At 42.8% G+C, this 57671-nt stretch carries 41 protein-coding genes, 2 tRNA genes and 3 rRNA genes (1 of these 46 running past the window's edge); 15 read left to right on the top strand and 31 right to left on the bottom strand.

What is annotated here, in order from left to right; all coding sequences use genetic code 11:
• Nucleotides 1–467 carry the 3' portion of a LysR family transcriptional regulator gene (locus AC4CU2_RS00230; protein WP_490768141.1) on the top strand. Its footprint begins 439 nt before the window's first position, so 467 of the gene's 906 nt are visible here — the last part of the coding sequence; the start codon falls outside the window, past its left edge; the stop codon is at nt 465–467.
• On the opposite strand, the gene AC4CU2_RS00225 is transcribed toward AC4CU2_RS00230, so the two are convergent.
• The 5 genes from AC4CU2_RS00225 to ilvD (AC4CU2_RS00205) form a co-directional block, all read right to left on the bottom strand.
• Nucleotides 464–1201, bottom strand: a complete 738-nt coding sequence (locus AC4CU2_RS00225) for a sulfite exporter TauE/SafE family protein (protein ID WP_438330902.1) — start codon at nt 1199–1201, stop codon at nt 464–466. The genes AC4CU2_RS00230 and AC4CU2_RS00225 overlap by 4 nt on opposite strands.
• A 161-nt stretch (nt 1202–1362) precedes the next feature.
• Nucleotides 1363–3468 carry a TonB-dependent siderophore receptor gene (locus AC4CU2_RS00220; protein ID WP_438331089.1) on the bottom strand — a complete coding sequence of 702 codons (2106 nt, stop codon included), beginning with the start codon at nt 3466–3468 and terminating at the stop codon, nt 1363–1365.
• Nucleotides 3469–3673: 205 nt separating this feature from the next.
• A complete protein-coding gene (locus tag AC4CU2_RS00215; protein WP_058870577.1) occupies nt 3674–4972 on the bottom strand; it encodes a hypothetical protein in 1299 nt (432 codons plus the stop codon).
• 71 nt (nt 4973–5043) lie between these two features.
• Nucleotides 5044–6729, bottom strand: a complete 1686-nt coding sequence (ilvD, locus tag AC4CU2_RS00210; protein WP_438330901.1) for a dihydroxy-acid dehydratase — start codon at nt 6727–6729, stop codon at nt 5044–5046.
• Nucleotides 6730–7095: 366 nt separating this feature from the next.
• The gene (gene ilvD / locus AC4CU2_RS00205; protein WP_490768140.1) at nt 7096–8925 is read right to left on the bottom strand and encodes a dihydroxy-acid dehydratase; all 1830 of its coding nucleotides are present in this window, start codon (nt 8923–8925) and stop codon (nt 7096–7098) included.
• A gap of 471 nt (nt 8926–9396) precedes the next feature.
• On the opposite strand from ilvD (AC4CU2_RS00205), the gene fmt reads away from it, so the two are divergent.
• A complete protein-coding gene (gene fmt / locus AC4CU2_RS00200) occupies nt 9397–10356 on the top strand; it encodes a methionyl-tRNA formyltransferase (RefSeq protein WP_490768139.1) in 960 nt (319 codons plus the stop codon).
• On the top strand, nt 10356–11660 hold the full coding sequence (gene rsmB / locus AC4CU2_RS00195) for a 16S rRNA (cytosine(967)-C(5))-methyltransferase RsmB (RefSeq protein WP_490768138.1): 1305 nt from the start codon (nt 10356–10358) through the stop codon (nt 11658–11660). The genes fmt and rsmB overlap by 1 nt, the downstream gene beginning before the upstream one ends.
• Nucleotides 11661–11746: 86 nt before the next feature.
• Here the strand turns inward: rsmB and AC4CU2_RS00190 are convergent, their stop codons facing one another.
• Both AC4CU2_RS00190 and AC4CU2_RS00185 read right to left on the bottom strand, forming a co-directional pair.
• Entirely contained in the window at nt 11747–12298 is a 552-nt protein-coding gene (locus tag AC4CU2_RS00190) for a hypothetical protein (RefSeq protein ID WP_346311917.1), read from the bottom strand.
• Nucleotides 12298–17484 carry an SdrD B-like domain-containing protein gene (locus AC4CU2_RS00185; RefSeq protein ID WP_490768137.1) on the bottom strand — a complete coding sequence of 1729 codons (5187 nt, stop codon included), beginning with the start codon at nt 17482–17484 and terminating at the stop codon, nt 12298–12300. Before AC4CU2_RS00185 ends, AC4CU2_RS00190 begins: the two co-directional genes overlap by 1 nt.
• Between AC4CU2_RS00185 and AC4CU2_RS00180 the strand changes: the two genes are divergently transcribed.
• On the top strand, nt 17485–18417 hold the full coding sequence (locus AC4CU2_RS00180) for an IS5-like element ISAba12 family transposase (protein WP_063454701.1): 933 nt from the start codon (nt 17485–17487) through the stop codon (nt 18415–18417).
• A 7-nt stretch (nt 18418–18424) separates the two neighbouring features.
• Here AC4CU2_RS00180 and AC4CU2_RS00175 read toward each other — a convergent pair whose 3' ends face one another.
• From AC4CU2_RS00175 to AC4CU2_RS00165, 3 genes are all read right to left on the bottom strand, one after another.
• Nucleotides 18425–18937, bottom strand: a complete 513-nt coding sequence (locus AC4CU2_RS00175; protein WP_490768136.1) for a hypothetical protein — start codon at nt 18935–18937, stop codon at nt 18425–18427.
• 194 nt (nt 18938–19131) lie between these two features.
• Nucleotides 19132–19800 (bottom strand): COG1470 family protein, encoded by a 669-nt coding sequence (locus AC4CU2_RS00170; RefSeq protein ID WP_490768135.1) that lies wholly within the window; start codon nt 19798–19800, stop codon nt 19132–19134.
• Between the two features lie 15 nt (nt 19801–19815).
• Nucleotides 19816–22170, bottom strand: a complete 2355-nt coding sequence (locus tag AC4CU2_RS00165) for an isopeptide-forming domain-containing fimbrial protein (protein WP_490768134.1) — start codon at nt 22168–22170, stop codon at nt 19816–19818.
• Between the two features lie 63 nt (nt 22171–22233).
• Between AC4CU2_RS00165 and AC4CU2_RS00160 the strand changes: the two genes are divergently transcribed.
• The gene (locus tag AC4CU2_RS00160) at nt 22234–22539 is read left to right on the top strand and encodes an IS630 transposase-related protein (protein ID WP_000122230.1); all 306 of its coding nucleotides are present in this window, start codon (nt 22234–22236) and stop codon (nt 22537–22539) included.
• A gap of 47 nt (nt 22540–22586) precedes the next feature.
• Nucleotides 22587–23081 (top strand): IS630 family transposase, encoded by a 495-nt coding sequence (locus tag AC4CU2_RS00155; RefSeq protein ID WP_004781677.1) that lies wholly within the window; start codon nt 22587–22589, stop codon nt 23079–23081.
• A 600-nt stretch (nt 23082–23681) separates the two neighbouring features.
• Here the strand turns inward: AC4CU2_RS00155 and AC4CU2_RS00150 are convergent.
• The gene (locus AC4CU2_RS00150; protein WP_005401426.1) at nt 23682–23825 is read right to left on the bottom strand and encodes a methionine/alanine import family NSS transporter small subunit; all 144 of its coding nucleotides are present in this window, start codon (nt 23823–23825) and stop codon (nt 23682–23684) included.
• A gap of 9 nt (nt 23826–23834) precedes the next feature.
• The gene (locus AC4CU2_RS00145) at nt 23835–25313 is read right to left on the bottom strand and encodes a sodium-dependent transporter (protein ID WP_490768133.1); all 1479 of its coding nucleotides are present in this window, start codon (nt 25311–25313) and stop codon (nt 23835–23837) included.
• A gap of 523 nt (nt 25314–25836) precedes the next feature.
• Between AC4CU2_RS00145 and AC4CU2_RS00140 the strand changes: the two genes are divergently transcribed.
• Nucleotides 25837–25983, top strand: a complete 147-nt coding sequence (locus AC4CU2_RS00140; RefSeq protein WP_160361970.1) for a hypothetical protein — start codon at nt 25837–25839, stop codon at nt 25981–25983.
• A 290-nt stretch (nt 25984–26273) separates the two neighbouring features.
• On the opposite strand, the gene AC4CU2_RS00135 is transcribed toward AC4CU2_RS00140, so the two are convergent.
• From AC4CU2_RS00135 to AC4CU2_RS00100, 8 genes are all read right to left on the bottom strand, one after another.
• Nucleotides 26274–26834 (bottom strand): DUF4256 domain-containing protein, encoded by a 561-nt coding sequence (locus tag AC4CU2_RS00135; protein WP_490769190.1) that lies wholly within the window; start codon nt 26832–26834, stop codon nt 26274–26276.
• Between the two features lie 142 nt (nt 26835–26976).
• Nucleotides 26977–28335 carry an MFS transporter gene (locus tag AC4CU2_RS00130; protein ID WP_184117861.1) on the bottom strand — a complete coding sequence of 453 codons (1359 nt, stop codon included), beginning with the start codon at nt 28333–28335 and terminating at the stop codon, nt 26977–26979.
• 345 nt (nt 28336–28680) lie between these two features.
• Nucleotides 28681–28795 (bottom strand): 5S ribosomal RNA (gene rrf, locus AC4CU2_RS00125).
• 175 nt (nt 28796–28970) lie between these two features.
• Nucleotides 28971–31864, bottom strand: a 23S ribosomal RNA gene (locus AC4CU2_RS00120).
• Between the two features lie 409 nt (nt 31865–32273).
• Nucleotides 32274–32349, bottom strand: a tRNA-Ala gene (locus AC4CU2_RS00115).
• Between the two features lie 68 nt (nt 32350–32417).
• A tRNA-Ile gene (locus tag AC4CU2_RS00110) sits at nt 32418–32494 on the bottom strand.
• Between the two features lie 61 nt (nt 32495–32555).
• Nucleotides 32556–34093: ribosomal RNA gene (locus AC4CU2_RS00105) — 16S ribosomal RNA — on the bottom strand.
• The 16S, 23S and 5S rRNA genes sit together here with 2 tRNA genes alongside, the layout of an rRNA operon.
• 427 nt (nt 34094–34520) lie before the next feature.
• Nucleotides 34521–35090, bottom strand: a complete 570-nt coding sequence (locus AC4CU2_RS00100) for a peptidylprolyl isomerase (protein ID WP_005402030.1) — start codon at nt 35088–35090, stop codon at nt 34521–34523.
• A 96-nt stretch (nt 35091–35186) separates the two neighbouring features.
• Between AC4CU2_RS00100 and AC4CU2_RS00095 the strand changes: the two genes are divergently transcribed.
• A complete protein-coding gene (locus AC4CU2_RS00095; RefSeq protein ID WP_490768132.1) occupies nt 35187–35855 on the top strand; it encodes an acetoacetate decarboxylase family protein in 669 nt (222 codons plus the stop codon).
• 47 nt (nt 35856–35902) lie between these two features.
• Here AC4CU2_RS00095 and AC4CU2_RS00090 read toward each other — a convergent pair whose 3' ends face one another.
• Nucleotides 35903–36976, bottom strand: coding sequence for an alpha/beta hydrolase (locus tag AC4CU2_RS00090; protein WP_490768131.1), 1074 nt, complete (start codon nt 36974–36976; stop codon nt 35903–35905).
• Between the two features lie 199 nt (nt 36977–37175).
• Here AC4CU2_RS00090 and AC4CU2_RS00085 point away from each other — a divergent pair, with 199 nt between their 5' ends.
• Nucleotides 37176–37724: a hypothetical protein gene (locus tag AC4CU2_RS00085; protein ID WP_490768130.1), complete on the top strand. Its 549-nt coding sequence runs from the start codon at nt 37176–37178 to the stop codon at nt 37722–37724.
• A 137-nt stretch (nt 37725–37861) separates the two neighbouring features.
• On the opposite strand, the gene AC4CU2_RS00080 is transcribed toward AC4CU2_RS00085, so the two are convergent.
• Entirely contained in the window at nt 37862–38089 is a 228-nt protein-coding gene (locus tag AC4CU2_RS00080; protein WP_130234841.1) for a hypothetical protein, read from the bottom strand.
• 922 nt (nt 38090–39011) lie between these two features.
• Here AC4CU2_RS00080 and grpE point away from each other — a divergent pair.
• The 5 genes from grpE (at nt 39012) to AC4CU2_RS00055 (ending at nt 44041) form a co-directional block, all read left to right on the top strand.
• Nucleotides 39012–39560 carry a nucleotide exchange factor GrpE gene (gene grpE, locus AC4CU2_RS00075; protein WP_348924725.1) on the top strand — a complete coding sequence of 183 codons (549 nt, stop codon included), beginning with the start codon at nt 39012–39014 and terminating at the stop codon, nt 39558–39560.
• A 119-nt stretch (nt 39561–39679) separates the two neighbouring features.
• Nucleotides 39680–41620: a molecular chaperone DnaK gene (gene dnaK, locus AC4CU2_RS00070; protein WP_078426542.1), complete on the top strand. Its 1941-nt coding sequence runs from the start codon at nt 39680–39682 to the stop codon at nt 41618–41620.
• 113 nt (nt 41621–41733) lie between these two features.
• A complete protein-coding gene (gene blaOXA, locus AC4CU2_RS00065; RefSeq protein WP_490768129.1) occupies nt 41734–42558 on the top strand; it encodes an OXA-211 family carbapenem-hydrolyzing class D beta-lactamase in 825 nt (274 codons plus the stop codon).
• Nucleotides 42559–42640: 82 nt separating this feature from the next.
• Nucleotides 42641–43552, top strand: a complete 912-nt coding sequence (locus AC4CU2_RS00060) for a matrixin family metalloprotease (RefSeq protein WP_490768128.1) — start codon at nt 42641–42643, stop codon at nt 43550–43552.
• A gap of 114 nt (nt 43553–43666) precedes the next feature.
• Nucleotides 43667–44041: a hypothetical protein gene (locus tag AC4CU2_RS00055; RefSeq protein ID WP_005401765.1), complete on the top strand. Its 375-nt coding sequence runs from the start codon at nt 43667–43669 to the stop codon at nt 44039–44041.
• Between the two features lie 60 nt (nt 44042–44101).
• Here AC4CU2_RS00055 and erpA read toward each other — a convergent pair whose 3' ends face one another.
• The 4 genes from erpA to AC4CU2_RS00035 all read right to left on the bottom strand — a co-directional run bounded on the left by erpA (nt 44102) and on the right by AC4CU2_RS00035 (nt 48064).
• The gene (erpA, locus tag AC4CU2_RS00050) at nt 44102–44437 is read right to left on the bottom strand and encodes an iron-sulfur cluster insertion protein ErpA (protein WP_004697409.1); all 336 of its coding nucleotides are present in this window, start codon (nt 44435–44437) and stop codon (nt 44102–44104) included.
• A 118-nt stretch (nt 44438–44555) separates the two neighbouring features.
• Nucleotides 44556–45557, bottom strand: coding sequence for a putative solute-binding protein (locus tag AC4CU2_RS00045; protein ID WP_171263906.1), 1002 nt, complete (start codon nt 45555–45557; stop codon nt 44556–44558).
• A 231-nt stretch (nt 45558–45788) separates the two neighbouring features.
• Nucleotides 45789–46799 carry a putative solute-binding protein gene (locus AC4CU2_RS00040; RefSeq protein ID WP_078390106.1) on the bottom strand — a complete coding sequence of 337 codons (1011 nt, stop codon included), beginning with the start codon at nt 46797–46799 and terminating at the stop codon, nt 45789–45791.
• 254 nt (nt 46800–47053) lie between these two features.
• Complete coding sequence (locus AC4CU2_RS00035) at nt 47054–48064, bottom strand: putative solute-binding protein (protein ID WP_279741216.1); 1011 nt, start codon at nt 48062–48064, stop codon at nt 47054–47056.
• Between the two features lie 229 nt (nt 48065–48293).
• Between AC4CU2_RS00035 and AC4CU2_RS00030 the strand changes: the two genes are divergently transcribed.
• Nucleotides 48294–50234: an ATP-binding cassette domain-containing protein gene (locus AC4CU2_RS00030; RefSeq protein WP_005401769.1), complete on the top strand. Its 1941-nt coding sequence runs from the start codon at nt 48294–48296 to the stop codon at nt 50232–50234.
• A gap of 640 nt (nt 50235–50874) precedes the next feature.
• Here the strand turns inward: AC4CU2_RS00030 and AC4CU2_RS00025 are convergent.
• From AC4CU2_RS00025 to dnaA, 5 genes are all read right to left on the bottom strand, one after another.
• Nucleotides 50875–51243, bottom strand: coding sequence for a hypothetical protein (locus tag AC4CU2_RS00025; protein ID WP_490768127.1), 369 nt, complete (start codon nt 51241–51243; stop codon nt 50875–50877).
• A 167-nt stretch (nt 51244–51410) separates the two neighbouring features.
• Entirely contained in the window at nt 51411–53882 is a 2472-nt protein-coding gene (gyrB, locus tag AC4CU2_RS00020; RefSeq protein WP_004697421.1) for a DNA topoisomerase (ATP-hydrolyzing) subunit B, read from the bottom strand.
• 52 nt (nt 53883–53934) lie between these two features.
• Nucleotides 53935–55017 (bottom strand): DNA replication/repair protein RecF, encoded by a 1083-nt coding sequence (recF, locus tag AC4CU2_RS00015; protein ID WP_094148784.1) that lies wholly within the window; start codon nt 55015–55017, stop codon nt 53935–53937.
• A 15-nt stretch (nt 55018–55032) separates the two neighbouring features.
• A complete protein-coding gene (gene dnaN, locus AC4CU2_RS00010; protein ID WP_490768126.1) occupies nt 55033–56181 on the bottom strand; it encodes a DNA polymerase III subunit beta in 1149 nt (382 codons plus the stop codon).
• A gap of 110 nt (nt 56182–56291) precedes the next feature.
• Nucleotides 56292–57671 (bottom strand): chromosomal replication initiator protein DnaA (dnaA, locus tag AC4CU2_RS00005; RefSeq protein ID WP_004697428.1); only part of this gene is annotated, 1380 nt, incomplete at its 5' end.

Below are 57671 nucleotides of genomic sequence, written 5' to 3'. Positions count from 1 at the left end.
TGATCTCTGGTTTTTTTGATGCAGGGCAGCTTGAAACTCAAGAGTTTGCTGAAGACCCGTTGGTACTGATCTGCCCAAGCCAGCATCCACTTGCCACTGCGGCACAACTAGAACTGGGAGAATTACTGCAACATCCATTTGTGGGCCTTATGCAATATCACTCCTTACAACAGTCAATAGAAGCTCAAGCCAAACGCTTAGGCTGTGACATCCACTATCGTCTACGGGTGCCGAACTTTGCCGCGATCGCCCAAGTCGTTGCCAATGGCGTCGGCATTGCGATTATTCCCAAACGGGCAGCCCTACGTTTAAAAGTACAGTATGATTTTCAGCAGGTTGAACTCTTTGGCAAATGGGCCAACCGCAAGTTGCTATTAGCGGCACGGTGTTTTGATCAGCTCGCAGTAGATTACCAACGCTTTAGTCAATTCCTCTTGAGCCAACATGACCAACTCAGGCCGCATTAAAGCCAGCCCAGTTGATGTAAAACCATATAACTGCCAAATAGCACTAGGCTCACAAAGAACACCTTACGAAAGGCTTGTTCAGGAATGCGGTAGCGAATTTTAGTGCCCAACCACATTCCGAGCAATGCAGGCAGCAGTGCGATCAACGACAGTTGATAGTCAATTGGAGTATCTTCAACAGGATTTAGATGTAAATACGTGGCCAAACACAAAGTTGAAACGGTAAAGGCAAGGCCGAGCGATTGTACCAAATCATCCCGTTTCAAATGCAAGGACTGCAAATACGGCACCACGGGAATCACCACCACTCCTGTCGCCACCGTCAAAGCACCGCCCAAATAGCCCATGATCGGTGATAAATATTTTTCATACGGGGCTAAGTTGGGCATGTTTTTGGCAAACAAACCATATAGACCATAAATGGCCAGCATCCCGCCCAACAGCGCTTCACTTTGAAATTCGCCATGTCCGAGCGTAGGAAAAACACTCCAAACTGAACCAATGATCATGCCCACCAGCAACGGCCAAAAGCGTTGTACCAGTCGCAGTACACGCCCTTCTGCAAACAATTGCCAAAAGTTCGTGACCATGGAAGGGATAATCAGCAAAGTTGCCGCTTGAAATGGGCTAATCACCAAAGATAAAAGTCCCATCGACACGGCGGGCAAACCCAGACCAATGGTACCTTTAATCATGCCTGCGACAGCAAAAACAAAAATAACAAAAGCAAGCATGACGCTTCTCTCTAAACACTTAGCGCCATGCTATAAAATTTAAATCTGGGCTCATATCACTGTTTTTAGAAGTAAGCCTCAACCAAAGATTGAGGCTTACTGGAAAGAATGGTCTGGACTCAACTGTTATTGAATCCAGATGTGATGCAGTGCGATTCTGCTTAGTATTTAAAATTTAGGCTGAAGCGGAAAGTACGTGGATCGCCCCAATTGACCAATTGCGCATTTGGTGTGGTTCCGACTAAATACTCTTTATCAAACAGGTTTTTTACACTGAACTTTGCACCCCAATTTTTCGCTTCATAGCCAGCACTGACGTCATAGAGCGTATAGCTCGATAGCGGTACATAAGAAGTCCCACGTTGTGCTGTACGCTCGCCTTGATAAGTTGCAGCTGCACCAATATTCCAGCCCAATTGCTCATCTGCAAAGAAGTATTGGGTTGATAAAGAGGCGGCATTTTTAGGCACATGGTTAATTCGCTTGCCAATATCGCTGCTAGTTTCACTTTCAGTAATTTTGGCTGTAGGAATATAACTATAGGTTGCGGTCAGGTTCCATTGATCCGTCAACGCAGCGGATAATTCCGTTTCAAAGCCTTTGGTCTTTTGCTCACCAATTTGTACGTGATGAGTATTTGTTGAATCTGGCTCTGTGACATTCTGACGGGTTAAATCATAATAAGCCACATAGCCTTGCAACCGTTGATTCAACCCCTGAAACTTAACCCCAACCTCAAACTGCTCTCCCTCTTCAGGGTCCAATAATGTTCCGCCAGCGCCAGTGTCGCTCACAGGAAAGAATGAGGTTGCATAACTCACATAGGGCGCAAACTTATCATTAATTTGATACATCAAAGATGCATTACCCGTGAAAGCATTGTCCGAGTTTTTCAGCGTCGTATCATTGAAAAGGTCATCGACTTCGACCTGTGTCCAGTCATGACGACCCGATAAGCCCAAGATCCAATGATCATCAATTTTAAAAGTATTACGCAGATATATGCCCATATATTGGGTATCCGTAATTTGATGTGATTTGGTCGTGGTCGCCTTTGCAATAGGCGTATAGATCGGATTATCCGCATCAAATGGAGTCTCCACTTTATCACTTCGACGCTCGTAATCACTGCGTTCATGCATCATGTCCAAACCAACCATCAAATCATATTGGATTTTGCCCCAATCAAAATGACGCGACAAATTATGATCCAGCGCAAAATTCACATCATCTTTAATCTGTCTTTCCACCGTCCGTCTGAAGGTTGGTAAAGAAGCGCCACTAGCTGCCAATACAGGATTGTTATCTGCATCGGTTTTAGTGACTGCAAAATTTTGCTTAAAGGTCCAGCCATTATCAAAATAATGCGCATAGTTCGACCCTAAGCGCAGAACATCGACCGTATTGCTTAGATTCGGCACGCCAAAAAATAAGCTCTGTGAATAGTTTTTATAAGCGCCATTACTATAGGGAATCCCCTGCTGGCGAATAAAATCCCGATGCTGATAGCTGGCAATCACAGACAGTTCGTCTTTTTCACCTAAGTCAAAATTATAAGACGGTGCAATATAATAATTTTTATAATAAACATAATCGGTTGGATCATCTTGGTCAGAGGCATGACCCACCACACGAAACGCCCCTTTTTCGCTATCATTTGGCGCATAGTTGATATCAAATGTGCTATCCACAAAGGCATTGCTGCCATAGCTCACACTGCCCCGAGAAAAAGTTTCAGCTTCAGGACGTTTGGTGGTTAAGTTAACTAGGCCACCCGGCAAGGCAAAGCCAAAACCCGTTGATGTCGGCCCTTTCACCACTTCAATCGACTGTAAACCACTGATGTCTTCTGAACGTAGGGCATTATCAGAAGTTTGAATACGCAAGCCATCGACATAAGTCTGTGCGCTGGAAACCTGCCCACGAATAATAAAGTCATCCCAACCACGGCGACCATACTGTCCTGCGGTGACCCCCGCTACACCCTGCAAGGCTTCAGACAGTGTTTTCGCTTGTTTCTGTTCGAGTTGTTTTTCACTAATCACGCTGATCGATTGTGCTGTTTCAAACAGCGGTGCATCTGAACGCAAAACAGCTGATGCAGTTTTTGCTGCATATGCCGCTTTTTCATCTGCATCTTGGGCTTCAAATTGCAAAGTCGGTAAAACTTGGGATGATGCTGTTTCTTGTGTCTCGCCCTGAGCAAATGCTGCTGTAGTCATCACGGCCAGAATGGATAAACTCAAAGAAGAAATATGAAAACGTATAACATCGATCAACAGACAGAAAGAATGCCAATTATAATCATTTTCATTTGGAAGCCTATTTATTAATAAAATTTAACAATGAATTTAATTGTTAAACCTCATTAACATTATTAATAAGCACTTCAATGACTCAGCCTAAAAACACCATCGGCTTTAGGTTTCATGTGTCATTGGACTGTTTTGATCAATAAGAGGTATACAAAACTCAGCCTTCGCTTTCATCCACAGGGTCGGTTTTATATTGATCTTCCAGCACATTACTGAAAATACTTTCAATCATCCAGACGCGATACAAACTATTAAAGACATAGCTCTGCCCATCCACACGCAGTTCAATCACGGGGAAATCAGGCTGGGACTTCATTTCACAGAGCATGTCATTTTCTTGAAGCTTGGCTTCTACATCTTCGGTGATCAATGCTGTGATTTCCAATTCTTGCATCAGTTGATCAAAATGCGATTTAAAGGATAAATCTTTGCCTTGGGTCCAAACGGCTTTCAAAATCCGATACATGGCATCAACGCGCTGCTCTTCAGGCACGCTATAAAATAACTGTGCCATCGCCAAAGTGGCTGCTTGCGTCGGACGGCAAAACGGTGTGAATTTGATTTCTGTCCGTTTGGATAAACGCGTTGCCAAACTCCAATCAAACCCGTCTCGACCGTGATAACTGAGCGGGTAGACATTGAGCTGAATATTATAATAATCGGCCAGTTCTTCTTTAATATAGGCCAATAACAACCATGAAATTGGATCTTCCAGCGCAATGTATAGGTCTAACTCTGGATCGAGCGCCTGAATTTCATTTAATTCTTCAGCATCACTAATCAAATGCTCACGCCAATCAATATGATTGATCAAGAAAATTGGGTTATCGGTAAATAATTTTTGTTGTTTTAAACGACGCGTTAAACGCAGCAGATCATCGACGGCATGATACTGACGGTCACCGAGCTGGAAGTAACTGGCCAGTACCGCATCATCATTAAAAATACGTTCTGGAAAGTGTTGCTCTTGATGATGACGGCTGGCCATCGCATATAAGGTGCGCAGCTTACCCTCTTGTTTTTGCCACAGCATGTGAAACACATCTTCAAGCAAATACAAAAAGTCCTGCCCACGCAGCGGCGTATGCCGCAAGATGGTTTCCGCTTGGCTCAATGCCTCTGGACTAGGTTGTTCTGGCGTTTCATGGAAGCTAAAACGGTGCTGACGCGACAGAATTTTGGCATCATTTAAACAATAAGTTTGCCACTCCAAAGCCGACATTTGGTTCGGGGGTTCAGCAGCCTGACTTGAAATGACCACCTTCAATGGCTTCAGTTCGTCCGCTAAAATTTCTTCAATTTGTGGTAACTGCTGAACCGCTAAATAGCTATATACATCGTCGAGGCGTAAATGAATACTCAAGCCTTGTTCTGTAGATACGACCGTTTGACGAATCGGTTTTTGGTAAAACCAACGCGATCGAATCGGATCGAACCATCGACGCAACAGTGACATGAGCAAAGCCTCTAAATTAAACCCTTGAAAGTACTACAAGGGTTTATATCAATTCACAGCAAAATGATCAATTAGACATCTAAATTTAGATCAGTTACCGCGCCTTTTTCCGCACCAGTGGTCAGTTTTGCAAACTTGGCCAAAGCCCCATAACGATAATTCGGTTGCGGTTTCACCCACGCGGCTTGACGCGCTGCGATCTCTTCTGCCGAAACATGCCACGTCATTTCGCGGGTTTCTGCATTAATCGAGATTTTATCGCCATTTTGCACTAAACCAATTGGCCCACCTTCATAGGCTTCTGGGGTGACATGACCAATGACAAAACCATGACTACCTCCTGAGAAACGACCATCGGTGATCAGTGCCACTGATTTACCGAGACCTTTACCAATAATCGCTGAGGTCGGTTTCAGCATTTCTGGCATGCCCGGTCCACCTTTAGGCCCTTCACCACGAATCACCACCACCTCACCCGCTTGAACTTCACCATCTAAAATGCCACGCATCGCACCGATTTCACCTTCAAAGACACGCGCTGGCCCTTCAAAGTACAGGCCTTCTTTGCCAGTAATTTTAGCCACAGCACCTGTTGGAGACAGGTTACCTTTAAGCACCACCAAGTGAGAGTCTTTTTTAATTGGTGCATCAAACGGTAAAATAATCTGCTGACCTTCAGGGTAGTCTTCAACCTCTGCCAAATTTTCAGCCAAGGTCTTTCCAGTTACCGTTAAACATGAACCATCCAGCATGCCAGCATCCAGCATGCGTTTCATCAGCGGTTGAATGCCCCCAATCGTGATCAGCTCAGACATCAAATATTTACCAGATGGGCGCACATCGGCTACCACAGGAATATCTTGCCCAATACGGACAAAATCATCCAAACTCAGTTCAACCCCAGCGGTATGTGCCATCGCCAGTAAGTGCAGCACGCCATTGGTCGAACCGCCCAAAGCAATCAGCACTTTAATTGAATTTTCAAACGCGGCTTTGGTCATAATGTCGCGTGGCTTCAGGTCTAAACGCAGCAAATTCATCACCGCTTCACCTGCTTTTTGACAGTCGATCCGCTTGTCATCCGAAACCGCCTCTTGTGCAGAGGAGCCCGGCAAACTCATGCCCAAGGCTTCAATCGCAGAGGCCATCGAATTTGCAGTGTACATGCCACCACATGAACCCGGCCCCGGCAGTGCCACTTCTTCAATCTGTTTGACTTGAATGGCACTGATTTCACCTTTGGCGTGCTGCCCCACAGCTTCAAAGACTGAGATCATGTCAGTATGCCCTGCGCCCGGCTTAATGGTTCCGCCATAAACAAACAAACCCGGACGGTTCAAACGCGCCAAACCCATGATGCAACCTGGCATGTTTTTGTCACAGCCACCAATGGCAATCACCCCATCATAGGCCTGACAGCCCACCACGGCTTCAATCGAATCAGCAATAATTTCACGAGAAACCAACGAGTATTTCATGCCTTCGGTGCCGTTCGAGATCCCGTCAGAAATGGTAATGGTATTAAAAATAATGCCTTTACCGCCAGCTTGATTAACCCCTTTTTCAGCCTCACGTGCCAAACCATCGATGTGCATATTACACGGCGTGACATTGGCCCAAGTAGATGCAATACCGACAAAGGGACGAGTAAAGTCTGAATCTTTAAAGCCTGTGGCACGCATCATGGAACGTGCAGGTGCATTTTCGATGCCTTCATAAACTGGGGCTGAATGTTCGCGGATATTGTCTTTACTCATTGTATTTGTCCTTAGCGATGGCTGCGTATTGCTCTACAGTCTTGGCAATTTTTTCTGTTTTTATTGTATAGAAAGCAGGCTAGACATGAAAGCGACTCACTAGGAATTACATGAACCCATTTATTGTGGTTCTACCCAAATCAGGTCAAATGATGAAGCGACATGGATGTCGCTGTTTCACTGTATGGCAGGGACGCCATATCAGGGGAACAAAGGCATTTTGTTACTTTTGTGCCGTCAAAAGTAAAACCTCGTCTACGCAATAACAGTACAAACCGTACTGTAAAATGTGACTGTGCTATTTTCATTAATCCATAAAAAAGCACCCCCAAAGGAGTGCTCTTTCTTATCCGTAAAACCTACCGATTAAATTTCACGTACTGCGCCTTTAGACGCACTGGTGGTATGCATTGCATAAGCCTTTAAGGCTTTAGACACTTTACGTGGACGCTGTTCAGCAGGTTGCCAGCCTTTGGCTTCTTGTGCTTCACGGCGTGCAGCCATGGTTGCTTCATCCACCGCTAAGTGAATACTACGGTTTGGAATATCGATCTCGATACGGTCGCCATCTTCCACCAAACCAATTGCACCACCTTCAGCCGCTTCAGGCGACACGTGACCAATCGATAGACCTGATGAACCTCCCGAGAAACGACCATCGGTGAGTAAAGCACAGTCTTTACCAAGGCCTTTCGATTTTAAGTAACTGGTTGGATACAACATTTCTTGCATACCCGGACCACCACGTGGTCCTTCGTAACGAATCACCACCACATCACCAGCGGTGATTTTTCCACCTAGAATCGCTTCTACCGCTGCATCTTGGCTTTCAAACACACGTGCGGTGCCGTTGAATTTTAAGATGGAATCATCTACACCAGCTGTTTTCACAATACAGCCTTCAAGTGCAATGTTACCGTACAGGACAGCCAACCCCCCATCTTGAGAGAAGGCATGTTCAGCATTACGAATCACGCCGTTGTCACGGTCACTATCTAAACGAGAGTAGTAACGGTCTTGTGAAAATGCGGTTTGCGTCGGCACACCACCCGGTGCTGAACGGAAGAATTGATAAACGTCTTCATCTTCAGTACGAATGATGTCCCACTTATCCAAAGCATCTTTTAAGGTTTTTTCATGCACAGTCGGTACAGACGTATCCAATAAACCGGCACGATCCAATTCACCCAAGATCGACATGATACCACCTGCACGATGGACATCTTCCATGTGCACATCTTGTTTTGCAGGTGCAACTTTACACAGTACCGGCACTTTACGTGACAAACGGTCAATGTCGGTCATGGTAAAGTCAACTTCCGCTTCATGCGCTGCTGCCAACAAGTGTAAAACGGTATTGGTTGAACCACCCATTGAAATATCCAGCGTCATGGCATTTTCAAAGGCTGCTTTGGTCGCGATTGAGCGTGGCAATAAGCTGTAATCGTTTTGTTCGTAATGGCGTTTGGTAATTTCAACGATCAACTGACCTGCACGCTCGAATAGTTTTTTACGGTTCGCATGGGTCGCTAAGGTTGAACCATTGCCCGGAAGGGATAGACCCAACGCTTCGGTTAAACAGTTCATTGAGTTTGCTGTAAACATGCCTGAACACGAACCACAGGTTGGACAAGCTGAACGTTCGTATTCAGCCACTTCTTCATCAGTGAAGCTGTCATCTGCTGCGACAATCATGGCATCGACAAGGTCAATCGCGTGTTCATTACCACGGATTTTCACTTTACCCGCTTCCATCGGCCCACCAGAGACGAACACCACAGGAATATTCAAGCGCATAGACGCCATCAACATGCCTGGGGTAATTTTGTCACAGTTCGAAATACAGACCATCGCATCAGCACAGTGCGCATTGACCATGTATTCCACTGAGTCCGCAATCAAGTCACGTGAAGGCAATGAATACAGCATGCCATCGTGTCCCATCGCAATACCATCATCCACTGCAATGGTATTAAATTCTTTAGCTACGCCGCCTGCCGCCTCAATTTGACGTGCCACAAGTTGACCTAAGTCTTTTAAATGGACGTGACCCGGTACAAATTGAGTGAATGAGTTGACTACCGCAATAATCGGCTTACCAAAGTCTTCGTCTTTCATCCCCGTTGCGCGCCATAAGCCACGCGCACCCGCCATGTTTCTTCCGTGTGTTGATGTTTTTGAACGATAGTCAGGCATTGTACTTTTCCAACATAGTTGTGCTTGAGATGAATGTCCACATTCACTCTGGCTAAAATCTGAGTTCTGAGAGTGTCAAACTGTCAAAAATTTAAACATAACATATTCGCATTCTGCGTAAATCTCGTTTTTAGGCATCTCGACCTAAATTATCGAAGGCAGTATGTTTGCGCGCTACATTTTAACCGATGAGCTGACATTCAATTGCATATGGAAACTACTATAACCCGTTCAATCGCCTTGCAATACAAAACTTCTATGAATAATTTTTAAATTTTGCATGAGTTTTATTTATATGAAATACAAATTTTGAACGATACGCTATCAAGGATCCTTCCGCTATTTTTTGAATAAAACTCTCGCACATCATCTAGTTAGAACTACTCTATCGGCTTTTTATGCAGGATAAATCTGTAGCTGCTCGAGTTTTGCTATAATTGTTTTAATCTTCTCCTTTTTTCCGAGTATTTCTTGAAAATCATCTTTGCAGGCACGCCCGAATTTGCGGCTGTGGCATTAGACGCTCTCCTAAAAACAGAACACGAAATTGTAGCCGTCTATACGCAACCTGACCGTAAAGCAGGTCGTGGGCAGAAACTTACTGCTTCAGCCGTGAAGCAGTTGGCTTTAGCACATGATATTCCTGTCTATCAACCGCTGCATTTTAAGTCTTCAACTGAAGAAGGCTTAGCGGCTCAGGCTGAATTGAAAGCCTTAAATGCAGATGTCATGGTGGTGGCGGCTTATGGCCTGATTTTGCCTCAAGTGGTTTTGGATACGCCTAAATATGGCTGTTTAAACATTCACGGTTCGCTGTTGCCACGCTGGCGGGGTGCAGCACCTATTCAACGCGCAATTTCTACTGGAGATACCGAAACTGGGGTCACCATTATGAAAATGGCCGCAGGTTTGGATACGGGCGATATGATGTATAAAACCTACTGCCCGATTGAAGCTACAGATACCTCTGCAAGTTTGCATGACAAACTGGCACTCCAAGGGGCTGAAGCGACGGTCAAAGTGTTAGCCTCTGAAAGCACATTGCAGCACTATTTAGACAACCGCGAAGTGCAAGATGAAGCTTTGACAGTCTATGCACACAAACTCTCTAAGGCTGAAGCGCAAATTGATTGGACTTCAACAGCGGTGCAAATTGACCGTAATATTCGCGCATTTAACCCATGGCCTGTCGCATTTATCGCACTGGATGAAAGCAATAATCTGCGCGTTTGGGGTTCGATGTTGTCTCAAGAAAATGCCCAAGCTCAAGCTGCAGGCACCATTTTAGCCATTGATAAACACGGTGTTCATGTGGCTTGTGGCGATGAACACGCGGTGTGTTTAAACTCTCTGCAATGGCCGGGTGGTAAACCCCTAAATGCCGTACAAATTTTACAAACCCAAAAACTGAATATTGGACAAATTTTATAATGAAACAATCTCCCCACGCCTCAGGTAAGACTCTAAACTTACGTGCTCAGGTTGTTAAAACGTTATTGGCTGTCCAAAATGGTCAATCACTGGCATCGGTGCTTCAGCAACACATGGCGATTGTGTCTGACAAAGACCGTGCCTTGTACCATGAATTAGTTCTTGGCTGCTTACGTCAATGGCATGCACTTAAACAAGTGACTTTACCGTTGTTGACTAAGCCACTGGAAAACCAAGTCGTTGAAACCTGTTTATATGTAGGTTTATACCAATTGCTATGTACCCGCGTTGCAGCGCATGCCGCGATTTCTGAAACGGTAGAAGCAGCTAAACAATTGGGGATGGAAAGCTTAAGTGGTGTGGTGAATGCTATTTTGCGCCGTGCAACACGTGAAACGGAACATTTCTACGATGTTCTAGAACAAGCTTCAAATTTGCCAAGTTGGTTAGCAAAGCGTTTGAAAAAAGACTGGGGCGAGCAACTGGCTGAAATTAGCTACGAGCTGAAACAAGTTGCACCCTTAACCTTGCGCGTCAACACCTTGCAAGTTAGCCGTGACGAATATCTGGAAATTTTAGAAGATGAAGGCATTGAAGCACACGCATGTGAACTTTCAAATGTTGGCATTGTGCTGGATGACAGTCTTCATATCCCAAGCCTGCCGGGTTTTGAAGTAGGTGGTTTTTCAGTCCAAGATGAACATGCGCAACTCTGTGCAACTTTGTTACCCGACTTGAATGGCAAATTTGTAATTGATGCTTGTGCAGCACCTGGCGGCAAGACAGCGCATATTTTAGAGATGTATCAGCCGAAAAAACTGATTGCACTCGACCAAGATGAAAAACGCTTAAAACGTGTCTCTGAAAACTTAGAGCGTTTGGCTTTAAATGAAAAGTATGTCGACATTATCACTGCCGATGCAGTGAAATGGACATCGCCTGAACTGGCGGATTGTATCGTTCTCGATGCACCCTGTTCTGCCATTGGAGTAATCCGTCGCCATCCCGATATTCGTTTACTGCGTCAGTCAGGCGATATTGCTAAAACAGTACAACTCCAAAAGCAAATTCTTGAAAATATGTGGCAACAACTCAAAGTCGGCGGCACATTGCTATACATCACCTGCTCGATTTTGAAAGCCGAAAATGAACAGCAAATGGTCGACTTCTTTGCTGAGCATACGGATGCGAAAGAAATTAAAATTGATGCCGATTGGGGTGTTGAGCAGATTCATGGTCGCCAACTACTCCCACAAGTAGGGCGTGGCGATGGTTTTTATTATTGTCGCATTGAAAAAATTTAAAAATAAAAGGAGCTGAAAGGCTCCTTTTTTCATGTGTGTACTGATTGCAGTTACTGCAATTTTTCTAAAAAGCGAACTGCTTTAAGTTAAAGTGTGCCACAGTTTTCAGATAAATATGTGGCTTGATCCATCAACCGTTCTGCAGAAGCAAAAATCTCACGCGAATGATGCCAACCTAATTCACGGTACTCAGCAGCCGCCCAAACCAAATTCACTTCAGCTTGTGCAAGTTCTTTATAAGCACACTGAAATCCAGTCTGTGTTTTTATGGTTGTGGCACGCGTCCATAAATCACGGCGCATCAGTTGGGAAAATGGTAGCATTGGTGTTTCTATACTTAACGTTGCACGCTGATCTGCATATACAATGTCTAAGACCTGCTGATAGATCAGATCAATATTTTGACGCTTCGCTTTTTCACTATATTCATGGTCAGCATAACTCAGCCATGTTCGTGCTTTTTCTAACTGGTACTTGTCTCGCACGTCCATCGCTTGCTCAATTGCAGTGTGCAATTGCTCATGCACCTGCTGCTGCGAAACTGGATAATTTGAGCTGACAGGGACCTCTGCAGCATGCGCCACCACCGTACCCAAAGCCAGAAGCCACAATACATGTTTAGCATAGTGTTTCAACATTATTTAGGCTCCAAGGCTTTATTGACTGAAGGCTTATTTTTGTTAAATAGGTTTTCGTCAAATTTGAAGCGGAAACGGAAATATGCACCATCCATCGTTGTATCACTATCGATCAGATCTTTATCTTGATAGCCCACAAAGTTATATCCACCTGAAACCCAAAGGTTCGACGCTAGTAGATAACCCACTTCAACCCCTGCCATCAACTTGGTTCCATCCGAAACACTGTTCCACATCACGCCAGCATTCACTCCTGCATCCCAACGCTCATTAATGTCGTACATAAAACGACTGTTGAGCATTTGAGTCATACCACTGGTTTGCAGTAGATCATAAGTTTCATCCAAATATTTAACCGCATATTGCCCAGATACATGCACCGAACGTGTTGGATGATAATTCATATGATGAGACATGATATAAACATTGCGCTCATATGGATCATTCAGCGTTGTTTCATTTTTCTCGTAGCGATATTCAATTTTGCTCAATGAGTCAAAACGATTGGTTGCCAAATCACGATATGCAGCACCGACCTGAACACGGTCAATCACGCGATCGCCAGAATCTGCAGACTTATTGTCAGTAATATTCAAGACATTTTTAGCCAATAAAGTCACTTCGTCTGAATACTTGTACGCTGTACCTAAAGTATTTAAATAGCTATCACTTTGATTAGACCAGCGCCCTTCTATACGTGCCACATTTTTCCAGCGTGGATTGGAAAGGTGTTCAAAGCCCAAAGTCGCCGCAGTGGACTCTAGTGAATCTTTATTTTCACCTTCAAAGACTTTTACTTTTTCAAAACTGGTATTAAAGAATAGACCTTCTTTAAGCTGCCAACGATTACGCACACCCATCGCGGCTTCAGCTTCACGTGCGCTCATACCATCACGTACACGATATTCACTAAACACAGAGCCATCACGCATATATTCACTGTCTAAACCAAAAACGGTAGTATTACGTTTTTGCGTGTCATTGAGTTCGTATAATCCGCCTATACTTGAAATGAACTCATGGCGCGCATAGGCATGAATATTTTTATAAACTTGTGCATCTCCACCTACAGCAAATACACGGCGGTCACTATCCGCGATGTCTTGCTCATATTCTAGGAAAGCACTTGAACCATCAAAAGGGAGTGCTGTTTTTAATTTAGCGCGCACAGTGGTGCCGTCATATGGCGTTTCAACACTTTGGGTTGAAGCACTGGCTGCATTGGCTGACTCATTATAATAACGTGCACCCAGCTCTAAACTTACAATACGGTTAATCGCTTTCTCAATCGAAGCGCTCACGCCATGGCGAACACCTTCATTCACGCTATCTTCAGTTCTTACCGCTTCAACACGTAAAATACCAAACTGATCTAAACGTGCATTGAGTTTGACTGCACTTTCTTTGCGCCCTGAACTGATTGAAGACGCCGCATTACGGAAACCTTCATCTGCTTGTTGATGGTAAGCACGTAAATCGACCTTGTCATTTTTGTATTCCAATTCAACGCGTGCCGCTGTGCTATCACCAGATGTGTCTGTACTATTTGACGCATTCACATCTGTCAATTGGTCAAGGTTTAGGGCATCGTGGTCAGAATATGCATATTCCGCAATCAGTTTGGTCTTATCATTCCAATGAATGACGGTATTGGCACTGGCAATTTTCTCTTGATCCATAGGATCATCATTTTGAATATAAGAGCCACCCACCGTCACTTTGTCATTGAGTTTATAATGGCCATTCACGCCAGCAACGGTATATTCCTGCCCCCCTTGATCCGACTCTACCGTAATCCGTAGATAAACAGGATTCAGGTTTTCATCAATACTGCTCAACGGTGAGGTCAGGTAAATACTGTTGGTATAGGTATCTACTTGGTAGTCGCTGAAGCGATTTAAAGTACGCTGCGCAATAATCAAACCTGGATTGTTACGATCACGAACAATCACTTCCACCTTTTCACTATTTTCTAAAATATCGTCGGTATCAATACCTAAAGAATATGGGCCAGAAACCCCCATTGCACGTAATTCATTCACGATTTGCGTTGCATTGGTTCGTGCTGCGAAGCCCGAAACTTGGTAACGATCCCCTTCAACAGTTGACTTCAGACCTGTCAATGAACGGCTGTATTGCCCCAGTGAAAGCCCTTCGTCATTTTCAGTACGTGTAACATAGTCCCCATACATGGCATAAGAACGCCCCTTATCCACACGGACATACAGTTTACTGGTGGACTGCGCATCAAACCCTTTTGCCGATGCATCACCATACACGGGGTAATATTCATCTGGACGGATATCACGGAATAGGCGCTGATTATTTTCTTTGCTTGAGTCATAAGCCAAAGTCAGTAAATAATCTCCGCGCACCTTCCCTTTCAAGAATAAAGCCGCACGACCACGAATGGCGGTTTCACCATCCCCCGAACTGGATAAATCATTCAGTTCTTCTTCAAAGCCATCTTGAGTCGAACTCTGTGATAAATTTTTTGGGTCGAATTTGTTCAGTGCAAATGAACCTTCGATAATCCCCGCAACCAACATTGGGCGTAATTCTGCTAAAAAGCGAACAGGAACTGCCTGCTCATAAATACCACTACGAATACGCAGTACACCTGAACCCGCTTCTAATGGCGCAAGGACTGGGATCACCAGTGAGCCACCTTCAACAAAAACTTGAATACCCGGTTTATCTGGATCTAAATCTTTGAGTTGAACCGTTCCCACCGATGTTTCTATCGTAATTGGGGTAAGTGTTGCAACAGCCGTACCATTGCGGTCAAGCACCTTAACAACAACCTGATAAACGTCTTTGCCATTGGCATAAACCACTTGTTCTACAGGCTGCGCAGCCAGTTGACTCATCGCATCTGGTGCGATTACTGTCACTTGCTGTTGGTCACGTAGATTGCCAAAGCTATCGTACTGGCGAACTGCAACTGTGTTTTTACCTGCAAGTAGCGGCACACCAATAAAGTCTAAACCAGCAACTCCATGCTCTTGATAAGCTGCTTTTTTACCAATACGTTTTTCCGAAATTTGCTCGTCATTCACAAATAAACGGATGTCAGTTCCTAAAGCACCTTTCACCTGAATGGTTGCTTGTTGAGCAGGTAGTACTTGCTGTTCATTTAAATTCAAAATTGCAAGTTGGTTCGACTCAGAACGTTGTAGTTCTTGCTCTAAATCTAAAATCGTTGGTGTTTTAACAGGTTCAACTTGAACCGTTTTAACGTCTTTAATCTGTTCTTTTTTATATTCAATATTACAGTTTGCCGAAGCCCCTGAAGCACTAATACAACCACTTGCAGGCTGACCTTGAACATCAGTCACATAACTGCTCTGTGCATCTACGTTTAAATCTTGGCGTAAGGTTTGCTCAAGTGCATCAAGTTGCGCATCAATTTTGCTACGACGGGCTTCAATTTGTGTTACCAATGCCTGACTACATTCGCCTGCGGTATCTGCAATCGCGAAATCGGCACGGTGCAATTCACCACGTTTTAGGTCCACAAATCGGCTGGCTGGATCACCCGCTTGACGGTTACTGATCAGTACCAACTCAGCATTATTCGGTAAAGTGGTATTGTCAACTTTAAGAACATGGGTAATCGGTTTAATGCCATAGAAGTTATATTTCCCTTCACGGTCAGTGACCACAAAGTTACCATCTTCCATATAAATACGAACACCTGGAACACCAAGCTCGCCCACATCTTGCACCCCATTACGGTTACAGTCGGTAAAGACTTTACCTACCACAAAACCATCTGGACTAAATACTCCCGGTGTAACTTTGACTGCCGCTTGCGCTTCATTTGAAGTCGTATTTTTATTGTCTTGCGCATAAACACGGTTAATCCCATCGCCACTTAAAGCATTTGGCCCAACATACACACGGTATTGAACTTTCGCTTCTTGTTTCGGTGTCAGTGTCCCTAAACCTAAAGTTAAATAAGGACCTTTGCCACCCTGAGGGTCTTTACTCTTTTGACCATTGACCCGTGTAGTGCCTGACACATACACAAAGCCACGTGGCAAAGTATCTTTCATATTGACGTCATACAGTGTTGAGTCACCCATATTGGCAACCGTCACCATATAATCTTTAAAGTCACCAATCTCAGCTGTTTTATCGCCCACTACTTCTTTTTTAATGACCAATTTGTCATTAATTGGCGTCACAATATCAACTGGGTCGATTGGGATATCAATATTGAGTGCAGCATCACCTGTTTTTAAAGTGAAGTTTCCGCCATAAGACCATGAAGCATCGACCACACGCTGATCAAAATTATTATAAATGGTTTTGTCACTGGTAAATTTATAGCGGGTTCCACCTGCAATCGTAGAGGTGTCGATATATAAGCTATAAGTACCATTTTCAACATAAGGGTAAATAAACTCACCATCACTATTGGTTACCTGCTTTGCAGGAATAGCAACTTTGTCCCCTGTGGTTTCATCTAGTTTATAAGCAACATTTTCAGCAGGTTTACCATTGGCGTCCAATAAAGTAACGGTTGCACCCGCAACAGGTTGATTGGTTTTGGCATCAAAAACCACACCATATGGATCAATGAGTACATTGGTATCCACATCACTAATACTGTTTGTGGAGTTACCATTTTCATCCAAGCAATCCGTTAAGCTAACAACCACTTGATCACGCTTAACCGTTTGTAGAATTTGATCATTCTGCTGTGCTGTCGCAGACTCCTGCGTAGGTAATGAAAACCGGAATATGCCTGTGTTGATACCTGTTTCAACACCCTGTACATATTCAATATCACCAGTTTTCGTCGATTGAACTTTGATTTTAACTTTGTCTACACTGCTGCGCGTGGCATTACACATGGCACTATTTGCAGCAATATACAACGGCTTACTTAAACTGCCAGTCGCTAAAATATTAGAATAATCTTTGCTGCTATTAGTGATGGAAGAGCTTCCACCCACTATGGTGACCACTTCATTCGACAGAGTCTTTTTAATATTTGAGACTAGGCCATGCTCAACACTAAAGATGTTGGAAATCGATGTACGACTAATATTAGAGTTCATAGTCACAACCAGTTCGACCGTTTCAGTCGCATTGGCTGCTAACGCTTGCGGATAAGCCACCACGGCTTTGTTGCACAAACCTATCTGTAAAGGGTTTTTCAGCGATATAATTTTCAAATGAAGAAGCCTACACACAAAATCTACCGCACAACCAATTGGCCCGCATATAACCGAGCACTCATGAGTCGCGGAAATATTGCCATTTGGTTTGATCCTGCTACGCAATGGTATGCGCCATCAAAAGGCAAACAAGGGCGAAATCAAACCTACTCTGACGCAGCCATCCAATGCTGCTTAATGATTAAATCCTTATTCCGTCTGTCTTTACGTATGGTCACTGGCTTTGTGCAAAGTCTGATTAAACTTTGCGGATTAAATTGGATAGCTCCAGATTACACCACGCTTTGTAGAAGACAAAAGCATATTGATATTGTAATCAGCTACCAAAAAAGTAGCGATGGGCTGCATCTACTCATGGACTCTACAGGCATGAAGTTTCTAGGTGAGGGCGAATGGAAACGCAAGAAACATGGACCTGAATATCGTCGCCAATGGCGTAAACTTCATATTGGTATAGATGCTAAAACCCTACAAATACGAGCAGTTCAGCTTACAACCAATAATGTCAGTGATTCACAGGTGCTTGGTGATTTACTTAATCAGATTCCACAAGATGAGCAGATTAACTCTGTTTATACCGATGGAGCTTATGACACCAAGCAATGCCGTCAGGTCATTGCAGATCGGCAAGCGCATGCGGTGATTCCACCTAGAAAAAATGCGAAACCATGGAAAGATACAAAGAGTAGCTCGCTAGAGCGAAATGAATTACTTCGAACAATTAAACGTTTAGGCAGGACACTATGGAAAAAATGGTCAGGCTATCATCGGCGAAGTTTGGTTGAAACTAAGATGCATTGCATCAAATTATTAGGAGATAAACTCAGCGCAAGGAGTTTTGATAGCCAAGTGAATGAAATCCATGCACGTGTAGCAGTCCTTAACAGATTTACGGAATTAGGTCGACCACTTACCCAAGTTACGCCTTAAATTTAGCTCAATTAGGGGCGCTTTGCATTTCAAATCTTTGTGCAACAAAGCCAGCCACCACTAAAGTATTGATGAGTGATTTATCGTTCGGAATCTGTTGGGTAAATTTATCTTGACCTAATGGATATAGCACCAAAGCTTTTGTGTTATTTGCTTTTGCTGATTTAAACGTAGTGTTGGCTGGTAACTCGTCCAATAACACCACAGCATTAATGGTTTGACCATCGACCTCAATCGGCTTAGTACCCGAATTACGCGTAGAGGTATTTTTTACGTTTAAGCTATAAATTAAATCGTAAGACTGACCTGCTTTTGGTTCGAAATTACTTTTATCGACTGCTTTGGTTGCCGTTAACTGAGGTAAAAAACTAATTAGGCCGTTAACAGCATCTGCAATAGCTGTTGGATCTTGAATAACATATGCACGCAGCGGTAAATCAACTTGTTGACTATCATTTAAAGAGCTCGATGAATCAGCCACGACCCATAGGTCAACTTGTTGACCACTTTCTAAACTCAAATGCCCCGTCACCAATAAGTCTGAACGATCAAACTCACCATTTTGGTTACTGTCGACATAAATTTTTATATTGGATAATTCTGGAACCGAATTTTTATCAATTGAAATATCGGCTTGTGTATTACTGTGATTGGTTAGAGTGTTTAACCAAATGACTTTTGCACCCGCATTAATCTCTTGACGAGCTGGTGAAGTTAGACTAATGACATATTGGGGATTAAACGGACGGTTGCGATATCCCCATTCACGACGGTTGTTTTATCAAAACTCTTGGTTAAATTTAAAACTGCCTGATCCGTGATGCGAGATGTATCAATGTTATTTTGAGTCAGACTGGGTTGTTGTGTAGAGGTCGCTGTGAGTTGAATCTGACTGGAGCTATTTACGGCAGCTGATGAAGGAATAATGGCTTTAATAATCAGTGCAACCGTCTCTCCAGCATTTAAGCTATATTGGCTAATCGGAGTATTAGTGTCTGCAACACCATTTCGATCGGCATCTAAATAAATTTCAATATTGCTATGGGTAAAACTCCCCCCTGCAATTTGACTGCCCACCAAATTATAAAGATCGCGTTCGTTCCCAGTATTGGTTAGAACATGGTGATAATAGACCGCCTGCCCTGGACGCACATATTCCGTTCGGTTATCTTTCAAACCGAGGTTATAAACAGGAATCACCGTGGTTTGAACCAAGTTGGAACGTGCCACTTGAACTACGGTAGAGCCTTCTTCTTTGTATTCACCCACAGCCATGTTACTGATGACCAGAGCATCAGCAAAAACCCAAGTCGATGCTGTTGCCCCCAACAAGCTCAGCATGGCAATACGCATATTTCGAATCATTTTCTTTTCTGCAAACATTTTCCGAGCCTACTCTTAAGGGTTAACACGAATAACAAAGTAGAAATTGGCTTCTTGGCTTGGATCTAAACTACTCACCAAAGCAGAAACTTTGTCACCAGAAGATAAATTTGTACCTGACGGAACAATGACAGGCGTTCCTACTAGGCTGGTATAAGCTGGAACAACATCATTAAACTGCACATTCTTCACCACTGAACCACCATCATTTTTAAGTGTCAGCTTATACACCACACATTGATTTGGCTTGACTGAAACCAACTGGGTGGAATAGCTCAAAGATGCTAAATTAGTGGTGGTACAGCTACTATTCGCTGCTTGTGTTTTAACTAACTGTAAATGCCCTGTTGCAACCGTGGTCACATCTGTATTTTTTAAGTTATCTAAATGAATGCCATTAAAATCAGACACTTCAACCACGATATCCGCCTGACTCACCACACCTTCTGTTGCAGAAGGGGCCGCCTGAACTTTAAGTAAAAGTTGAATATCAGCCTGCGCCAATAAGCCCGCACTACCCAAAAGCTGATTTAAACTGGTTGTTGCGCTAATAATTTGGTCTGCACTATCAATCTGACCATTTTTATTTGCATCATAATAAAGGGTATAAACAAAGCCATCATTTCTAAGTGGTACAACTTTCAAATTCACTTGAGAACCTGCATTTGCACCTTCTGCAATATTGCCCAAATTCTTTAAAGTATGCGCATAGACAATCGTGCCACCCACACTTACCTGACCTTGCTGATCATTGGTCAGGGTGAGTAAGCGTGCGACATTACTTTCAATTTGGTTCTTAATCGAGTCCGCTTGTTGATTAACTGGTGATTGAATCGCAAACCAAATCGGCGCTGTAAAATTCTGTTGGCTTACGTCAACATCAATCACTGCACAATATGCCTTGCTTGCTCCTGCACCTAAGGTTCCCGTATTGGTAATTTGCTTACCCACCGTTTGACAGCTGGCATCACCTTCATAAAATTTGACGCTAAAACCTGTTTTAGTGGTAGGCATAATATTGGCGACATCAATCGCGCTAAAGGATGCATACAAATTATAGTTATTGGCTTGGGTTGAATTATTCTTTGCCACCAAAGGAAAAACCGCTTTACCCGAAGTAACTTTAACCGTACGTAAGGGTTGACCGGCATTATCCACGATCCCCACGCCTAAACCCGATTGGTCAGCATTATATAAATCACTGCTGCTGGATGCAGCAGTCAAAACTGTAATTTGGTTACGAATCGGGTCAGAGACTGTACTTGAAGCAATGGATGTCGCAACCACATCAATATTGATATTGCTGACACTGCTGCTACAGCCTGTAGAGGCCGATACTCCAACCTGAATTTGTTTTACCGCCGCATTTGAAATCGAACCTGTGTCGACTTTACCGTCACCATTGGTATCCGTAAGTAAAGTTTTTCCGTCCTGCGTGTAAAAATTAACTTTGGCACAGCTAGGCAAATTGTTTGAGCTATAACTTAAATTATAAGTATCTGTGGTATTACCAATGTTCCAAACATAGTTATTAAAGAAAACCTCTTGCCCTGGTTTCAAACTGGCTTGAATCACTAAGTTATCAGGACTGTTATTCGGGTTACCGACGTTCGTTGCTGAACTGGATTTATTATTTAAAACCACCCCATAGACAGCAGCCAAATTATAGATCACGGTATTGGAGAAACTGCTCAGTTTTACCGTGGTATTATCCATGTCATATTGTACAAAACCTGCCGTGTTTGGAATTTTATTGGCAGCACCTTGTTTCACTTTGGCTTTAAAAGCCAATGTGCCTGATGTGAGCGGTGCAACAGCCGTAATACTGGCTTCTAGACTCTTCCCATCAGGTTTAAGTTGATAGGCTATTCCTGTATTTGCAGATCCTTCTGTATCATTTGCATCGGTGAGTGCTGTGCTATTTTGATTCCAAACTGCCGACCCGGATACGTATTCTAAAGAATCATCCAACACATCTTGTAGCACGACACGACGTGTTGCTGTCCCTGTATTCCGATAGGTCAAAGTATAGGTAATCAAATCACCAATATTGCCTTCACTTGTACTTTGCGCTTTAACGAGAGAAATCACAGCATCATCGACAACGCGAATCGTATCTGTGACTTGTGCAGAAAGCGTAGCATTTTGCTGGCTCACAGCTTTGAGGTCTAAACTACTGAGCTGATTAAAAGAAACATTGGTCGGGATACTACCCACAATCACAACTGCTAAAGATTGACCCGCATTGAGCTCAATTGAACCTACCAATAAGTCTTCGGTATTATCTGGTAAACCATTTTGATCGCGGTCTGCATAGACCTTCACATTACTTAAATCAAAATTATCCGTGCTACTTTGTACTAAACCCAATGTATATCGATCAGCAGTATTACCTGTATAGTCAAATCATTATAAAACCAATACAATGGTGCAATGAGTTATTCAGAACATTTTAGACGTAAAATTTTAGCTAAGCTTGAGGAAGGTTATTCTATTCGAGCGGTAGCTGCACAATTTGAAATTAATAAAAATACCATTGTTGAATGGAAGAAACGTATAGAGATTAAAAAAACTCGTGTACGTAAACCTTCTAAAATTAACGATGATGCTTTACGTGAAGATGTTGAAAAGTATCCTGATGCTTATCAATATGAACGTGCTGCACGTTTTAATTGTGGTGTTTCATCTATTGGTGCTGCATTAAAGCGCTTAAATATTACAGTTAAAAAAAGACGTTAAGCCATCCTAAAGCAGATACAAAGCTTAGGGATAAATTTATTCTGCAAGTGAATGAATTAGAAAAAAACCATCCGATTATTTATCTGGATGAAAGTGGTTTTAAGTCACATGATTATAGACCTCATGGCTACTCACGAAAAGGAGTACCCTGTTTAGGGCAATATAATTGGCAATTAAAGAATCAGACCAATGCCATTGGAGCAATCCATGAGGGTAAGTTATTTTCAGTCGGTTTATTTGACTGCAAAATCAATTCAGATGTTTTTCATTTTTGGATTGAGCAATTCCTCATACCAGCATTACCAGAAAATAGTGTAGTGGTTATGGATAATGCAGCATTTCATAAAAGAGCAGATATTCAGGAGTTATTGGAACAACAAGGGCATAAAATTCTTTGGCTTCCTGCATACAGCCCTGATTTAAATCCTATAGAACACATGTGGGCATGGGTTAAACGTAAGCGTAAAGAATGGTTGATCGACTCAGTCGATGAGTTATTTCGAGTTTTTTTCGAATCTTGTATGAATAATAAAGTAGTTTGACTATATTGGTTAATACGTGTGGCAGATTCACAGCCCCACCGACCACACCATATTGGTTTTGGTTTTGTACTAAAGTCAGTGAGTACGTTTTTTGAACTTCCAATGCCACGGGATTGGAATTGACCAATAAAACATTCCCCATCTCATCGGTATAGTCCCCAGATGCAACGTTAGAAATATAGCTTCCCGGTTGTGGAAATGCATGTGCTTCTAATGAAAAAAAAAATAAAAACGACAGAGCAGAAAATTTCTTTTTGTTAATTTTCATATGAATTAGTCGGCGAAAGTACAAACTGTGTCACAATTCTATACTATTTTGTATCATAGTTGTTATTGTGATTGCATATTTATTAGATAAAATTTGTACAGCATACTTTTTGTTCTTTCTGGCCGTATGAATTCTTATTTATTTCAAGCCAAATTGACGTGAACACTAAGCTCCAAATCAGCTCATCAAAAAAGTTTATAGAAGCATTGTTGTATAGCACTGATGTGCGATAGCTCACTACGCCCTCGTTAAAAAAACGCCCAATGAAGCTCATCGGGCGTTTTTTAATAAGTAGATACCTATTTCAGGATGACTAAACTTTAAATCCAGTATTACAACGTATGCTGGTCTTTCACTTCTTCAAGAACATCATCGAGCTCTTCTGGATTTTTCATCAAGTGGAGAATAGACAATACGAGTCCCCCCCAAACAAACAACATTGAAATCACCATCATTATGATTGCTGAAGTATTCATTTTTTTCTCCTAGCGATCTTTAACTTTGCTGAGTACGATTGCGACGACAGCACAGAAAATCACACTGCCCCAACCAAATAGCCCTTGCAGACTCATGCTATAGGTATCGTAACCATTTCTCACCAAATTAAATAACGTCATGCTCAACGTTGTTAATAACACGAGTGAAGTAATCACGGTCAAGGTAAATGCCCAACCCTTACCGAGTTGAATCGTGGAAATACGGTTTACGTGATCACGCAACTCAATCAATGCTGAACGCTTAAACCAAGTAATACAAAGAATAGAAACAAGCGCGCCACCCACAATGCCAATGTTATTGATAAAGTGATCCACGATATCCACCAGTTTAATCGCATTCACACTTGAGAATAAGATCACTGAAACCAGTGCACTACCACCACCGATAATGGTAACTGCTTTTTTACGGCTCCATTTTAACTTATCCTGCATCGCTGCAATCGGCACTTCTAAGATACTGACCATGGAAGAAATACCAGCAACAAATAATGATGAGAAGAACAATAGACCGAATAAATCAGCACCTGCACCAAGACTTGAAATGATTTTCGGGAAAGCAATAAATGCCAAACCGATACCACCACTCACTACATCTTGAACTTCTTTGCCTGCGGCATGCGCCATAAAGCCTAATGCAGCAAAAATACCAATACCCGCCAAGATTTCAGTTGAAGCGTTGGCAAAACCAACGATTAAACCTGAGCCTGTCAAATTGGTCTTTGGCTTTAAGTAAGATGCATAAGTCACCATGATCCCGAAACCCACAGAAAGCGAGAAGAAGGTATGGCCATACGCCGCCAACCACACTTTATAGTCCATCATCGCAGACCAGTTCGGTGTAAAGAATGCATTTAAGCCTTCTGCGGCACCTGGCAAACGAAGTGATTGCACCACTAAAATGGTAAATAAAACGAACAATAAAGGCATGAAAATCTTATTCGATAATTCAACACCTTTTTTAACCCCACCAAACAGAATAATTAAGGTCAGTGCCCAAATTCCCATGATTGGCCAAAATAAATGGCTTACAAACTGTAAATCGAAACCTGTTGCTTTCGAAGTTTGTAAGTAGGTATTAAAGAAGAAACTTTCAGGGTCACTGCCCCAAGTCTGACCAATCGAGAAGTAAACATAGCTTCCCGCCCACGTCAGTACGCTGGCATAGTACAAACCAATGATGATACACACACAGACTTGCCACCAACCCAGCGTTTCACCGCCTTTAAACAAAGCCCGATAGGCTTTAGGTGGTGACCCAGAACTACGGTGTCCCGTTGCATAATCTAAAAATAACAGAGGTAAACCAGCGGTAATTAACGCCAATAAATAAGGAATAAGAAAGGCACCGCCACCATTTTCATAAGCAACATAAGGGAAACGCCAAATATTACCTAAACCTACAGCCGAACCTACAGCTGCAATAATAAAACCAGATCGTGATGTCCAGTTTTCACGAGTTCCTGACATAAAACACCTAAACCTAGGTCCCTTTTAATTGCTTTTTATTTGGTTATCTCGCAACAAAAAAGAACCATTTAATATTAATCTTGAGTGTTTGATTTAGCTTCGACCTTTTGGGTGCAAGGTTCTAAATGACAAACAGAGGAGTTTTCACAAAACCTTGGTTAAAGTGTGTCGATTAAACTTCCCTTTTATATGGTTCAACAATACTCACTTTTATAAAAATATTCTGTAATTTCTGCTTCAAATATTCCATTTTTATAATGTGTGCTGATTCAACCGTTCAATTAATCAGCTTATTTATTGTACAAAATTAGTTATAAATTAACAAACTTTTTGGAATGATTTATTACGCCTATTTTCCTGCATAAAATTTGAAGATCCTGCATCGATACTCAACCTACTGAAAAAATCAATGTAAATAACGCTAAAAGTATTACCCGCTCGCATAAAAAACATTACTTTTCACATTTTTATTCAAATGTTCACCCCATCAGGGAACATTGGCCATATTTCTAATGAACATCACATGCATAAATACGGCTTTTTAATATTGTTCTGTACTTACAGTGCAGTCGATTTACAACCGCGCGATACCAGTGATGCTCTATATTTAAAAGGAAAACGGTCAAACCCAGTCGTTGTCGAGCAGGATCAGTTCATTAAGCCAACCTAGCATTGATTAGGCTATTTAAACGATGCTGATTTAAAGTGCTAAGCAAATTATATAAGCTATTCACTTTTGTCAGCTTAGGCTTACAAATAGCGTGGTTAAAATGCTGTTTGAACAACAGCCATCACCATGTATATTTAAACCATCAGGAAACAGGACGTTTCCCAAACTTAAAACAACAATAATCAGTTTGAGCATCAGGATGTGAGATATGACAGGAGTTGTATCTAAACACTGAAATACAAAGAAACCTCGACAGGATGTCGGGGTTTCTTTTTATCTCTATCCCACAGTTAAAGCTGAATATAAGTCCGAAATCCTCGACTCTCATAGTACGAAGCAGCGCCATTATGATAGGTAAACGTACGACCATAGCGCTGATCACAAAAAATTGCCCCGCCTTGTTGACGTAATTCAGCTGGAGTCTCAACCCAACTGGATGTTTTCAAGTCAAAATTAAAGATCTGCTGTAAAATATAATACTGTTGTTCCGTCACTAAGCTTAGGCCATACGCCTGTACCCAATCTAGCACTGTATTTTCAGGCAGATGATCCTTGCGACTTAATAGTGCCTCTCGGTCATAACACATGCTCCGTCGCCCTTTTGGGGACTCAATTGAACAATCAAAAAAATACACATCTTGTGTATTCGGTAAAAACACGACATCGGGCTCACCACCGCTCATTTCCATTTGTTGTAAGGCGTATAATTTTTCTGGGGACTGCAAAAGTTTTTCTCGGACAAATGCCCAACTAATTTGCATATGACGTTCAGTATGCTGTTGAAACCGCTGTTCTAAGGTGTTGAATAAATTCTCACTTTGCTCAGGTTCGAGCTTTTTCTGCTGCTTAATCATTGTTATTGTGCTGCCCTATTTAAAGCTACCTTTAGCATAGCACTCTCCGTCAAACACGACCAAATACCATCCAACGGTACATCGATTTTGAAAAATAAAGGCCCTCACAACGAGAGCCTTTTATTTGTTTGGGGTTTGATTAAGAAGATGCTTTGATTGAACTTGAAACTTTCACCTGAGTTTTAACTGTTTCTTCAGCACTATTTAAACGGATAAAAGAAACCGCTATCGCAGCAAGTACCGCAGGAATCGCCACAGCAATAAAATTCAACTTATGTGGTAATTCCATGCCCAACAATACACCAATGACAATTGGACCCACGATTGCACCCACACGGCCAATGCCAGATGCCCAACCCAACCCTGTTGAACGAACAGCCAACGGATAATATTGAGCCACATAGCTATATAGTAAAATACTACAACCGATTGAAGCGGCTCCTGCAAGTGCAACCAATAAATAAATTACAGGTTGTGGTGAATTAAAGCCTAAACCCACCAGTGCAAATGCCCCGACAGTCAACATGCTAATAATGACAGGTTTCAAGTGGAAACGATCCGCAAGCACACCACCACCAGCAGTGCCAATCACCGCACCAATGTTCAAGGAAAGGAGGAACATTAAACTGCTGCCCATCGAATAACCCGCAGCCATCATCAGTTTTGGTAACCAGCTTCCTAGGGCATAAACCATCAATAAGCACATGAAGAAGCAGCACCAAAATAAAACTGTACCCATACCACGGCCATTTTTAAACAAGGCAGCGACAGATGCATCAGGGACTTTAGCTTCATTCAGCACTAGAACAGTATCTGAAGTTACAGTCTCTTCAGGTACCAGACGTTGAATAATGCTGCGTGCCTTTTCTGTTTGCTGGTCTTTCACTAAAAAAGTGACTGATTCAGGTAAAAATTTCCATAAAATCGGAATAAACAGTAATGGAATACCAGCAATGAAAAACATGATCTTCCAGCCAAATGTTGGCGTAAATGCAACACCTAGTAGTGCTGCCATAATCCCACCCATTGCATAGCCACTAAACATCGCGGTCACCAAAGTACTACGAAACTTCTGCGGCGCATATTCCGAAGTTAAAGCAACCAAATTCGGTAATACACCACCAATTCCAAGACCCGCAATAAAGCGTAAAATACCAAATTCAGTCGGGTTTGAAGCAAAGCCACCCGCAAAAGTGAACCCACTGAACAACGTAACACAGATAATAATGACTTTTTTACGGCCAATTTTATCGGCCAGCATCCCAAATAGCATTGCACCAAACATCATGCCTGCTAGGGCAGTACTGGCTAGCATTCCCGCTTGAACAGCCGTCATACCCCACTCTTTCATTAAAAGCGGTAAAGCCACACCGTTAATTGCTAAATCATAGCCATCAAACAAGACGACGAATAAGCACCACAAAACAACCGTTAAATGAAAAGGCTTAAACTTAGCCTGATCGATTACAGCATTTACATTCATTGTTGTCGCTGTCATTTTTGCCTCACCTCCAATTGTGAGCTTTATTATAAAAAGTGAATACAAATTCACTTTTAAATAAAATGAATCATAATTCAGTTTTTGTCTATAAATAAAACAATCGAAATGGTTTTTTTTGAAAAAATTAGACTAAAGTTGTATAAAAATGATGCGAAACGATTTGCACTTCATCGAATTCTTTGATAATTGGTAGATTTTTCACATAATTTTAATTTATATAAATGTATTTTTGTATAATTTAGCGTGTATTCTCCACTCTTCTCTTTTTAATTTATATTATTTAATATATTCAGCATAAAAAAATCCCCCTCTGCATTAAGCGGAGGGGGATTTGAATTAATGAGCTGGCGATGACTTACTCTCACATGGATAACTCCACACTACCATCAGCGCTAAGAGGTTTCACTTCTGAGTTCGGGAAGGGATCAGGTGGTTCACTCTTGCTATTGTCGCCAGCACAACTGTTTATGACTATTCGTTGGGTCTAACCTCAGAGCAGTGCTCTTCGTGCCTAACTTTCATCAAATGAGTTATTAACAGGTATATTTGAGTTGGATATTTTATCTAGCTTTATAACTAAATCAAGTTGTTTGCAGTGATTTGAACCACAACACCAACTGTTTGGGTGTTGTATAGTCAAGCCTCACGAGCAATTAGTATTGGTCAGCTTCACATATCACTATGCTTCCACATCCAACCTATCAACGTCGTAGTCTTCAACGGCTCTTTAGAGGACATAAAGTCCTAGGGAAATCTTATCTTGAGGTAGGCTTCCCGCTTAGATGCTTTCAGCGGTTATCCCTTCCGAACATAGCTACCCGGCGATGCGACTGGCGTCACAACCGGTACACCAGAGGTTCGTCCACTCTGGTCCTCTCGTACTAGGAGCAGATCCTCTCAAATTTCCAACGCCCACGGTAGATAGGGACCGAACTGTCTCACGACGTTCTAAACCCAGCTCGCGTACCTCTTTAAATGGCGAACAGCCATACCCTTGGGACCTGCTTCAGCCCCAGGATGAGATGAGCCGACATCGAGGTGCCAAACACCGCCGTCGATATGAACTCTTGGGCGGTATCAGCCTGTTATCCCCAGAGTACCTTTTATCCGTTGAGCGATGGCCCTTCCATACAGAACCACCGGATCACTAAGACCTACTTTCGTACCTGCTCGACTTGTGGGTCTCGCAGTTAAGCGCGCTTTTGCCTTTATACTCTACGCGTGATTTCCGACCACGCTGAGCGCACCTTCGTACTCCTCCGTTACTCTTTAGGAGGAGACCGCCCCAGTCAAACTACCCACCAGACATGGTCCTCGTCCCGGATAACGGGACAGAGTTAGAACCTCAATATTACCAGGGTGGTATTTCAAGATTGGCTCCACCGAAACTAGCGTCTCGGTTTCAAAGCCTCCCACCTATCCTACACAAGTAAGATCAAAGTTCAATGTCAAGCTGCAGTAAAGGTTCACGGGGTCTTTCCGTCTAGCCGCGGGTACACCGCATCTTCACGGCGAATTCGATTTCACTGAGTCTCTGCTGGAGACAGCGCCCCCATCATTATGCCATTCGTGCAGGTCGGAACTTACCCGACAAGGAATTTCGCTACCTTAGGACCGTTATAGTTACGGCCGCCGTTTACTGGGGCTTCGATCAAGAGCTTCGCTTACGCTAACCCCATCAATTAACCTTCCAGCACCGGGCAGGCATCACACCCTATACGTCCACTTTCGTGTTTGCAGAGTGCTATGTTTTTAATAAACAGTTGCAGGGGCCTGGTTTCTGTGGCTGCCAATAGCTCAAGGAGTAAATCCTATCACCGTCGGCAGCGTACCTTCTCCCGAAGTTACGGTACCATTTTGCCTAGTTCCTTCAGCAGAGTTCTCTCAAGCGCTTTGGTCTACTCGACCTGACCACCTGTGTCGGTTTCGGGTACGATTCCTATGTAACTGAAGCTTAGAGACTTTTCCTGGAAGCATGGTATCAGCCACTTCACTGTACAAGTACAGCTTGCTATCAGTTCTCAGCATACAGTACCCCGGATTTGCCTAAGATACATGCCTACAACCTTCCACCTGGACAACCAACGCCAGGCTGACTTAACCTTCTCCGTCCTCTCATCGCATTACATAGAAGTATTGGAATATTAACCAATTTCCCATCGACTACGCCTCTCGGCCTCGCCTTAGGGGTCGACTCACCCAGCCCCGATTAACGTTGGACTGGAACCCTTGGTCTTTCAGCGTGCGAGTTTTTCACTCGCATTGTCGTTACTCACGTCAGCATTCGCACTTCTGATACCTCCAGCATACTTCTCAATACACCTTCATCGGCTTACAGAACGCTCCCCTACCACTTGCAATAAATTGCAAATCCGCAGCTTCGGCATATAGTTTTAGCCCCGTTACATCTTCCGCGCAGGCCGACTCGACTAGTGAGCTATTACGCTTTCTTTAAAGGGTGGCTGCTTCTAAGCCAACCTCCTAGCTGTCTATGCCTTCCCACATCGTTTCCCACTTAACTATAATTTTGGGGCCTTAGCTGGCGGTCTGGATTGTTTTCCTCTTGACTACGGACGTTAGCACCCGCAGTCTGTCTCCCGGATAGTACTCATTGGTATTCGGAGTTTGCATCGGTTTGGTAAGTCGGGATGACCCCCTAGCCGAAACAGTGCTCTACCCCCAATGGTATTCGTCCGAGGCGCTACCTAAATAGCTTTCGGGGAGAACCAGCTATCACCGAGTTTGATTAGCCTTTCACCCCTATCCACAAGTCATCCCCTGGCTTTTCAACGACAGTGGGTTCGGTCCTCCAGTTAGTGTTACCCAACCTTCAACCTGCTCATGGATAGATCACCCGGTTTCGGGTCTACACCCAGCAACTAAACGCCCTATTAAGACTCGATTTCTCTACGGCTCCCCTATGCGGTTAACCTCGCTACTGAATGTAAGTCGCTGACCCATTATACAAAAGGTACGCAGTCACCGAACAAGTCGGCTCCCACTGCTTGTATGCATGCGGTTTCAGGATCTATTTCACTCCCCTCACAGGGGTTCTTTTCGCCTTTCCCTCACGGTACTGGTTCACTATCGGTCAGTCAGGAGTATTTAGCCTTGGAGGATGGTCCCCCCATATTCAGACAAGGTTTCACGTGCCCCGCCCTACTCGACATCATCATATAAGCCCTTTCGTGTACAGGACTATCACCCACTATGGTTGCACTTCCCAGAGCATTCCACTAGAACTTATATGACTTAATGGGCTTTTCCCCGTTCGCTCGCCGCTACTGAGGGAATCTCAATTGATTTCTTTTCCTAAGGGTACTGAGATGTTTCACTTCCCCTCGTTCGCCTCGTATGACTATGTATTCATCATACGATACCTGCCTTATGACAGGTGGGTTTCCCCATTCAGAAATCTCCGGATCACAGGATATTTGCCGCCTCCCCGGAGCTTATCGCAGGCTATTACGTCTTTCATCGCCTCTGACTGCCAAGGCATCCACCACATGCACTTAATTACTTGACTATACAACCCCAAACAGTCGTAGCACCTACAAGTAGTACTAGGACAGATCGATTGCTCGATCATACAGTTTGTTGCTCTGTGTACTTAAACACTGTACAGCTTCAATTCAATTCACATACCAAAACGCTTGATTCAGTTAATTTCGCTAGTAACTCATTTCTTCAATCTTCATCAATCAGTAATAAATCACTGTTAATGTCGATCTTAAAAACGAGTATGAACAAATTATTTCAACTCAAATATATTCTGTTAATGATTTTTCCAGCCTTCGTCAGGTCAGGAAACTGTGATAAATCACAGAAGTTAATAAGCTTCAACTTACTAATTTCTGTAATCCAACCTATCTGCGCGAAGCATAGCTTCTTGCTTAAATTTCAAGGAAAAACATTGTTTTTCTATTCTTGAAATTTGGTGGAGACTAGGAGAGTCGAACTCCTGACCTCCTGCGTGCAAAGCAGGCGCTCTACCAACTAAGCTAAGTCCCCAGCTTATCAATAAGTCAATGTCTCTGTTTTTCTGTATTCAGCATTTAATAATGCTTGTTAGTCAGATTTGGTGGGTCTGACAAGACTTGAACTTGTGACCCCACGCTTATCAAGCGTGTGCTCTAACCAACTGAGCTACAGACCCTCAGATACATCGTCATGAAGAACAACTTGTTGTGGATTCTTACCAATCGTCAATCTTTCGTTAAGGAGGTGATCCAGCCGCAGGTTCCCCTACGGCTACCTTGTTACGACTTCACCCCAGTCATCGGCCACACCGTGGTAAGCGTCCTCCTTGCGGTTAGACTACCTACTTCTGGTGCAACAAATTCCCATGGTGTGACGGGCGGTGTGTACAAGGCCCGGGAACGTATTCACCGCGGCATTCTGATCCGCGATTACTAGCGATTCCGACTTCATGGAGTCGAGTTGCAGACTCCAATCCGGACTACGATCGGCTTTTTGAGATTAGCATCCTATCGCTAGGTAGCAACCCTTTGTACCGACCATTGTAGCACGTGTGTAGCCCTGGTCGTAAGGGCCATGATGACTTGACGTCGTCCCCGCCTTCCTCCAGTTTGTCACTGGCAGTATCCTTAAAGTTCCCGGCTTAACCCGCTGGCAAATAAGGAAAAGGGTTGCGCTCGTTGCGGGACTTAACCCAACATCTCACGACACGAGCTGACGACAGCCATGCAGCACCTGTATGTAAGTTCCCGAAGGCACCAATCCATCTCTGGAAAGTTCTTACTATGTCAAGACCAGGTAAGGTTCTTCGCGTTGCATCGAATTAAACCACATGCTCCACCGCTTGTGCGGGCCCCCGTCAATTCATTTGAGTTTTAGTCTTGCGACCGTACTCCCCAGGCGGTCTACTTATCGCGTTAGCTGCGCCACTAAAGCCTCAAAGGCCCCAACGGCTAGTAGACATCGTTTACGGCATGGACTACCAGGGTATCTAATCCTGTTTGCTCCCCATGCTTTCGTACCTCAGCGTCAGTATTAGGCCAGATGGCTGCCTTCGCCATCGGTATTCCTCCAGATCTCTACGCATTTCACCGCTACACCTGGAATTCTACCATCCTCTCCCATACTCTAGCTTCCCAGTATCGAATGCAATTCCTAAGTTAAGCTCAGGGATTTCACATCCGACTTAAAAAGCCGCCTACGCACGCTTTACGCCCAGTAAATCCGATTAACGCTCGCACCCTCTGTATTACCGCGGCTGCTGGCACAGAGTTAGCCGGTGCTTATTCTGCGAGTAACGTCCACTATCCTAGAGTATTAATCCAAGTAGCCTCCTCCTCGCTTAAAGTGCTTTACAACCAAAAGGCCTTCTTCACACACGCGGCATGGCTGGATCAGGCTTGCGCCCATTGTCCAATATTCCCCACTGCTGCCTCCCGTAGGAGTCTGGGCCGTGTCTCAGTCCCAGTGTGGCGGATCATCCTCTCAGACCCGCTACAGATCGTCGCCTTGGTAGGCCTTTACCCCACCAACTAGCTAATCTGACTTAGGCTCATCTATTAGCGCAAGGTCCGAAGATCCCCTGCTTTCCCCCGTAGGGCGTATGCGGTATTAGCATTCCTTTCGGAATGTTGTCCCCCACTAATAGGCAGATTCCTAAGCATTACTCACCCGTCCGCCGCTAGGTAATGTAGCAAGCTACATCACCCCGCTCGACTTGCATGTGTTAAGCCTGCCGCCAGCGTTCAATCTGAGCCATGATCAAACTCTTCAGTTAAAAATCATTAGTAGCTTATGGCTACAAATCTTGGCTCATCAATTTTCTGACAAATATTTCTCAAATAAACTTCGAGTAATTTTTACCATCAATCAATGAAATATTTTCGATCGATCAATCAGTAAAAATCCACACAAGTTGTTCTTCACAATCTCTTAATGATCTTTCTAACACCTCGTCAGTGCCAGAAGCTGGACTCAATATACTTAACAACTCAGCACTTCGTGCTTCGTTCGTTTCCGTCTATCTCGTCGGTATGGGGTGCATTCTAGAGGATTTCTAAAGCTTTGCAAGTGCTTTTAACTAGTTGTTTTATCGGGTGTTGTATTTTTATGCACTAAAAAGGTTCAAAAACATACAACCTTACGCCTAACTCAATAATTTTAAAGCAGAAATATAGATTTAATATTTCTGCTCTCTTTTTTCATTACTTTTGCACTGCTGCTGCTTTAATATTCACACTGAGAATTTTAACAGGTTGTTTCGGTACATCTTGATGTGGCCCTGCACGTCCTGTCGGTACTTTAGTGATTTTATCTACCACATCCATACCTTTAGTGACCTGACCAAAAACCGCATAACCTGCGTTATTGGTACTTCTATCTAGAAAGTTATTATCCACCACATTAATAAAGAACTGACTGGTTGCAGAATGCGGTAGGTTGGTTCGTGCCATCGCCAAAGTGCCACGTTTATTCGATAAACCATTACTTGATTCATTTTGAATGGCTGGTCGGGTTGGCTTCTCCACAAGGTCAGCAGTCATGCCCCCACCTTGCACCATGAAACCCGGAATGACGCGATGAAAGATCGTGCCGTTATAAAACTTAGCTTTCGTATAGTCTTCAAAGTTTTTTGCTGAGATTGGTGCTTTATCATTAAACAGTTCAATTTCGATGTTGCCCATTGATGTTTTCATTTCAACAATCGTGTTATTTGCCATGACCGCCATACTCATACATGTAGCCGCCACTGCAACTAAACTCTTCTTTAACATTTCGTTACTCACAGCATTCAGATGTTATTAGATTTCGGTATATTAATCGTTCAGTATAAATAAAACACTACTTCTTCTAAGAAAACGAGAATAACGATGAATGAAGCTTTAGCCCTGTCTCAATTAAGTCAATTTCCACCTTGGCATTTACAAGGTGAAGCCTTTATTTTGAATTATTGGATCAGTCCGAAATTTATCCGACAATATAAAGCGTTTCGTATCGCCCCTTCCCCGATTGGTCGTGTGGTTCAAGTCATGTTGGTTCGTTATCATCAATCCCCTGTTGGACCTTATGATGAACTGCTTTTGCTCGACCACCCTTTACTGAGCAAACGGCGTTTAAGTTCAATTCCTAAAATTTATGTGTCTACACAGATTTCAGTTGAACATGGTCAACAGCTTTGGGGTATCCCGAAAGAGTTCGCTCAGTTTGATTGGCATACGCAGAATGAAACAACACAATGCCAGCTTAGTACTCAAAACCAAACACTACGTTTAACACTCACCCAATGTAAAAAGGCACGTCCGTTTTATATTAATAGTCATCATATTCCGCGTTCCATGCTCAAAATACAGCAAGCGTGGCAAGGTCAACGTTATGAGTTTTCTCCACAGTTTCGCGCAAAGCTAATGAAACTGAAAAAATTTGAATGGCAAAACCATACCACCCTCTTTCCAGACTTTGGCCAAGCCAAGGCTCTACAAAGTTTTTATGTCCCGAGTTTTCAGCTCGTTTTTCCAGAAGCCAAAATCCGCTCTAAATAAAAAAGGAATGTTCCACGTGAAACATTCTTTTTAAAATTCATGCTTTTTTATTTGGCATTCTTATCCCAAAATTTTCTAAAGTTCTTTGCCATTTCTATGGTGATTTTTTTTGCTCGACGAGAAATGATGGTGAAGTTCACAAACCCGTGAGGTTGATCTAGATAATTCTGATAATAAACCTTATTGCCCTGCTGCTTTAATTTGATGGCATAAATTTCACCTTCATCATGTAATAAATCATGACCTGCGGTGATGACAAAAGCGGGGGCGACACTTTTTAATACGCCATAGGTTGGCGAAACAATAGGATTATCTAAAGCTACCTGATGTTGTTCAGCATACAACGAGGTTACCCTATCAACATCTTGCCCAGTTAAGGTCAGTCCATCTTTATAAGCAAAGAACGATGGATGGCGACTTTTGAAATCGACCACAGGGTAAATTAACAGTTGTGCACTTGGCGCATAAGCTTTTGCCGCAGTTCGCTGCGCCACTACTGCACTGATATTACCACCTGCACTATCGCCTGCCACCGCAATTCGGTTTTTCAAAATTTTGAACTGACGACGGTTTTGATAGACCCAAGCCAAAGCATCTTCACAAGATTGAATTAATACATTCGGGCCAACTTCTGGCGCCAAAGGATAATCAATACTGAGCACCTGCACTTTGGCATGGATCGCCAGTAAGCGACAGACTTCATCATGACTGTCGAGGCTGCCGACCACAAAGCCGCCGCCATGATAAAACACCAACATCGGAAGTTTCTTATTCGGTGCAGGATGATAATGCCGCGCAAATACAGTTCCACTTTGTAAAGGTAGACGTAAATCTTCCACTTGTTTTACCGCGCTGGGTTTCGCGGTCAATATTTGAATTTGATGATCAAACAATTTACGCGAACGGTGGTAGTCTTCAAAAATAAAGCCTGATTTGCCTTGCTTATATTGAGCTGCCATTAAGCATTTGATAAAGGGGTCCAGTTGTTCAAACTGGTGAGGATAACCCAGCGCTTTAACCAAGCCTTCTTGTGCTACTGTCGGTAAGCGATCAATTACTCGTGCCGCACTGCCTTGGCCTTGTTCCATCCATTGTTGTAAAGTTTGATTCAACACGCCCATGTCAATAATATCCTTTTATCGTTCTTCATATTCTCTACATGATCAGCACTTATGTGACCATTCTCTTATATAAGTCTTCACATCAAGATACATAGCAATACGCCCTATACGCTAATCTTCTTTTAAGAGCTTGTCATTGACAATTTTTATGCCGATTTAGGAGTGTTTTGCTACTCCGTTTTTATGAAGGAGACCTGCCATGACTAAAAAAATAATATTCCTCTCACTCATCAGCACCTTGTTTGTTGGCTGTGTGGCTTTTCCTGAGGATGGCTATTATGACGGACGCTATGACCACCGCTATGATTATGACGATCGACGCTACGACCAGCATGATCGCTATGAACGCGAACGAGACCGCCAACGTTGGGAATACCAACAACGACAAAACCGCATTGAACGCGAACGTCGCGAGGCAGACCGAAACCGCCAAAGACATGCTGAATGGGAACGCCAAAACCGTGAACAAGAACGGCAACGTATTGAAGCTGAGCGCAAACGGATCGCTAATCAACGTCATCAAGACTGGCAACAGAAAAAGCATGATCAAGAGCGATTAAACCAAGAACGTAACCGTTATGCTACTGAGCGTCAGCAACGACAAAATGCCGAACGCCAACGTCGTGAGCAAGAGCATAAACGGACTGAAGATCGACGCAAACAATCCCATAACGATCGTAAGCAACGTACTGATGATCAACGCCGCGATCAAAACAAAGGTTGGGATAACTCCGGTCAAGAACGATAAAATCGTCATCGCACTTCAGACTGATGAAATAACACGGCTGAGCAGCTTTAGTGATTTACCCTTAAAAAAAAGACCTTCACGGCATCCTGTGAAGGTCTTTAACAAAGCGAGTGTAAGAGAACGTTCTCTTTTAAGCTTTATTGTTGTGTGGTCGCAGGTGCAGATTGGATGGGTTCAATCTGAGCCGCAGGATCTGCTTGAACTTCGACTCCAGCACTTCCCTCAACGGTTGCTGCTGCATCTGGTGCAGTAGTCACTTGAGCCGACTCAGGTGCTGTACTGGTTTCATTTGAGCTACAGCCCACAATGGTAAATGCTGAACCTAAAAGCGCTAGAGACAATAATGCAGTTTTCTTATTTAACATTCTTTCATTTCCTTTTACGTCATACAAAATAGCAAAGCCAAACTTTGCCCTGCCTATCTTTGTCAAATCTGAAAACTTTTACACACGTACTGAGTTGTAGTTTTTGCAGACTCGAGTACAACTTGTGCAATTTTTTATTAATTGGGCCTAAATACCGCCTTAGCACTACATCTCCACAGCAGCTCAAGTTAATATGCTGATTCTGCATTATTTCTTTATTCGGTGAGCAGCATAAATAGGAACTCTATGCTTAGACCATCAACTCTTCAGTATTGCAGAACTCTTGTATGCTGATACACGATTAAATAATGTTATTTTTAAAGTTTAAGCAAAAAAAGCTTAACCCAAAGCGGATTAAGCTCGAGAAAGCATACAAAAATAAAGAAACCACAGCCTTAAAAATCGAATTTTGAGTGCAAAGCTCGAATCACTCTGACAGCATTATACCTTTGCACCGAATAGAGTACTTTTGGGAGACGTACTATTCAAAAACCTAAATCTCTAAATTAAGAGGGTTTCCCCAAGCTATGCAAATAGGTCGCAGTCACCATACTTTGCTCTCTCCACAAAGTATGATCACCGCTGATGAACTCATTATGTGGTCAAACAAAAAATTAGTAAAACAGATAAATTTAATTAAAATAATTCAATGTAACGATTAGCCTTTTTCAACATAAAAAAACTCAAGCAGAATTGGAAATGGACCTTCGGACAGAATAAGCACCTAGAAAGCCTGATTTCAGCAATTTTTTACCAAAAATACATGAATTAATCACTGAAGCCGCTTGAATTTTTGGCTGTTGCCCCGACCTTTTGTAGTAATCCTGAATTCAATAACGCATGGCAGTTCAGATTAACCCAGTTAACACTGATGCCTGAAGGACTGTACATGTTTAAGAACCCATTTAAACGGAGTAAATCAATGGCGACTGAGCACAATCAAGAAGCTCAAGATCTAGGGCAAGAGCAAGCGGATTCACAAACAGCGCAAACTCAAGCTGAAACGGAGCAAGCTGAAGTTTCAGTTGAGGATTTACAAGCTCAAATTACCAATCTTGAAGAAAGCTTAAAGCTTGAAAAAGCCCGCACTGCAAATGCTGTATACGAAGCACAAAAAAGTGTAGAGCGTATTCAACGTGAATCAGAGAAGCATAAAGACACCGTTCTCGAAAAATTCGCAAAAGAGTTACTGGACTCAGTGGATAATTTAGAACGTGCCCTTAGCGCATCGGGTGAGGAAAAAACACCAATGTTTGAAGGTGTGGAACTGACGTTGAAATCGTTACTGACTGCACTGGAAAAATTTGGTGTGGTCGCAGTTGATACAGCAAATGGTTTCAATGCGGACTTGCATCAAGCAGTCGGGATTGATCCAAATGCGAAAGCCAACGAGATCGGAACGGTATTACAAAAAGGTTATACCTTAAATGGTCGTTTGCTTCGTCCAGCAATGGTCATGGTTGGCGCATAAACTCTATAAATTCGAGAGTTTGTAAAATTTTTTCTTGATTATCACTTGAAAAAAATTGAACGGCTCTCATATCGAATAACAAGCAAAAACATTGCAAAAATTTTTGAGGAATCATCCAAATGGCTAAAATCATTGGTATTGACTTAGGTACAACAAACTCTTGCGTCGCTGTACTTGAAGGCGACAAAGTTAAAGTGATCGACAACGCTGAAGGTGCACGTACAACACCATCGATTATTGCGTATAAAGATGGCGAAATCTTGGTGGGTCAGTCTGCAAAACGTCAAGCAGTGACTAACCCTAAAAACACATTATTCGCAATCAAACGCTTGATCGGTCGTAAGTATCAAGACCAAGCGGTTCAAAAGGACATCGGTCTTGTCCCTTACAAAATCATCAAAGCTGACAATGGTGATGCTTGGGTTGAAGTAAACGACAAGAAACTTGCACCACAACAAATCTCTGCTGAAATCTTGAAAAAGATGAAGAAAACAGCAGAAGATTACTTAGGTGAAACGGTTACTGAAGCCGTGATTACGGTTCCTGCTTACTTTAACGATGCGCAGCGTCAAGCAACTAAAGATGCGGGTAAAATCGCAGGTTTAGAAGTTAAACGTATCATCAACGAACCAACGGCTGCTGCACTTGCGTTCGGTATGGACAAAAAAGAAGGCGACCGTAAAATCGCAGTTTATGACTTAGGTGGCGGTACTTTTGACGTATCTATCATTGAAATCGCTGACTTGGATGGCGACCAACAAATTGAAGTATTGTCGACTAACGGTGATACCTTCCTTGGCGGTGAAGACTTCGATAACGCGTTAATCGAGTTCTTGGTTGAAGAGTTCAAGAAAGAACAAAACTTCAACTTGAAACAAGATCCACTTGCATTACAACGTTTGAAAGAAGCAGCTGAAAAAGCAAAAATCGAGCTTTCTTCGTCAAATGCAACTGAAATTAACCTTCCGTACATCACGGCGGACGCAACTGGTCCTAAACACTTAGTGATCAACGTAACGCGTGCAAAACTTGAAGGTTTAGTGGCTGATTTGGTTGAACGTACAATCGAACCTTGCCGTATTGCACTTAAAGATGCAGGTCTTTCAACTTCTGAGATTTCTGATGTGATCTTGGTGGGTGGTCAGTCTCGTATGCCACTTGTACAACAAAAAGTACAAGAGTTCTTCGGTCGTGAACCACGTAAAGACGTAAACCCTGACGAAGCGGTAGCAATGGGTGCTGCGATTCAAGGTGCGGTATTGTCTGGTGACAAAACTGACGTACTTTTACTTGACGTTACTCCGTTGACACTTGGTATTGAAACCATGGGTGGCGTGTTAACAGCAATTATTGAGAAAAACACCACGATTCCTGCGAAGAAATCTCAAGTGTTCTCAACTGCTGCGGACAACCAACCTGCTGTAGACATTTCTGTGTTCCAAGGTGAACGTAAAATGGCACAGCAAAACAAATTGTTGGGTAACTTCCAATTGGGCGACATTCCACCTGCTCCACGTGGTGTGCCACAAATTGAAGTATCGTTCGACATTAACGCTGACGGTATCTTAAAAGTATCGGCTAAAGATAAGAGTACTGGCAAAGAGCAATCCATCCAGATTAAAGCAAACTCAGGTTTGTCTGATGCTGAAATCGAAGCAATGATCAAAGATGCTGAAGCGAATGCTGAAGAAGACCGTAAGTTCGAAGAACTTGCGAAAGCACGTAACGAAGCGGATGCATTAGTATCTTCTGCTCAAAAAGCAGTGAAAGATCTAGGCGAGCAAGTAACAAGCGATGAAAAAACTGCCATTGAAACTGCAGTCGCTGAGCTTGAAACTTCGACTAAAGAAAATGATGTAGAAGACATCAAAGCGAAAACTGAAGCACTTCAAAACATCATCATGCCGATCACGCAACGTGCTTATGAAGCTGCGCAAGGTCAAGGCGGTGCTGAAGGTTTCGACCCGAATGCATTCGGTGGTGACGCTGGTCAACAACAGAAAGCGGACGATGGCGTTGTAGATGCTGAGTTCACTGAAGTAAAAGATGACAAAAAATAATTTGTCTCTTTAATAAAAAACCGCGCGAAAGCGCGGTTTTTTATTACCTAAATATTGTTGTTTCACTTTCTACTTTTACATTAGGCTGATAAAAAATTTAGATCTTAGCCACCATGAAAACTTTACAATTTGGACTCATCGCCCTCATTACAACCTTCGGTTCTGCATGTACCACAATAACCCCCTCCGTAGAAACAGCTAAAAACCAACAGCAGCAAAGCGCGCAGCAGCAGATCCAACAAGCCTTCGATCAACTCCAAACCACGGGGGTGATTGTCATTAAGGATAAGCATGGCTTACGCAGCTACGGCAATGACTTGAGCCGTGCTCAGACAGCCTATGTACCCGCCTCTACCTTTAAAATGCTGAATGCCTTAATCGGACTAGAACATGGTAAAGCAACCAGCACTGAGGTGTTTAAATGGGATGGTCAAAAGCGTAGTTTCCCTGCCTGGGAAAAAGACATGACTTTAGGGCAAGCCATGCAAGCATCTGCTGTTCCCGTTTATCAGGAGCTTGCACGGCGCATTGGTCTAGACCTGATGCAAAAAGAAGTACAGCGCATTGGATATGGCAATCAACAGATTGGCACCGTTGTCGATAATTTTTGGTTAGTCGGTCCACTGCAAATTACGCCTGTTCAAGAAGTCCTTTTTGTAGAGAAGCTGGCCAATACACAACTCGCTTTTGAGCCAGATGTGCAACATACCGTACAAGACATGTTGCTGATTGAACAAAAACCGAATTATAAACTCTACGCCAAATCTGGTTGGGGCATGGACCTAGAACCGCAAGTGGGCTGGTGGACAGGCTGGGTCGAAACAGCAACAGGTGAAAAAGTGTATTTTGCTTTGAATATGCAGATGAAAACAGGAATTTCAGCCAGCGTGCGTGAGCAACTGGTCAAACAAAGTCTAACAGCACTGGGGATAATTTAAGCCCCCAGAGAAGACGCATTTTTTATGTTGCAAAGGTATTTTTTACGCTAAAGTAGCTAAAAATAAAGATATATGAAGAAATATGCGTCAAAGTCTCTTGTTTGCTTTACTGGGCTTTTTAGGGTTCATTCTGTATCAAAATATACAACAGCCCCAGCTGCGTCTCAATCCACTGCTGGATCGGCTCACCCATCCTTTCGATCAGCGTATTCGCTATCGTATTGCGGAAGTCGATCCACGTTTTGGTCTTAGTGAACATGAGTTAAAGTACATTAGCCAGCAAGCCACGGATATTTGGAAACAAGGTTTGGGCCAAGACTACTTTGTCTATGACCCCAATGCTCGGCTCAGTATTCGACTCATTTATGACCAGCGTCAAGATGAGTCGGTACAACGCCGTGATCAACTGTCTAAACTGACACAAAATGAACAAGGGCTGAGTCAGAAGAATACTGAACTCAAAGCCATGCAACAAAATCTGGCACGTCACTCAGGGGCTTTAGATGTGCAAAAACAGAGTCTACAGGAACTTAGCCAAAACTATAATGCCATGATCCGTCAGTATAACCAGCACGGCGGAGTCCCTGCTTCGCAGCAGGCGGCTGTACAACAGAGTTTGGCGCAGCTGCGCCAACAGCAACACGTTTTAGACCAACAAATTGCCAGCTTTAACCTGCAAGTGAATGCCTACAATCAAAAGGTAGATGAACTGAACCGCTTAGATCAAGGCCATAATCGGGCCATCGACCAGTTCAACCAACGCTTCCAACCCCGTCTATTTGATAAAGGACTGTTCAATGGGCGTGAAATTCATATTTATGAGTTTGAGTCCAAAGAAGACTTACGTCTGACTTTAGCGCATGAATTTGGCCATGCCCTCGGAATGAAACATCATAATGATCCGAAAGCCCTGATGTACCCAATGCTAGAAGAGCAAGATATGCAGCATTTCCGTTTACAAAGTGCCGATATTGCATTGTTTAATGCCCGTTGAAATGATGAATTACTAAAAAAATCCCCTAATTTTAATATGTGTATGAAATACAATCACAGCACATCTTGACTCGGGTTCGTGTTATTGTAAATAATTGAATATCCACTAGAAGCTTTGGAGACGAATGTGAGTTACTACCATATCTTAATCGAAGTAAATGACCACATCAGTACGATTGAAGAAACTCGTGATATCGAAATCTTTGATATTGTTGAGATTCAACCTTATCTCCATTCTATTCTATTGCCCTATTTTAACGAGCAGCTGTTAGAACTTGAAGATGAAAATTTAGAGTTTAAGGATGTTTTACATCTGGAAGTGAAACAGACGCTTTTACCGATCAATGACTTGATTGAAGAAGAACAGAAACTGTTACCTAGTGACACCGATGTCACCATTACTGCCTATGAAGTTTTTAATAACCGTGACTTAAGCCAAGATGTCACCACGATTATTTTTGACTTACTCGATGCGATTAAACTCGATTGAAAGCGAATGTTTACACATAAAAAAGCCCTCATCATGAGGGCTTTTTTAATCAGATCAGGTTTAGATCGAGAAAGATGAACCACAACCACAGGTCGTTGTTGCATTTGGGTTTTGCACGATGAAACGTGAACCTTCTAAACCTTCAATATAATCCACCACTGAACCGACCAAATATTGATAACTCAATGAGTCAACCAACATTTTCACATCACCATTGATAAATTCTGCGTCGTCTTCATTTTGGTTTTCAGCAAAGTTAAAACCATAAGAAAAACCTGAACAACCACCGCCCGTGACATATACACGAAGCATTAAATCTTGATTCCCTTCACTGTCACGTAATTGACGTACTTTATTTGCGGCATTGTCGCTTAGTTCAAGTGCTTGGGCATTCATCTTAGATTCCTCAGTTCGGTTCAGCTGTCTTTCAAATCAAAAAGACCATATTTCGAGTATAGCATACTCAATATATGGTCCCTATTTGAATATTTAAAGTCAAATCAGACTAATTTTCTCAAGATTGTTTGTAATTCTCATCCTGCAGTCCACATTCAAAGTTTTTCGCCGCTTGCTTACAACGGAATTGCCATAACAGTTTCATCATTCGCTTATCGTAAATACCGCGGTTGGTGAGATCAATTCGTGCTTCCCGCATCATCTTTTGATAACCGGGTTGATCTGCTGCGGGCACCTGCATCCAATATTTTTGCGGAATTTCAGCTTTCATTTTACCCAAGATACCGAATGCACGCGGCAGCTGGCCTTTGACCCATTCCCGTGATTTTTGTCCATAACCTGCAGGGAATTTATCTGGACGAATAATGATATTACCTGTGACCTGTAAAATCGGATAATTCACAATCGCCCCTTTCGTCCCCAAGCCTTTATGTAATTCCAACGGCTTAAAAACCGCAGCAGGCGCACCAATAATATCGACTTGACCGTTATTGAACTTTGCACCAAAGTTCGTGACATCGGCACTCACAGCTTGCGCACCAATTTGTTGAACCATGACTTTTTGCGCTTGGTCATAGTCTAAAACCGCAATTTTCTTGCCTGCGGCTTTCGCTACGGTATTGATGCTACGGTCATTCACCAATAAAAAGGCATCCCCCACAGGAATCACACCTGCGACCTCGTACTTACCATTGACCATATGTTTAGCAAAAGTGGGGCTAGCCAAGCCTTGCATCACTTTAACCGCTAAATTGAGATCGGGAATCGCACCAATCGCGTCGAGTGAGCCTGTAAACGAATTAAATTGACGCCCACGCATGCCTGTAACACTAATGGCATCGCATTTTCCTGCTTTAAAATCCTCAGCAATCACGGCTTCGTTTTGTCCGACCCGCAGTTCAATATCCGCGCCCCAGTTTTTAGCCGCCAACTGATAATCTTTCATCAAGCTATATACATCACCATTTTTACCGACCAAGTCGAATACACAAACCACTTGTTTGGCCTGTGCCATCGCTGTTGCAGAAATGACTAATGTCCCGACACTGAGGCCTTTCATCCACTGTTTCATGCATCTTCCTTTTGACTTATTGTTGTTTATTGTGATGAGCCATTCACTTGTGCTCTTTGTTATTTTTTAATGCCCCGACTGACACTTCACTCGGTTCAAAACCACTCATTTCCTACGCGCTATACAAATTAGTTGCGTCAAATCGATTTAAATCTGTCGATTAAAAGCAAAAAAAGAAAGCCCAATTAAACTGAGCTTTCTTTGATTACACTCGGCAAATTACTCACCGCCCAGTGAGCATTCAAAGTTGGCTTTATCCACCGAGCAACGGGCTTTTTTCAACACCGACATCATTGCTGGATCATAAATGCCTCGTTTGGTCATATCCATCCGACCATCGCGCAGCATTTTTTGATATTTGGTTTTGTCTTCTGCTGTGAGGTTCATTTTGTATTTTGCAGGAATGCCTGCTTCTAAACGACCAATCATTGCGATGCTTTTCGGTAGGTTTTTCACAAACCAATCGCGTGATTTTTGTCCAAAGCCTGCTGGAAATTGATCTGGACGAATCACAAAGTCAGCTGTCACTTGTAGTACAGGGAAGTTAAACATGGCGCCGTTCGTGCCTAAACCTTTATAAATTTCTAGGGGTTTATAAGCATAAGCCGGTGCGCCGACCATATCAACTTGACCATTATTAAACTTCGCCACAAAGTTAGACACATCGGAAATCACTGCTTGCGCACCGACGCGTTGTACCATGATTTTTTGGGCATCGTCATAGCCCAAGACTGCAAACTTTTTACCTGCCGCTTTTTCAATGGAATTAATACTTTTATCGCGCACAAAAATAAAAGCTGAACCTAAAGGTGCAATCCCTGCCACTTCATATTTTTTACCCCCAAGATTGCTCACCATTTTGGTCGCATTACGCTGATCCAATGCAAAAGTAATCGCACGTTGTGCAATGGCATTGCTTGGAGCACCACCCAATGCATCAATAGAACCGACAAATTTATTGTACTGGCGTGCACGCATAGCAGTCATAAACACGCCATCACACTTGCCTGCTTTAAAGTCATTGTCGGCAACGGCTTCATCCTGACGAGGGATTAAATTGATTTCAGCCCCCCAGCCTTTTGCCGCCAAAGCCCATTCTTGCGCCATTTGATAGGACTCACCAGATTTGCCAAGCAAGTCAAATACACAGATGTCCACTTTGGCCGCTTGTGCTGTCGACGCTACACCCAAAGCAGAAAAAGCAGCGAGTGCGAGGGTTAATTTTTTCATTCTTGTGTCCTTGTTCGTTTTGTTGTTTGACAGGTGTCCATACACATGCAAAATATTAAGCAAGTTAAAATTAAAAAAATAGAGCATTTACTCAAAAATTACTGTCAATTGGGCAAATTTTTTTCTTTTCTCTCATTTTTCTTTTCAAAGGATTAGTAAAAGCATTTTAAATTCATCATATTAAAATAAAAATCCTGCATCAGCCGTTTTACATGAATGATGCTTAATATTACAAAGAAATACAGATTTTCGCCTTATTCACCGCCCAATGAACATTCAAAATTGGTACGTTCAACCGTACAACGGGCTTTTTTAAGCACGCGCATCATGCCTGGGTCATAGACCCCTTGTTTGGTTAAATCAATGCGCCCTTCCCGTAGCAAGCGCTGATATTTTTCTTTGTCTTCTTTGCTGAGCTGCATTTTGATTTTACTGGGAATGGCAGCTTCAAGTCGCTGCACCATGGCAAAGGATTGCGGGATTTTTTGTAAAAACCATTGTCGCGATTGCTCGCCAAATTGGGCAGGAAAACGCTCGGGTCTGACAATTAAATCTGCAGTGACATTGACCACGGGAAAATTAAGCATAGCCCCTTTAGCGCCTAGACCTTTTTCAATTTCTAAGGGTTTATACGCATAAGCAGGTGCAGCAACCACATCCACTTCACCTGTATTAAACTTTTTTATAAAGTTGGAAATATCCGACATCACAGGAACAGCCCCTACCCGCTCTACCATCACCCGTTGTGCACGGTCATAATGCAGGATGGCAAATTTTTTACCTTGCGCTTTCTCAATAGTATTCAAATTTCGGTCTTTGACAAAAATATAAGCTGAACCAATCAAGCCAATGCCTGCCACTTCATAGTTTTCACCTTGTAATGTGGTGGTCATGCGCTTGGTATTACGAGGATCGAGTACATATTCCACGGCCTTTTGTGCAATTTTATTGCTTGATACTCCACCTAAGGCATCAATCGAACCTGCGAACTTGTTATAGGTGCGCGCGCGCATTGAGGTCATATACACCGCATCGCATTTATCATTTTGAAAGGCTTTATCGACCAAGTCTTCGTCCTGAAACGAAATCAACTGTACTTGTGCACCCCATTTTTTACTGACCAAAGCCCATTCTTCTAAGAATTTATAAGACTCCCCTGCTTTACCCAGTAAATCAAAGACACACACCTGCTGCTTCGCCTGTACCATACTTGAGAAGCCGCACAGTGCTAGCGTCGATAAAATAAAAAATCCTTTTCTTTTCATTATTATCCCTTCATATTTTTGTTTTACTGGGAAAATATATCTGTGTGCTATTCCTCAATATAGGTCAAAAAAGGTCAATTTTTAGCTTTCCGACCAAAGGTCAAATGGCTTCATCCTCCCCTTAAAAGCAGCTATTCAAGATTTCAGTTCAGATAAATTTTGAATGTTTAGTCTTTTGCTGACGCATCCATTAGAATAGGCGCACCTTTTTCTGATATTTGATAGTTCCATGATTCAGCTTGATCAAGTTTCATTGCGCCGTGGTGGACGAGTGTTATTTCAAAAAGCCTCCATGCAAATCCATCCAGGTTGGAAAGTTGGTCTCACCGGTGTCAACGGTGCTGGAAAATCAACCCTGTTTGCTGCACTTTTAGGCTCAATCGGTCCTGATGATGGCACCCTGAGCCGCCCTGCCGTATGGACAGTGGCACACATGGCACAGGAAGTGAAAGCCTTAGATATGGCTGCAATTGATTTCGTCCTGACCGGTGATGAAGAATATTGGAACATTCAACAACAGCTCAACCATCCTGAACAGTTAACTGACACTGAACTGGCTGATTTACATGGCCGATTCGACGAAATTAACGGTTATTCCGCACCCGCTAAAGCCGCTCAGCTTATGGCTGGTCTGGGTTTTATGGAACACCAAAATCAACTCTTGGTTTCGAGTTTCTCTGGTGGATGGCGAATGCGTTTAAACTTAGCGCGTACTTTGATGAGCCGTTCGGATCTATTATTACTTGATGAACCGACCAACCACTTAGATCTCGATGCTATTTTATGGTTAGAAGATTGGTTAAATGCCTATACGGGCACCCTGATTTTAATTTCGCATGACCGTGATTTCTTAGATGCCATTACCAACCGTATTTTACATATCGAAAATCAAGAACTCACCCTCTATAGCGGCAACTATTCCACCTTTGAAACCACTCGTGCTGAACGTTTAGCACAACAACAACAAGCCTATGAAAAGCAGCTCGAAACACGGGCGCATATTCAAAAATATATTGACCGTTTTAAAGCCCAAGCCACTAAAGCACGTCAGGCACAAAGCCGAATTAAACAATTGGAACGGATGCAGCTGCTTGCTCCTGCACATGTCGATACCCCATTTACCTTTAGCTTCCGTGAACCCACCAAAATGAGTTCACCACTGCTCACTTTAGAACAGGCTGATATTGGTTATGGCGACAAACTGATTGCCACCAATATCAACATACAAATCACCCCGACGAGCCGGATTGGCTTATTGGGGATGAATGGTGCTGGTAAATCAACCTTAATCAAATCCTTGGTCGGTGATTTACCTTTATTGGCAGGACAACGCAAAGCCTCGGAACTGCTGAATATTGGCTATTTTGCACAGCATCAAATGGACTCACTGGATGAATCAGCCAGCCCAATGCTGCAATTGGCACGGATTGCAGATAAAAAAATCAGTGAAGCGACCTTACGTGCCTTTTTAGGCAGTTTCGGCTTTAGTGGCGAGCGAATGGATACCCCTTGCGAGAGCTTCTCTGGCGGTGAGCGTGCGCGTTTGGCATTGGCTTTAATCGTATGGTTACGTCCCAATGTGTTGATTCTAGATGAACCGACCAACCATTTAGACTTAGATATGCGCCATGCCCTGACCATGGCTTTACAAGACTATGAAGGTGCTGTGGTCTTGGTTTCACACGAACGCCAACTGATTGCCAGCGTGTGCGATGACCTCATTTTAGTCCATGCTGGAAAATCGACCGAATTTGAAGGCGATCTACACGATTATGCCAACTGGTTACGCCAAGCTCGCCTAGAAATGATTAAACAAGGCGGAATCGTAGCGCCGATCGTGTCTAAAGTCAGCACTCAAAAAACCATCGTTTCAAAGGTTGATAAAGAAGCGCAGCGTAAATTAGCTGCACAGCGCCGTGAACAAACGCGTCCTATTCGTAAAAATATCGAAAAATGTGAAAGCCTACTGGCAAAACACCAGCCACGTTTACTCGACATTGAAAGTTTACTCGGTGATGCTGGCCTATATGACGCTGCACGCAAAGATGAACTCATGAAACTGATGAATGAGCAAACCGAGCTTAAAAACCAAGTCAGTGAAGCTGAAGAACAAATGCTAGAGCTGATGATGGAACTTGAAGAGCTCGAAAGCTCATTCGAAAACGAATAATCTTTCCTCATACACCCTGCCCGCTCTGTTTATGCATGGCGGGCATTTTTATGTCTTAACCATTTTGATTGATTTACTTTGCTGCAACACCAATCGATCTCGAAAAACGTGCCTTTTCGGTCTATGCATATAACTCAATAGGACATGCACCCACATAGTCTGAGCATTTTAAGAAATCATAAGTGATTGAAATTAAAATTATTTCTTAATAAATAAAGCGATAAATTGATTGATTTTTATTGTTTAGATATTCTTAAAAAGCAAAAAATTAGATTATTTAATTTAGCTTAATTAATTGAATATTCAACTATATACAGCCCTATTTCCATGCATTTCACAGCTTAAAGCCAAATACAACCTTCACAACAGACAGCGAATATCCATCATGTGCAGACATGCACCTTTCAACACAACAAGTTTTGAATTTAAAAAGAGGGAATAAATTTAAAAGATCCGATTTAAATTTAAAAAATAACGTATGGTTTTAAATTTAAAAACCACACTTGAAACAACTGTGGATAAAATTATACGTATTTTAGTAACTGATATAAAGTGCTATTTTTATTTATCCACAGGCTAATGTTGTTTATTTATTCAGTTGTTTTAGGCAAATCCATCCTCTTTTTTGCGCTCTTTTTCCTTAATTTAATACGACTCTTTGCGCCTTTAAAAAACGTAATTCTTGTATTTTCCATCCCTGATCGAAGACCCATGTTTCTTGGATTTGTTGGCGATTTTCAACCAAACCGATCAAGACCTGACAGTGTGTTTGGTCACGGTTAAACTCAAATTCTTCAAATTCGACGTCGGGTTTTTGAGGTTTCCAAACGCCATTTTTCACAGCATGTGCGATCTTTTCATAACGCGTATAGTTACTCTCTACACGATCAGCTTGCTCATAGACCACTTTAAAATGCTCATCTTCATATTGAGCTAAAACTTCATAATTGCCCGTAAAAAATGCATTCACCCAAATGTCGCGTACTTGTTCTAGTTGGTTATCCATCATAATGACCTCACATTTTCACTGTGCAAAAGACTTGATACTCACATCATGACATCGCTATAAGTCAGTTTAATAACAGTGTGCATTGCTTATATTTTATTCAAAATCATAAAAAATGCTGTAAAAAAAGCACCCCGTAGGGTGCTTTTTTGGCTTATTTTGTAAAGCGCTTAGGCATCAATGTCCGCATTCAATGCATTTTCCTCAATGAATGCACGACGTGGTTCCACATCGTCACCCATCAAACAAGAGAACATACGATCGGCTTCAATCGCATCCTGAATGGTAACTTGCAACATGTTACGGTTTTCAGGATCCATGGTGGTTTCCCAAAGCTGGTCCGCATTCATCTCACCCAACCCTTTATAGCGTTGAATCATCATGCCACGACGTGAATCAGACAAAATATGCTGCCATACCTGATGGAAGTTAGTGACTGCAATCTTGCGATCACCTTTTTGTAGGTAAGCACCATCTTCCAACAACGTGAACCAACTCTTGGAATTCTTCAACAAACGTGCATATTCACCAGAACCCAATAAGCCTGCATCTAATAAATAGCTATGTGGCAGATTGTGTACATAGATGGTGATACGAGGTAAGTAAGTCTCGATCTTTTGACCATCTGCCAGTTCTTTTTCAAACGTTTCTAAGCTTAACTCAGGACGCAAGCTCGGTTGAATCTCTGCCACAGCACTGCGCACTTGTTCAGCCCACTGCTCGACATAAGCTCGGTCATGGTTTTGATCAAGCTTAAAGCCTTCAACGGAAATCAACGCATCTAAGACACTGGCAGGATAACGTACAGTTAAACGCTGTAAGCTCTTCTGAGACGTTTGATAGTCCGCAATCACATTCGCCAAGGCTTCACCACGGATTGCAGGTGCAGCATCACTGATATGCAATTCAAGCTCATCAATCGCGTTTGAAATTAAATAGGTTTCAAGCGCATCATTATCTTTAAGATACTGCTCTTGCTTGCCTTTTTTCAGCTTATACAGTGGTGGCTGAGCGATATAGATATAACCACGTTCCACCAGTTCAGGCATTTGACGGAAGAAGAAGGTCAACAATAGGGTACGAATGTGCGAACCATCCACGTCAGCATCGGTCATGATGATGATTTTGTGATAACGTAATTTGTCCGGATTGTACTCTTCACGACCAATACCACAACCCAATGCCGTGATCAGGGTGCCGACTTCTTGAGATGAAATCATCTTGTCAAAACGCGCACGTTCTACGTTTAGGATTTTACCTTTCAACGGTAAAATCGCTTGCATCTTACGGTTACGGCCTTGTTTAGCTGAACCGCCCGCAGAATCACCCTCGACTAGATACAATTCAGACAATGCTGGATCTTTTTCTTGGCAATCCGCAAGCTTACCTGGTAAGCCTGCAATATCTAACGCACTTTTACGGCGTGTCATTTCACGCGCTTTACGTGCCGCATCACGGGCACGTGCCGCATCAATGATTTTGCCAGCAATCGATTTTGCAGCTTGTGGGTTTTCAAGCAAATATTCAGAGAATGATTTGTTCATTGCCTGTTCAACTGCAGGTTTCACTTCACTTGAAACCAACTTTTCTTTGGTTTGTGAAGAGAATTTCGGATCAGGCACTTTCACTGAAACAATCGCAGTTAAACCTTCACGTGCATCATCACCAGAAACCGCTACTTTCTCTTTTTTGAGTAAGTTTTCGTTTTCCATGTAGCTGTTTAGACCACGCGTTAATGCCGCACGGAAACCCGCTAAATGCGTTCCACCATCTTTTTGTGGAATGTTGTTGGTAAAGCAACGTACGTTTTCCTGATAGGTATCATTCCACTGCAACGCCACTTCAACACCAATGCCATTTTCAGCCTGTACGGTGAAATGGAAAATATCATTCAGATGGGTTTTGCCTTGGTTAATATATTTCACAAACTCAGACAGACCGCCTTCGTAGTCAAACACATGTTCTGCATGAATACGCTCGTCACGCAAAACAATGCGCACACCCGCGTTTAAGAAAGACAATTCACGTAAACGACGCGCTAGAATATCGACATTGAAAATGGTTTGGCTAAAAGTTTCAGCACTTGGCCAAAAACGGACAGTTGTTCCTGTGGTATCCGTATCCCCCACAACAGTCAGTGGGTAAACCGGATCACCGTGTTTATATTCTTGTTGATGAATATGGCCTGCACGATGAATCGTCAGTTCCAACTTACGCGACAAGGCATTTACAACCGATACGCCCACACCGTGTAGACCACCTGAAACCTTGTAGCTATTGTCATCGAACTTACCACCTGCATGCAGAATGGTTAAAATCACTTCTGCGGCAGAAACCCCTTCTTCAGGGTGAATATCGGTCGGAATACCGCGCCCATTGTCCGATACGCTTACAGATTCATCTTCGTGAATCGTCACCAAAATTTCATCACAGTGACCTGCAAGCGCCTCATCGATCGCATTATCCACCACCTCAAACACCATATGGTGTAAGCCTGAACCATCATCCGTATCACCAATATACATACCCGGACGTTTACGTACTGCGTCCAATCCACGTAATACTTTGATACTAGAGGAATCATAAGCTTTTTCTGTGGTTTGTTCCGTTTGAGAAGCAGCTTGTTGATCTTCTGAACTCATGGTTTCTCCCTAGCGAAAAATAGGTCTATCCCGTGATGGGTAAAATCTAAAATCATTGTGCGACAACTTGAACTTGACCGTTTTCAACACAGAATAATTGATAAGAAATAGATAAATCATGTAAGTGATTTTTGACTGATTCATACTCTAAAGTGGTAATAAAAACTTGACTACCCAGTTGGCTCAATCGCTCAATTAAACGTTGTTGTGCTGTTAAATCTAATTCTGCTGTCAGATCATCTAATAATACCACAGTTTCCTTATTACAAGCATGTAGCATTGCAATCTGTGACAGTTTTAAGGCTATGATTAACAGCTTTTTTTGTCCACGTGACAGTACGACATCAGCATCGCCAAGGCTTGTTTTTAAACGTAAATCAGCCTTGTGTGGACCATACTCGGTATAGCGCCGTTCAAGGTCTTTTTGATGGTGACTTTGCAGGTCATTCAATAGCCCTAACTCGGTATGAAAACCAGGGCTATATTCTAACTGAACCTCGATATCTGGCAGCAGGTGTTTTAAATCTTGCTCAAAAAAGCCCTTCCACTGCTCCACAATGCTGACGCGCTGCGAATGCAGCATTTCCCCATAGTCACTGAGCATTTTGTTCCACGGCTCCAAATCTGTCAGACTTAGATTCCGTCGTGTTTTCAGTAAACTATTACGCTGTTTTAATGCCCGTGAATAATATTGCCATGCATGATAAAACTCAGGTTCCACGTGGAACATCAGCCAATCTAATAGTTGCCGTCTAGGCTTGGCACCATGATCAATAATATCGGTACTTTGGGGATCAATCAGTTGCAAAGGAAGAATTTTAGCCAACTGACCTTGAGTGGCAATATTGTCGCCATTGACCTTGATGAGCTGTTCACCAGACAACAGCTTTTGCATCCCAATTTTTTCAGAACAGGATTGGGCAAAGACAATCGCGTCTTGGGTATCGGTTTGAATATAGTGTTTCGGAATATGGGTACGAAAGGAACGTCCTGTCGCCAACAGATGAATGGCTTCTAAAATTGAGGTTTTACCTGAACCATTTTGTCCATAAAAAACATTAAACGGTTGCAATCCATGGAGAGCAACCGTTCTGAGATTTCGAACACGTTCGATGTTTAAACGCGTGATTTGCATGCCTGAACCTAGGGCTTAAACACGCATTGGCATGACCACATAGGTCTGATCTTGATGAGCTGGATCTTGCACTAGAACCGATTGATTTGCTTCGGTCATCGTCATTGACACATCATCACCATCCAATGCGCCTAAGACTTCCAAGATGTATTGGGCATTAAAAGACATTTCCATTGGCGCATTATTATATTGAATCGCCAAATCCTCTACGGCTTCGTCTTGCTCTGGGTTATTGGCACGCAGCTGCAAAGTGTCTGCGGCAAAGTTTAAGAACACACCACGTAGTTTTTCATTACTTAAAATCGAAACACGTTGTAAAGATTGCTTAAAGACATCATGTGCAATTAACACATTTTTATCCCCACCACGTGGAATCACACGGCGATAATCAGGGAATTTACCGTCAATCAGTTTTGTGGTGAAACGAACCGTGGTATTCCCTTGTTCTTTGTCACGACTGGCAATAGAAATGGTCACATTCAATAGTTCACGACCGATTAACAACGCCAATTGTTCATCTTCAATGCTCAATAAACGTTGTAATTCGCCCACTGCTTTACGTGGAACAATCGCTTGAATCAATTGAGTCGCATTTGAGCTAGCAACAGTTTCACACAGAGCTAAACGGTGGCCGTCTGTGGTCACTGCACGCAGTTGATTATTATCAATTTCAAGTAAGGTTCCCGTGAGATAAAAACGCACATCCTGCACCGCCATAGCAAATGCAGTTTTTTCAAATAGGCGCTTTAATTCACGCTGTGTCACCGCAACTTGCGTGCCTTGCGTGTTCTCTGTGGTCAATAACGGGTAATCTTCAGCGGGTAAAGTCCCCAACACAAAACGGCTATTACCAGACTTTAAAATACAACGTTGATCTTCAGTAATTTGTAAGTCTATCAGTGCTGCAGTCGGTAAAGATTTGCAAATATCCATCAGCTTACGTGCAGGAACGGTCGTTTCACCCGCTTGTAAACATGCCCCTTCCGCAAGCGTGGTACTTGCAACCAATTCAACTTCTAAGTCTGAACCTGTGATCGTCAACGATGCTTGGCTCACTTGCACTTTAACATTTGAAAGAATGTTTAAAGTATGGCGACGTTCAACCGCTCCTACGACATGTGATAGAACATTAAGTAAGCTTTCTTTCGCGATTTTTAAACGCACGATACATTCCTCGAAAAACTGAAGATAAAATAATAAATAAATGTGTTTTTAGCAGTGTACTATGCGGCAGAACATGCCGCATTGCAAGAATAGAATTTGAGCAATTTTGCTTAACTTTGCAGCAAGCGTTGCAAGTTTTTATAGTCCTCATTGAAGATCGGATCTTCATCGCGCAGACTTAAAACTTTTTCACAAGCATGCATGACGGTACTGTGATCTCGACCGCCAAAGGCCATACCAATTTCAGGGAAACTGTCTCCCGTTAACTCACGTGCCAAGCCCATTGCCAATTGGCGTGGACGAGCATAAATACGGGTCCGTTTAGGCCCAACCAACTCTTTGAGTGGAATTCTAAAGTACTCACTCACCACACGTTGAATATTTTCAGTACTGATGGTTCGTGCACGAATGGCCAAGACGTCTTTTAATGACTCACGCACAACATCCAAATCAATAGCGGTACCCTTAAAGCGTGAAATGGCCACCACTTTATTCAGCGCACCTTCCAATTCACGTACGTTTGCAACCACTTGTTGCGCAATAAATAACGCACAGTTTCGTGGTAATTCCACATCATTACTTTCTGCTTTTTTCAGCAAAATTTCAATACGGGTTTCAATATCTGGTGGCTCAACCCCAACCGACAAGCCCCAAGAAAAGCGTGAAACCAAACGTGGATCTAATTCCGTTAATTCTTTTGGATAGCGATCTGAAGTCAGAATAATTTGCTTAGATTCATCTAAAAGTGCGTTAAAAGTATAGAAAAACTCTACTAAACTCGCCTCTTTACCCGCCAACAAATGAATATCATCGACCAACAATAGATCTAAAGATCGGCAATTTTTTTTAAATTCTTCCACTTTGCCTTGTTGTAAAGAACTAACAAAATCTTGAACAAAGCTTTCTGCCGTCATATACATGACACGTGCATTCGGTTTGGCTTGCAACAAGGCATTGCCCACTGCTTGCATTAAGTGTGTTTTACCTAAACCAGTCGGGCCATATAAAAATAAGGGATTGTGCTGAGAAGCACCTAACTGGGTTAAAACCTTACGACACGTTTCAGCAGCCATTTGGTTTGAACGACCTTCCACAAAAAGTGAGAAGGAAAATAAAGGATTTAACTGGCGTTTACGGCTGTTTTTAGAATTCCCTTCTTCTTTTTCTTTTTTCGGACGCACAACAGGTGCTGGAGCAGACTCTAAAGCTGCAGTCGTCGTTGCAGGTTGCTCACTCGCAGATAAAATTGCACCCGGGCGTGAATCGACTAAAATTTCAACTTTACGTACACGCCCTTCAGAGAGCTGCTCCACTAATATTGTAATCAATTCTAGGTGATGTTCTTGAATGTAACGTGTCCAATAGGGATTGGGAGCATAAAGACGTAGTGTGTCATTTAACTCTTCTGCAACTAAAGGGCGTATCCACATTGTAAAGACATTCCCAGATAGCTCTTGTCGCAAGCGAGTTAAGCAGTCCGTCCAAAGCAT

It is taken from the genome of Acinetobacter sp. 797_lipA (assembly GCF_058243025.1).
Note: the sequence above shows the minus strand (reverse complement) of the source record. Positions and strands in the feature narration are given on the sequence as shown.

Coding starts and splice junctions, on each gene's coding strand:
- AC4CU2_RS00225 (WP_438330902.1), bottom strand. CDS start 1,201: ATGCTTGCTTTTGTTATTTTTGTTTTTGCTGTCGCAGGCATGATTAAA.
- AC4CU2_RS00215 (WP_058870577.1), bottom strand. CDS start 4,972: ATGTCACTGTTGCGTCGATGGTTCGATCCGATTCGATCGCGTTGGTTT.
- ilvD (WP_438330901.1), bottom strand. CDS start 6,729: ATGAGTAAAGACAATATCCGCGAACATTCAGCCCCAGTTTATGAAGGC.
- ilvD (WP_490768140.1), bottom strand. CDS start 8,925: ATGCCTGACTATCGTTCAAAAACATCAACACACGGAAGAAACATGGCG.
- rsmB (WP_490768138.1), top strand. CDS start 10,356: ATGAAACAATCTCCCCACGCCTCAGGTAAGACTCTAAACTTACGTGCT.
- AC4CU2_RS00190 (WP_346311917.1), bottom strand. CDS start 12,298: ATGTTGAAACACTATGCTAAACATGTATTGTGGCTTCTGGCTTTGGGT.
- AC4CU2_RS00180 (WP_063454701.1), top strand. CDS start 17,485: ATGAAGAAGCCTACACACAAAATCTACCGCACAACCAATTGGCCCGCA.
- AC4CU2_RS00170 (WP_490768135.1), bottom strand. CDS start 19,800: ATGTTTGCAGAAAAGAAAATGATTCGAAATATGCGTATTGCCATGCTG.
- AC4CU2_RS00160 (WP_000122230.1), top strand. CDS start 22,234: ATGAGTTATTCAGAACATTTTAGACGTAAAATTTTAGCTAAGCTTGAG.
- AC4CU2_RS00150 (WP_005401426.1), bottom strand. CDS start 23,825: ATGAATACTTCAGCAATCATAATGATGGTGATTTCAATGTTGTTTGTT.
- AC4CU2_RS00145 (WP_490768133.1), bottom strand. CDS start 25,313: ATGTCAGGAACTCGTGAAAACTGGACATCACGATCTGGTTTTATTATT.
- AC4CU2_RS00140 (WP_160361970.1), top strand. CDS start 25,837: ATGCATAAATACGGCTTTTTAATATTGTTCTGTACTTACAGTGCAGTC.
- AC4CU2_RS00130 (WP_184117861.1), bottom strand. CDS start 28,335: ATGACAGCGACAACAATGAATGTAAATGCTGTAATCGATCAGGCTAAG.
- AC4CU2_RS00100 (WP_005402030.1), bottom strand. CDS start 35,090: ATGTTAAAGAAGAGTTTAGTTGCAGTGGCGGCTACATGTATGAGTATG.
- AC4CU2_RS00095 (WP_490768132.1), top strand. CDS start 35,187: ATGAATGAAGCTTTAGCCCTGTCTCAATTAAGTCAATTTCCACCTTGG.
- AC4CU2_RS00090 (WP_490768131.1), bottom strand. CDS start 36,976: ATGGGCGTGTTGAATCAAACTTTACAACAATGGATGGAACAAGGCCAA.
- AC4CU2_RS00085 (WP_490768130.1), top strand. CDS start 37,176: ATGACTAAAAAAATAATATTCCTCTCACTCATCAGCACCTTGTTTGTT.
- AC4CU2_RS00080 (WP_130234841.1), bottom strand. CDS start 38,089: ATGTTAAATAAGAAAACTGCATTATTGTCTCTAGCGCTTTTAGGTTCA.
- grpE (WP_348924725.1), top strand. CDS start 39,012: ATGGCGACTGAGCACAATCAAGAAGCTCAAGATCTAGGGCAAGAGCAA.
- dnaK (WP_078426542.1), top strand. CDS start 39,680: ATGGCTAAAATCATTGGTATTGACTTAGGTACAACAAACTCTTGCGTC.
- blaOXA (WP_490768129.1), top strand. CDS start 41,734: ATGAAAACTTTACAATTTGGACTCATCGCCCTCATTACAACCTTCGGT.
- AC4CU2_RS00060 (WP_490768128.1), top strand. CDS start 42,641: ATGCGTCAAAGTCTCTTGTTTGCTTTACTGGGCTTTTTAGGGTTCATT.
- erpA (WP_004697409.1), bottom strand. CDS start 44,437: ATGAATGCCCAAGCACTTGAACTAAGCGACAATGCCGCAAATAAAGTA.
- AC4CU2_RS00045 (WP_171263906.1), bottom strand. CDS start 45,557: ATGAAAGGCCTCAGTGTCGGGACATTAGTCATTTCTGCAACAGCGATG.
- AC4CU2_RS00040 (WP_078390106.1), bottom strand. CDS start 46,799: ATGAAAAAATTAACCCTCGCACTCGCTGCTTTTTCTGCTTTGGGTGTA.
- AC4CU2_RS00035 (WP_279741216.1), bottom strand. CDS start 48,064: ATGAAAAGAAAAGGATTTTTTATTTTATCGACGCTAGCACTGTGCGGC.
- AC4CU2_RS00030 (WP_005401769.1), top strand. CDS start 48,294: ATGATTCAGCTTGATCAAGTTTCATTGCGCCGTGGTGGACGAGTGTTA.
- AC4CU2_RS00025 (WP_490768127.1), bottom strand. CDS start 51,243: ATGATGGATAACCAACTAGAACAAGTACGCGACATTTGGGTGAATGCA.
- gyrB (WP_004697421.1), bottom strand. CDS start 53,882: ATGAGTTCAGAAGATCAACAAGCTGCTTCTCAAACGGAACAAACCACA.
- recF (WP_094148784.1), bottom strand. CDS start 55,017: ATGCAAATCACGCGTTTAAACATCGAACGTGTTCGAAATCTCAGAACG.